The 46652-nt window shown below is 59.5% G+C and carries 46 protein-coding genes and 1 tRNA gene; 20 read left to right on the forward strand and 27 right to left on the reverse strand.

Features of this window, described 5'->3' with window-relative positions; translation table 11 throughout:
- Window positions 1-422: 422 nt before the first annotated feature.
- Both Q1V57_RS14870 and Q1V57_RS14875 read right to left on the reverse strand, forming a co-directional pair.
- Window positions 423-1454 (reverse strand): tetratricopeptide repeat protein, encoded by a 1032-nt coding sequence (locus tag Q1V57_RS14870; RefSeq protein WP_300532406.1) that lies wholly within the window; start codon window positions 1452-1454, stop codon window positions 423-425.
- A gap of 220 nt (window positions 1455-1674) precedes the next feature.
- Entirely contained in the window at window positions 1675-2937 is a 1263-nt protein-coding gene (locus Q1V57_RS14875) for a serine hydrolase domain-containing protein (protein WP_300532408.1), read from the reverse strand.
- A gap of 138 nt (window positions 2938-3075) precedes the next feature.
- Between Q1V57_RS14875 and Q1V57_RS14880 the strand changes: the two genes are divergently transcribed.
- The 3 genes from Q1V57_RS14880 (at window position 3076) to Q1V57_RS14890 (ending at window position 5918) form a co-directional block, all read left to right on the forward strand.
- A complete protein-coding gene (locus tag Q1V57_RS14880; RefSeq protein WP_300532410.1) occupies window positions 3076-3849 on the forward strand; it encodes a LytTR family DNA-binding domain-containing protein in 774 nt (257 codons plus the stop codon).
- Between the two features lie 351 nt (window positions 3850-4200).
- Window positions 4201-4608: a hypothetical protein gene (locus tag Q1V57_RS14885; protein WP_300532412.1), complete on the forward strand. Its 408-nt coding sequence runs from the start codon at window positions 4201-4203 to the stop codon at window positions 4606-4608.
- Window positions 4605-5918 (forward strand): relaxase, encoded by a 1314-nt coding sequence (locus tag Q1V57_RS14890; RefSeq protein WP_300532414.1) that lies wholly within the window; start codon window positions 4605-4607, stop codon window positions 5916-5918. Before Q1V57_RS14885 ends, Q1V57_RS14890 begins: the two co-directional genes overlap by 4 nt.
- A gap of 157 nt (window positions 5919-6075) precedes the next feature.
- Here Q1V57_RS14890 and Q1V57_RS14895 read toward each other — a convergent pair whose 3' ends face one another.
- The 7 genes from Q1V57_RS14895 to Q1V57_RS14925 form a co-directional block, all read right to left on the reverse strand.
- A complete protein-coding gene (locus tag Q1V57_RS14895; RefSeq protein WP_300532416.1) occupies window positions 6076-8082 on the reverse strand; it encodes an ATP-binding protein in 2007 nt (668 codons plus the stop codon).
- Window positions 8079-9293 (reverse strand): GIY-YIG nuclease family protein, encoded by a 1215-nt coding sequence (locus Q1V57_RS14900; RefSeq protein ID WP_300532417.1) that lies wholly within the window; start codon window positions 9291-9293, stop codon window positions 8079-8081. The genes Q1V57_RS14895 and Q1V57_RS14900 overlap by 4 nt, the downstream gene beginning before the upstream one ends.
- The gene (locus tag Q1V57_RS14905; protein WP_300532419.1) at window positions 9286-11346 is read right to left on the reverse strand and encodes a DEAD/DEAH box helicase family protein; all 2061 of its coding nucleotides are present in this window, start codon (window positions 11344-11346) and stop codon (window positions 9286-9288) included. The genes Q1V57_RS14900 and Q1V57_RS14905 overlap by 8 nt, the downstream gene beginning before the upstream one ends.
- Window positions 11336-11914: a hypothetical protein gene (locus tag Q1V57_RS14910; protein ID WP_300532421.1), complete on the reverse strand. Its 579-nt coding sequence runs from the start codon at window positions 11912-11914 to the stop codon at window positions 11336-11338. The genes Q1V57_RS14905 and Q1V57_RS14910 overlap by 11 nt, the downstream gene beginning before the upstream one ends.
- Window positions 11911-14643: a DNA methyltransferase gene (locus Q1V57_RS14915; RefSeq protein ID WP_300532422.1), complete on the reverse strand. Its 2733-nt coding sequence runs from the start codon at window positions 14641-14643 to the stop codon at window positions 11911-11913. The genes Q1V57_RS14910 and Q1V57_RS14915 overlap by 4 nt, the downstream gene beginning before the upstream one ends.
- 221 nt (window positions 14644-14864) lie before the next feature.
- Window positions 14865-15710 (reverse strand): hypothetical protein, encoded by an 846-nt coding sequence (locus Q1V57_RS14920; RefSeq protein ID WP_300532424.1) that lies wholly within the window; start codon window positions 15708-15710, stop codon window positions 14865-14867.
- Between the two features lie 434 nt (window positions 15711-16144).
- The gene (locus Q1V57_RS14925) at window positions 16145-17446 is read right to left on the reverse strand and encodes a hypothetical protein (protein WP_300532426.1); all 1302 of its coding nucleotides are present in this window, start codon (window positions 17444-17446) and stop codon (window positions 16145-16147) included.
- 714 nt (window positions 17447-18160) lie between these two features.
- On the opposite strand from Q1V57_RS14925, the gene Q1V57_RS14930 reads away from it, so the two are divergent.
- From Q1V57_RS14930 to Q1V57_RS14940, 3 genes are all read left to right on the forward strand, one after another.
- Window positions 18161-18550, forward strand: coding sequence for a hypothetical protein (locus Q1V57_RS14930; protein ID WP_300532427.1), 390 nt, complete (start codon window positions 18161-18163; stop codon window positions 18548-18550).
- Between the two features lie 118 nt (window positions 18551-18668).
- Window positions 18669-19370: a hypothetical protein gene (locus Q1V57_RS14935; protein WP_300532429.1), complete on the forward strand. Its 702-nt coding sequence runs from the start codon at window positions 18669-18671 to the stop codon at window positions 19368-19370.
- A 140-nt stretch (window positions 19371-19510) separates the two neighbouring features.
- Window positions 19511-20278: a hypothetical protein gene (locus Q1V57_RS14940; protein WP_300532431.1), complete on the forward strand. Its 768-nt coding sequence runs from the start codon at window positions 19511-19513 to the stop codon at window positions 20276-20278.
- On the opposite strand, the gene Q1V57_RS14945 is transcribed toward Q1V57_RS14940, so the two are convergent.
- Entirely contained in the window at window positions 20279-20842 is a 564-nt protein-coding gene (locus Q1V57_RS14945; RefSeq protein ID WP_300532432.1) for a hypothetical protein, read from the reverse strand.
- Window positions 20843-21088: 246 nt separating this feature from the next.
- Between Q1V57_RS14945 and Q1V57_RS14950 the strand changes: the two genes are divergently transcribed.
- The 8 genes from Q1V57_RS14950 (at window position 21089) to Q1V57_RS14985 (ending at window position 26903) form a co-directional block, all read left to right on the forward strand.
- On the forward strand, window positions 21089-21712 hold the full coding sequence (locus Q1V57_RS14950; RefSeq protein ID WP_300532434.1) for a site-specific integrase: 624 nt from the start codon (window positions 21089-21091) through the stop codon (window positions 21710-21712).
- Between the two features lie 214 nt (window positions 21713-21926).
- Entirely contained in the window at window positions 21927-22211 is a 285-nt protein-coding gene (locus Q1V57_RS14955; RefSeq protein ID WP_300532435.1) for a hypothetical protein, read from the forward strand.
- Window positions 22212-22232: 21 nt separating this feature from the next.
- Window positions 22233-22382 carry a hypothetical protein gene (locus Q1V57_RS14960; RefSeq protein ID WP_300532436.1) on the forward strand — a complete coding sequence of 50 codons (150 nt, stop codon included), beginning with the start codon at window positions 22233-22235 and terminating at the stop codon, window positions 22380-22382.
- A 77-nt stretch (window positions 22383-22459) separates the two neighbouring features.
- Complete coding sequence (locus Q1V57_RS14965) at window positions 22460-24061, forward strand: type IV secretory system conjugative DNA transfer family protein (RefSeq protein ID WP_300532438.1); 1602 nt, start codon at window positions 22460-22462, stop codon at window positions 24059-24061.
- The gene (locus Q1V57_RS14970; RefSeq protein ID WP_300532440.1) at window positions 24058-24309 is read left to right on the forward strand and encodes a hypothetical protein; all 252 of its coding nucleotides are present in this window, start codon (window positions 24058-24060) and stop codon (window positions 24307-24309) included. The genes Q1V57_RS14965 and Q1V57_RS14970 overlap by 4 nt, the downstream gene beginning before the upstream one ends.
- The gene (locus Q1V57_RS14975; RefSeq protein WP_300532441.1) at window positions 24306-24872 is read left to right on the forward strand and encodes a hypothetical protein; all 567 of its coding nucleotides are present in this window, start codon (window positions 24306-24308) and stop codon (window positions 24870-24872) included. The genes Q1V57_RS14970 and Q1V57_RS14975 overlap by 4 nt, the downstream gene beginning before the upstream one ends.
- Before the next feature lie 110 nt (window positions 24873-24982).
- Complete coding sequence (locus tag Q1V57_RS14980) at window positions 24983-25330, forward strand: hypothetical protein (RefSeq protein ID WP_300532442.1); 348 nt, start codon at window positions 24983-24985, stop codon at window positions 25328-25330.
- A gap of 4 nt (window positions 25331-25334) precedes the next feature.
- Window positions 25335-26903 (forward strand): recombinase family protein, encoded by a 1569-nt coding sequence (locus tag Q1V57_RS14985; protein WP_300532444.1) that lies wholly within the window; start codon window positions 25335-25337, stop codon window positions 26901-26903.
- On the opposite strand, the gene Q1V57_RS14990 is transcribed toward Q1V57_RS14985, so the two are convergent.
- The 6 genes from Q1V57_RS14990 to hemC form a co-directional block, all read right to left on the reverse strand.
- Window positions 26887-26962 (reverse strand) — tRNA-Thr (locus Q1V57_RS14990). The two genes, Q1V57_RS14985 and Q1V57_RS14990, sit on opposite strands and share 17 nt — an antisense overlap.
- A gap of 104 nt (window positions 26963-27066) precedes the next feature.
- On the reverse strand, window positions 27067-27687 hold the full coding sequence (locus Q1V57_RS14995; RefSeq protein WP_300532446.1) for an AAA family ATPase: 621 nt from the start codon (window positions 27685-27687) through the stop codon (window positions 27067-27069).
- A complete protein-coding gene (locus Q1V57_RS15000) occupies window positions 27684-29174 on the reverse strand; it encodes a heme biosynthesis HemY N-terminal domain-containing protein (protein ID WP_300532448.1) in 1491 nt (496 codons plus the stop codon). The genes Q1V57_RS14995 and Q1V57_RS15000 overlap by 4 nt, the downstream gene beginning before the upstream one ends.
- The gene (locus Q1V57_RS15005) at window positions 29171-30484 is read right to left on the reverse strand and encodes a hypothetical protein (RefSeq protein ID WP_300532450.1); all 1314 of its coding nucleotides are present in this window, start codon (window positions 30482-30484) and stop codon (window positions 29171-29173) included. The genes Q1V57_RS15000 and Q1V57_RS15005 overlap by 4 nt, the downstream gene beginning before the upstream one ends.
- Window positions 30485-30517: 33 nt before the next feature.
- Window positions 30518-31255 carry a uroporphyrinogen-III synthase gene (locus tag Q1V57_RS15010; RefSeq protein WP_300532452.1) on the reverse strand — a complete coding sequence of 246 codons (738 nt, stop codon included), beginning with the start codon at window positions 31253-31255 and terminating at the stop codon, window positions 30518-30520.
- A complete protein-coding gene (hemC, locus tag Q1V57_RS15015; protein ID WP_300532454.1) occupies window positions 31252-32268 on the reverse strand; it encodes a hydroxymethylbilane synthase in 1017 nt (338 codons plus the stop codon). Before hemC ends, Q1V57_RS15010 begins: the two co-directional genes overlap by 4 nt.
- Here hemC and tsaD point away from each other — a divergent pair.
- From tsaD to Q1V57_RS15035, 4 genes are read left to right on the forward strand one after another with little or no spacing between them, the layout of a single operon-like run.
- The gene (tsaD, locus tag Q1V57_RS15020) at window positions 32267-33400 is read left to right on the forward strand and encodes a tRNA (adenosine(37)-N6)-threonylcarbamoyltransferase complex transferase subunit TsaD (protein ID WP_300532456.1); all 1134 of its coding nucleotides are present in this window, start codon (window positions 32267-32269) and stop codon (window positions 33398-33400) included. The genes hemC and tsaD overlap by 2 nt on opposite strands.
- On the forward strand, window positions 33400-34398 hold the full coding sequence (locus Q1V57_RS15025; RefSeq protein ID WP_300532458.1) for an NAD(P)H-dependent glycerol-3-phosphate dehydrogenase: 999 nt from the start codon (window positions 33400-33402) through the stop codon (window positions 34396-34398). The genes tsaD and Q1V57_RS15025 overlap by 1 nt, the downstream gene beginning before the upstream one ends.
- Entirely contained in the window at window positions 34398-34694 is a 297-nt protein-coding gene (locus Q1V57_RS15030; RefSeq protein ID WP_300532460.1) for a YciI family protein, read from the forward strand. Before Q1V57_RS15025 ends, Q1V57_RS15030 begins: the two co-directional genes overlap by 1 nt.
- Complete coding sequence (locus Q1V57_RS15035) at window positions 34691-35008, forward strand: Rieske (2Fe-2S) protein (RefSeq protein WP_300532462.1); 318 nt, start codon at window positions 34691-34693, stop codon at window positions 35006-35008. The genes Q1V57_RS15030 and Q1V57_RS15035 overlap by 4 nt, the downstream gene beginning before the upstream one ends.
- Here the strand turns inward: Q1V57_RS15035 and Q1V57_RS15040 are convergent.
- From Q1V57_RS15040 to Q1V57_RS15050, 3 genes are all read right to left on the reverse strand, one after another.
- The gene (locus Q1V57_RS15040; RefSeq protein WP_300532463.1) at window positions 35005-35559 is read right to left on the reverse strand and encodes a hypothetical protein; all 555 of its coding nucleotides are present in this window, start codon (window positions 35557-35559) and stop codon (window positions 35005-35007) included. The two genes, Q1V57_RS15035 and Q1V57_RS15040, sit on opposite strands and share 4 nt — an antisense overlap.
- 80 nt (window positions 35560-35639) lie before the next feature.
- Window positions 35640-36401 carry a creatininase family protein gene (locus tag Q1V57_RS15045; protein WP_300532464.1) on the reverse strand — a complete coding sequence of 254 codons (762 nt, stop codon included), beginning with the start codon at window positions 36399-36401 and terminating at the stop codon, window positions 35640-35642.
- Between the two features lie 48 nt (window positions 36402-36449).
- A complete protein-coding gene (locus tag Q1V57_RS15050; protein ID WP_300532466.1) occupies window positions 36450-36977 on the reverse strand; it encodes a TerB family tellurite resistance protein in 528 nt (175 codons plus the stop codon).
- Between the two features lie 378 nt (window positions 36978-37355).
- Between Q1V57_RS15050 and Q1V57_RS15055 the strand changes: the two genes are divergently transcribed.
- Entirely contained in the window at window positions 37356-38171 is an 816-nt protein-coding gene (locus Q1V57_RS15055) for a hypothetical protein (protein WP_300532471.1), read from the forward strand.
- Window positions 38172-38231: 60 nt separating this feature from the next.
- Here Q1V57_RS15055 and Q1V57_RS15060 read toward each other — a convergent pair whose 3' ends face one another.
- The 4 genes from Q1V57_RS15060 to Q1V57_RS15075 form a co-directional block, all read right to left on the reverse strand.
- Window positions 38232-39689 carry a methyl-accepting chemotaxis protein gene (locus tag Q1V57_RS15060; protein ID WP_300532473.1) on the reverse strand — a complete coding sequence of 486 codons (1458 nt, stop codon included), beginning with the start codon at window positions 39687-39689 and terminating at the stop codon, window positions 38232-38234.
- 251 nt (window positions 39690-39940) lie between these two features.
- Window positions 39941-41398: a methyl-accepting chemotaxis protein gene (locus Q1V57_RS15065; RefSeq protein WP_300532474.1), complete on the reverse strand. Its 1458-nt coding sequence runs from the start codon at window positions 41396-41398 to the stop codon at window positions 39941-39943.
- Complete coding sequence (locus Q1V57_RS15070) at window positions 41395-41766, reverse strand: hypothetical protein (protein WP_300532475.1); 372 nt, start codon at window positions 41764-41766, stop codon at window positions 41395-41397. The genes Q1V57_RS15065 and Q1V57_RS15070 overlap by 4 nt, the downstream gene beginning before the upstream one ends.
- 125 nt (window positions 41767-41891) lie before the next feature.
- Window positions 41892-42194 (reverse strand): antibiotic biosynthesis monooxygenase, encoded by a 303-nt coding sequence (locus tag Q1V57_RS15075; protein ID WP_300532477.1) that lies wholly within the window; start codon window positions 42192-42194, stop codon window positions 41892-41894.
- 260 nt (window positions 42195-42454) lie between these two features.
- Here Q1V57_RS15075 and Q1V57_RS15080 point away from each other — a divergent pair, with 260 nt between their 5' ends.
- Window positions 42455-42853 carry a hypothetical protein gene (locus tag Q1V57_RS15080; protein WP_300532479.1) on the forward strand — a complete coding sequence of 133 codons (399 nt, stop codon included), beginning with the start codon at window positions 42455-42457 and terminating at the stop codon, window positions 42851-42853.
- Between the two features lie 3 nt (window positions 42854-42856).
- On the opposite strand, the gene rlmN is transcribed toward Q1V57_RS15080, so the two are convergent.
- From rlmN to Q1V57_RS15100, 4 genes are all read right to left on the reverse strand, one after another.
- Window positions 42857-44035: a 23S rRNA (adenine(2503)-C(2))-methyltransferase RlmN gene (gene rlmN / locus Q1V57_RS15085; protein WP_300532480.1), complete on the reverse strand. Its 1179-nt coding sequence runs from the start codon at window positions 44033-44035 to the stop codon at window positions 42857-42859.
- A 239-nt stretch (window positions 44036-44274) separates the two neighbouring features.
- Window positions 44275-44784, reverse strand: a complete 510-nt coding sequence (locus Q1V57_RS15090; RefSeq protein ID WP_300532482.1) for an invasion associated locus B family protein — start codon at window positions 44782-44784, stop codon at window positions 44275-44277.
- 109 nt (window positions 44785-44893) lie between these two features.
- A complete protein-coding gene (locus Q1V57_RS15095) occupies window positions 44894-45415 on the reverse strand; it encodes an RNA methyltransferase (protein WP_300532484.1) in 522 nt (173 codons plus the stop codon).
- A gap of 9 nt (window positions 45416-45424) precedes the next feature.
- The gene (locus tag Q1V57_RS15100; RefSeq protein WP_300532486.1) at window positions 45425-46288 is read right to left on the reverse strand and encodes an isoaspartyl peptidase/L-asparaginase; all 864 of its coding nucleotides are present in this window, start codon (window positions 46286-46288) and stop codon (window positions 45425-45427) included.
- Window positions 46289-46652 lie beyond the last annotated feature (364 nt).

Here is a 46652-nt window from a genome sequence, read left to right on the forward strand (position 1 = left end):
AGGACGGGTTGGTGCGGGATAGGCGCCCCTCCTCGCCTTCATCCCAAACTTGATTTGGGACCTCGAGAGGACGCGCTCGATGGCGCCGGGGTCCCGGATCAAGCCCGGGATGAGGGGTTTAAGTTCTGATGTTGCTGCACATTTTCCCCCGGATTTATTCCGGGGCCTGGTGGGGGCGAAGACGTCGATGACTCTTGGAACCGCCAGCGCCAAGAGTCATCAACGTCGGGATAACGCCGGGCCCCGACATGAAGTCGGGGAAAGCGGTGGAGGTTGGGGCCGGCTACGATTTCCTTCTCCCCAGGCGGGGAGAAGGAAGGTTGGTGCCGGATAGACGCCCCTCCATGCCCTCACTCCGGACGGGAAGCCCGGACCTTTGCAGCGTTTGGAGTTTGCTTGGAACGGGACAGGCAAACGCCGCGCTACGGGTTGCCCTGGCTCTCGAAGGCACGGCAAGCGGGCTCATATCCTTGCTGGCAGGCCTGGCGGAGATAGTGCGCGGCGCGCTCGAGGTCCTGCGGCACGCCGCGACCGGTCCAGTAAGCGACCCCAAGACTCGAACAGGCGCTCCGTGCGCCTGCATCACAGGCCTGGCGATAGAGTGCCACGGCCCGCTCCAGATCCTGGGGCAGTCCCAGCCCTTCCCAATAGGCGTCGGCCAAGCCCGCGCATCCCAGCTCAAGTCCGGCCCCGCAGGCTTGCTGGTAATAGCCGACGGCTGCCTCATGGTCCTGGGTGGTACCCTGTCCGGTCCATGAAGCGATGCCAAGGCCAAGACACCCTTCGGGAGCCCCATCCTCGCAGGCCTGCCGGTAGTATGCGACACCTCTTTCGCGGTCCTGGCGCACGTTCAGACCCTGGAAATAGGCCCGGCCCAGATCAGCGCAGGCGAACGCATCGCCCAGTTGGCAGGCAGCTGTCATGGTGCCGCCATACTCGACACAGCCTTGGTCAGTCCCCAGATCGCAAGCCTCGCGGAACAAGCCGATCCCGCGCAGACGATCCTGGGGAACGCCGTCCCCATTGTAATATGCATAACCCAGATTGAAGCAGCCGGAGCCATTACCGCTGTCACAGGCCTGGCGAAACAATTGTGCAGCCCGGGGAGCGTCGCGCTCCACGCCCTCGCCGTTGAGGAACAGATAGCCGAGGTTAAAGCAGGCAAAGGCCTCCCCGCCGGCACAGGCCGTGCTGAAATATTCCGCAGCCCGGGCAGCGCTTCGGCCAAAGCCCTCGCCCATCAGATGCATATATCCCAGGTGCGAGCAGCTCTGCGCGCCGCCTCGGCTGCAGGCCCGGCCGAGAATATCGGCGGCGCTTTGGTACCGTCCGGCGTCATATTCCGCTCGGCCCTGATCATAGAGGTCTTCCACCGCCTCGCGTGACGTCCCCTGGGCGGCGGCGCCGGCCGCAAATATGAAACTCAAAAAAATCGCAAAGAGGTGGCGGTTCATGACAATGTCCCAGGGGGCTGGCAGCCTGATTGGCTGAGTGGTCTTAAGGCGCGCCACTCTAATCCCCTAATGCAGAATGACATTCCGATTGTTGGACAGATGTCTGAAAACTGCAAACAAGACGGGGAAATAATCGTATCCGACAGGGTGGTTCTGCTTCGCCTTTGGCCATTCCTGATCCAGGATCACAAATGCGGCGGGGTCTAAGGGGCGTTGAGGCTTATTCCTGTCCCGCGACCGGGGCAAACACTTCGACCAAGTCCTGGTAGAACATCCCGAATTCGGCGAATTCCTCGGTGTTCATATTGGTGTTGAAGGCGATGCTCATTTCATAGTCGGGGAAGACCAGGAGCCAGGACTGGGAGCCGCGGGAGACGCCGCCGTGATTGGCATTTCGGGCAATCCCGACGCCCTCAATCTCAAATTCGCGCCAGCGCCAGCCAAGGGCATAATCCTGTTCATTGGTTTCGCCATTGGCCAGGGATTGCGGCGTCCAGAACGCCTCGCGCGTTTCCGGCGAGATGAAATCTTCATCGAGCCAGAGCGAACCGATGCGGACCAGATCACTCGGCGTCGAGGCCCAGCCGCCGCCGGGCAGGCGATGGCTGAGATCAACCGGGCGCCAGACCCGGTAGCGCTGATCCCGGCGCAGATAGAAATTTGCCAGCTCGCCGGAATGGCTCCGTGGCGCCACGAGGGTGGATTGTGCGCCGGCCGGTTCGATGACCTCCCGGGCTATGAGATCGCGATAGGACAGACCGCCGGCTTCGCTCATGGCTGCGCCGAGGAGAACGGTGCCGAGGGAGGAATAGTTGAAATCCGTGCCGGGCTCGAAACCGAGCGCGCTGCCGTCGAAAACGTCGAGGGCCGCCTGCACGGTGGGATAATGGCGGCGCATGGTCATGGTGGCGATCAGGCCCGCCGTGTCGCTATTGCCGCCATAATGCGGCACGCCTGCCATGTGTGAGGCGAGCTGGCGCGCTGTGATCCCGGTCCAGGCCGGGTTGGGCAGGTCAGCGAAATAGGTGGCGAGGGGCGCATCCAGATCGAGCTCGCCCCGTTGGACCTGACGCGCCAGGGCTGTGGCGGTGACCGCCTTGGAGGTCGAGCCGATACGGAAAATCGTATCCGGGGTCGCGGGCGTGGCGCGGGCCAGGTCGCTCCAGCCGGCGGCACCGCGCCAGACAATCTCTCCCTCCACGGCGACAGCAGCCGACAAGGCCGGGGCGCCGATCCGGGCGCGCCAGGCTTCAAGGCGGCGAGCGGCTTCTTCGGCCGCTCCGGCATAGGCGGGATCAAGCAGGTCTTGGGTGACTGGTCCGGGGCCATCGGGCAATTGCGTCCAGCCAAACGGGCCAAGCGGGGCTTCACCGCGATGGGCGAAAAATCCGTAAACCGGCGCCAGCGCCCAGATTGCCGCCAGCAGGAGGAGAGCAGCCAGGGCGGCCGTGATCTTGCCCCAGGAACGCATCAAACCCGACATGTTGTACTCCTTTGCACAGGCCCGGCATCGGCGGGCTCTTCCAGATGTTTTGGGGTGCCCTAAGCAGCGCTGCAAGTGTAGTAAACCGGCGAAGGGGCGAGGTGTCGCGAGCTGTCGGGAAATGTCGTGAAGCGTCTGATGTCGAAATTTCTCCAGGCCTGTCCGTCCCGGCGGGTGCTGCTGCAGACCGGCTTGCTGGTGCTGGCCCTGAGCCTGATCCAGACCGCGTCCGGCGGATTTGACAGTGACGACGTCTCCTTTGCCCACCGGCTGGTCCTGTGGACAGTGGTTGTCTGCCTGGTCGCCGGACAATTCCTCGCCATTATGGTTCTCGTCCGCTTGAGCGGTCTGGCTCAGGCGGGGCGTCGCTGGCCGGCCTGGCTGATCGCCTTCGCCGGCGTCTGGCCCCTGGTGACGCTGCAGGTTGAAGCCCTCAAGCGCACCCCGCTCTTGTCCTACCAGGCGCCGGACCCGTTGCTGGACTTCGCGCTCTTCATGGCCCCGGGTATCGCCTTTATCTGCGGTCTGATCGTGTTGATCGAGATCCAGGCCGAGCGGCAGCGTCGGCGTGAAGACGAGCAAGCCAGCTGGGTGCCGGCCCCCCTCGAGGATGCCGATCCCGGTGAGGGGTGGCCCGCCGGGACCATTCTGTCGATCGAGACCCAGGATCATTATCTCAGCCTGACCAGCGATCACGGCCAGCATCTCGTCCGCGCCACGATGAGCGAGGCGATCGCCCGCACACGACCGGGCAGCGGGATGCGTGTTCACCGTTCCTGGTGGGTAGCGCGTGAGGCCGTCGCCCGCACGGAACGCCGCGGCCGCGATCATGTGCTGATCCTGGTCGACGACCGCGTTGTCCCTATCGCCCGTGGCCGGGTCGACCAGCTCAAACAGGCTGGATGGCTCTAGCGGCTTTGGCCGTAGACGCTCACGCCGCAGCCCTGAGCACGCTTGATGTGAGCACGAACCCCCACGCCAGCGTCTGGCCTGGCAACGGGTTCGAGCGGAGCGGAAGCAAAGAAAAATGGTGCCGGTCGATGGACCAAGCTCGAACACCACAGCCTTGAGCGCGCTTCATGCGAGCACGAACCCCAACGCCTATGGCCAGGCCGGGCACGGGTTCGAGCGGAGCGGAAGCAAGGAAAGAATGGTGCCCGTCGACAGACTCGACTGGAACCAGTTCTTTGAGCTTCTAGAGGAATGGAACCGCGATCTTGAGGCGCTCGGCGCACCTGAGCTTGGCGGCCCGGAGAACGGGCCATGAGCATCAATGAAAACCGGAGCTCCGCTTCTGTATTCAATCGTGCTGCCAAGAAGAAAGCCTCCTCCCCGTTCTCGCTTCGGCTGAGTGAAGACGAACGAGCCCTGCTCCGCCAGCGAGCCGGGAAACGATCACTTGGTGACTATATTCGTAGCTGCCTTTTCGGCGATGCAGCGAAACCGTCCAAGCGGCGAACGCCGCGCGATCGCGATATTGAATACGCCAAAGCGCTCGCCGGGCTCGGTCGTTCTGAACTCGCCACCAATATGGCCACCATTGCGAACGCAGCGGCGGTCGGTGCGCTACCGGTTACGCCTGATCTGACCGAGGCGCTCAATGCCGCCTGTCGAGACATTCGAGACATGCGCGATGCGCTCATCAAGTCGCTTGGGGTGAAGGCCAAATGATCTTGGTGGGCAATCAGCGCGGCGGCGCGCGCGACCTCGCCTTGCACTTGATGAAGGACGAAAACGAACACGTCGATATCCATGAGATGCGGGGTTTCATCAGTGACGACCTCGAAGGCGCGTTCACGGAGGCCTACGCCACCAGCCAGGCGACACGCTGCAGGCAATTCCTCTTTTCGCTCAGCCTCAACCCACCGCAGACAGAGACAGTCGAAACCGAAACCTTCAAGGACGCCATCAATCGGGTTGAAGCGGAACTCGGCCTGAATGGTCAGCCGCGCGCGATCGTCTTTCACGAGAAGGAAGGCCGCCGCCATGCCCATGCGGTATGGAGTCGGATCAAAGCCGACGAGATGAAAGCGGTTCAGCTCTCCCACACCAAGACCAAGCTCATGGAGATCAGCCGGGAGATTTATCGCGAACACGGTTGGCGCATGCCTGACGGGATGACAGACCGCTCTAAGCGCGATCCGAAGAACTTCTCGCTGGAAGAATGGCAACAAGCCAAACGGACCGGCAAAGACATCAAAGCCATTAAGGCCGCGCTGCAAGATGCCTGGGCGATCTCGGACTCGAAGGTAGCCTTGGAGCACGCCCTAGCCGAACGCGGCTATATGCTCGCACGAGGTGACCGGCGCGGATATCTCGTCGTCGATCATCGCGGCGAGCCCTATGCGCTCAACACCTATGCCGGGGTAAAAACAAAAGAGGTCCGCGCCCGCATCGGCGATGCGGATCAACTCCCGACGCTTGAGGAAGCCAACGCGCGTATCGCTCAAGGCATGATCCCGGCAATGGACCGGATGAAAGCTGACATCGCGGAACAGGAGCGAGAGCACCGCGAAGAACAAGCTCGCAAGCGATCCGAACTCGTCGAGCGCCAGCGTGCTCAAAGACAAGAACAGCAGGACCGCATGCGCGCCCGGCAAGAAGCCGAGGCCGTCAAACGGCAAGAGCGGTTTCGCTCCGGCTTCTCGGGTGTTTGGGATCGGCTATCCGGTGAGCACAAGCGTATCCAGGAGCGCAATCAGTTTGAGGCGTGGCAGGCCGAAAAGCGGGACCAGGCGCTGCGGGATCAGCTTATCTTCCGTCATCTCGAAGAACGCCGCCGCATAGATTCCGAACGGGCCCGCGTCCAAGTTCAAGAAGTCCAAAGGCTGCGCTCCATCGAAGCGGATAGGCAGCGATTTGAGAATACGGTTGCCAGCGAGCGCGAAGCGCGACGGCAAGCCTTCATCAAGCAACGTCGCCAGCAAGAGCAATCGCAGGCTCAGACACGAAACCGCGGCAGCCCAGACCTCAGCCGATAGGAAAGCGGCTGCAAGCTCCCTTGCAGTCCACGGCAGCTAAAAGAAAACGGGGAAGCGCGGGCAAGGATCAGTGCGGCGGCTGCAGGGCCGTATGGCCCGAAGCTCGGGAGACCGCACCCTTGCGGGCACTGGGGCAAAGTCCCTTTATTCAATGAGTTTACGAGGAGAACTTCAAACCAGCCGCATCAAGAAACGCCAAGTTTCGTAGGCGCGCATCTGCCAGCAGATCAGCCCATTCAATGATTTCGATTACGCCTCTGAATTTTCCGTCAAGCTGATTTATGCGGCCTCGCCCATTCGACGTCGTTCGCCAAGTGCTCGTGTGAATATCAAGCTTACCGACGATATCAGCCACGACGTAACAGTAGAAAATGCAATCATCCGCGACGCGGATTCGCTGCCCTCGAAAATCCTCTATCTCGTTGTTCTTCAATTTGGTGATGTATTCCGCGATCTGATTGGAGGGTGAGTATCGGTCTGTATAATCTGTGCGACCAGGTTTCTTAAATTCGACCAGCATTACACGACGGAGAGGGTCTTCACCCTCCGCGCCCAATCCGTGAAGCCGGTCATAGATCAGGAGGTCCGCGCGCTCGCGCCCAGAGCTCTCTTTGACCAGCTGGCTAAAAGACAAATCTGAGGAGAAGTACTTTGTGAAGGTGAAGCGCTCATCGATGATCCAAAGGTCGTGATCGGATTGTTCTACCTTGTTCGGATCGTCTCCTCTTATGCGCATCGGGCAGATGAATTTGTGGAGCGTTTCCTCTAGATGGAAATCGGTTTCCTTGTCTCCCCGGTCCCTAATACGACGAATAAGAACTTGCATTACGTCGAGAACGATTTTTCGTCTCAACACATATTCTGTTAGCTGCCGTTGTTCCTCCGCGCGGACTTCATTTGCCGCAGATTGGATTGTTTCAGCGAAATTTTCTGGAACCTCTTCGCCAGCTTCTAGCTGCGATACGATGGATTGGATTTTTTCGTTGCGCTCTTTGTCACGTCTAATCCTTATGGGGATAAGCGCCTGGGCATACTGCTCATCTTTAACAGCGTTTTTCGGTACGCGTTTTAGAAGTGCCTCCGGCTCCTCGAAGCCGAAAGATGGATAATCCCCGATAAATCCCCGCAGTCCTCCAAGCCGCTCAGTATCAAAGCGTTGGATCTCGTCGTGTATCGCATTCTTGCGAGCATGTTCAGCACAGACCTTCACGATCTGATCGACAATGCTCTCGTCAAAATTGAACTGAGTTCGCTCTTGATTGACACGCTCGTCTAAGAAGTTGCCCGATATGCAGCCGTGAAACACACGGTCGCCAGCGGGGCCAAACCGTCCGATGCCTAATAGACCGTCGATCTTGCGTGTCGTGACGGTCCGACCATTTGCAACAAGATGTAGCTGGTGCAGGCCATCAAAGTTCGCACTCGCCTGTTTGAGGCAAACGAAACTCGCGAGCTCAAGCTCTCCAAACTCTTCGGTTTCGAGTTTCGCGATGCCTCTGTCTTCCACCTGTAGTTTCTTGATTTCCTCCGGGAACTCAGCGCTTTCACCGCTCACATCAACCACGATCTGCGGCGACCGGCCAAGAATAAAGTCTGCGAAAAAATGCGAGCCAAAATGCTTGACGATCGTCGCACGCTGGATTGGGAATTTTCCTCTGTAGGCGCTACCCCGGAGCCCAGAGAACCTCACGATCGTTCCCCGCTCTTGTGGACCTCCCGCGATTTCGGTCAGAGCCTCATCGTAAATCTGATCGGTTTCACGCAAACCAAAATTGAATTCGCGTCTGTAGAGTTTGTCACCGTCAATAAACTGGCTGGACACAGAAATATTTTCGAAGGCATCAAGCCATAACAGGCGACCCACGCCCTTGCCGCCTCTAAGCAACTTGAATGGCGTGTCAGTCTTGCAGAATGCTTCGAACCGCTCGTGATCAAGGCCTATCCCGTTATCAGAAACAGTGATGGAAACGCGATCTGGGTCATTTAGGTTTTCGAACTCAACAATGACTTTTCCATCGTCCTGAGCGCAGCTTCCAAAGGCATCTTCGATAGCGTGAAGTGCATTGCTAACAGCCTCAAATACCGGCTGTAATGCCTCTGCAGCCTGAGAGGGCTTCGGGAAGCGCTTTACGCGATTTACTATGTCTCCCTGAAGCGACGTCATTTATCAGCCCTCTTCTCAAGTTGTGCATCTGAAGGCGCGTAAACGTAATCGCCAATTGTCCCATCTCTAAATTTTTCGATCGCTTCATCGATCACGAAGAGCGGGACCAGGAACCATTCGCGTGGTTCGACCGGGTTTCCGAAGCGGTCCTTGATGTCAATCTTCAGACGCGCGGGCTCGAAGACACGGTGCATCAGGCGCTCAAATTTCTTGCGATTGATGTTGAACAGCTCATAGGTCGCGACGACTTCAACATCAGCCAAGAGATAGGTCGCATCCTTAGCGGCATTCGCGATGCGCTTCTCGACGCTGCCGCCCGTCACGCCGATCTTGTGGAGCACCTCGCGGTTTTCCGACACGGTTGGGTGATTGGACTTGCTTCGAAGGACGTAGATGGTCCCGCTCGCGAGATCCTCTTCCTCTTGAGAATCTCCGAACAGCGGGCCCGCCGTTGGCTCGGTAATGCGCCGGCTGGTCTCATCCTTGTAGATAGCGCGCTGTAGAGAGCGGAGAAGCAAGTTACTCTCGGTACCATTGGAGAAGATCACCCGAAGCCGAGCATCCTTCTCGCCATTGGGCGCTTTGATCGCCTCCCCAACCTCGGCCACATAGAGTGTCTGGCCATTGAGGATGAAGAATTCACCCTCGCGGATATCCGTCTTCAAGAAGCCTGCTTCCTTGCGGATCGTCCGGCTCTGTCGGACACCATCTTTCAGCTCAGCCTGGACCTGTTCAAACAGTGGTTTGAATGTCTCGAAATCTTCGCAGCGCTGTCGGTTCGCGATCTCCTCGGCCGCGCGTTTTTCGGCGCCTGATCGCACGTGCTTCAGCTCGGTGATGTCTGCTAGTTCCGCCTCGATGCCAAGCTGCTCCAGGAGCGCGTCGTCGTCGATGTCCTCTTCGATGGTTCCGACCGGCGTCTGAGCGTCACCGAGAAGGCCTTGGTGGTCGAGGGGCTCCAGAAGCGTGCGGCATTCGTCAAGTTGGCGCAGCCGGTCTAGGCGAACGGCATACATGCGCTCAAAAATATCATTGCCTTCGCCATGCTGTGGCGTGCGGCCATGCTGATCATAGAAACGCTGGATATCTTCAAATCCTGCGATGATTCGCTCTTCTCGCGGCGTCAGGCTCTTTTGCTTTTTCGCTTCAACCTCAACGCCGAGTTCGCCGAGCAGTGCATCGTCTTCATCTGTGAACGCGTATTTAGCCATTCGCGGCCTCCGCCTTCATCTTTGCGAGATAGGCCACGCCTTCAGCCATGCGCTTTTCCCAGGCATCGGCTGCCGTGATGGACGGCAAGCGCCCGCGCTCTTGCTTGAATTTCAAGGCGCGCTTCGCAAGCTCACGGGCTTCGTCTGGCGACATGCTCACGCGTTTGCCCGCGATCACAGACGCGACCTGCTTCAGGCTGTCCTCGCTCATGGTCTTGGCCAGGATCGCGTAAGCCTCGCCGAACGGATTGATCCGGTCGATCAGGTCGATATCGAGTTCGCGTACATCCATCGCAAACTTTCGAACCCCATCGATCAGAGCTGTGTTGCCGGCCTGCTCGATATCAGGATCGTCACCCGCAGCAATGGCTTTGGCCTTCTGAGTCAGATTTAGCGCCGCGATAGCATGCTGGCGCACGGCCTCTTGGTCCGCCTCGTCAAGCTCCGGATAGCGGTCCTTGATGATCTTGCCCATGCGAACCTGCGTCAGCTCTTCAGACACCAGTTCCTCATTGAAGAGGCCTTGTTCGATGGAGGTTTTGTCCTGGGCGAAGGCCGTGATGACCTCGTTCAGGTCTTCTTTACAGATGCGCTCGGCCTCTTTGGTCTTCGGCTCGGAAAGGCCTTTGATCTCAATCTGAAACTCGCCTTGTTCCTCGTTGAAGCCGACATTGCATTTCTCAGGATCGTAGCCGCCTTCGCCATAGTCGAAGCCTTCAACCGGGCCGCTCTGGGTGTTCTTGGGCGTGAAATTGAAACGCGGCGCGAGAACCTGCTCCATCAGCAGGCTGGCGGCGATGGCTTTGAGCGTATCGTTCACCGCATCCACGACGCTGTCTTCCGAGGCGTCCGGTTCCGCGAGCAAATTGGTGAAGCGAGCGCGGGTCTTGCCCTCTGCGTCGCGCGTCGCGCGCCCGATGATCTGGACGATCTCGGTCAGGCTGGAGCGATAGCCCACCGTCAGGGCGTGCTCACACCATATCCAGTCAAAACCTTCCTTCGCCATCCCAAGCGCGATGATGATGTCTACGTGGTCGCGGTTGTTCTTCTGCTTGGGGTCTTTGAGCGCGGCTGAAACGCGATCCCGCTTTGCCGGATCATCATTCACGAGGTCAGCGATGCGCAGCACCCGGCCTTTGGACGTGCGCACAAGCTGGAACCCGGTCTCAGGATCGGTGCCTTCCCAATCGCCCAGCTCATCCAGGATGTGCTCGACTTCCTTGATCTTGTCCTTGGTGCTCTCGCGGGAGTTAACGCTCGGAATATGGACGATCGTCTTTTGCGAAGGATCGAGCACGCTCAGTATTTCATCGGCGTATGAGCCGGAATAGAAATAATACCCAATATCAAGCGTCTTCAGCCACTTATAGCCATTGAGCTGCTCGTAATACGTATAAGTGACTGTTTCGAACTTCGCCTCATCATGCGGCATCAAAACCGGCTCGGCATCGCCCCGGAAATAGGAGCCGGTCATGGCGACGACATGCACCTTGTCGCGGGCGATCAGCTCAGCGAGCTGTGCGCCCAGCTTGTTGTCCGGATTGGCGGAGACGTGGTGAAATTCGTCCACGGCGATGAGGCAGTCATCGAACGCCTCGATCCCGAACTTCTCAACCGCATTGCGAAAAGTCGCATGTGGGCAAACAAGCGCCTGATCATCGCTATCCAGAAAGGCCTTTACAGAGGCCGCCTTGCTGCCTTCTTCACCGGGCGCGTTACAGAGGTTCCATTTCGGCTCGACATGCCAATCGTAATAGAACCCGAACCTGGTCAACGGCTCATCAGCAAAGCTCGATCCGATCGACTTCTCCGGCACGGTGATGATGGCTTTGCGGACACCCTGATTGTGGAGCTTGTCGAGCGCAATGAACATCAGCGCTCTGCTCTTACCCGACGCTGGAGGCGATTTAATCAGCAGATATTGCTCGCCACGTTTTTCATAGGCGCGCTCCTGCATCGGGCGCATGCCAAGCTCATTGGACTTGGTGGCGTTGCCAGTCTGGGCATAAGAGACGGAGACTGACGGGACAGACTTATTGTTTTTATTGGTCATTGCCGCTCCTTTGTAATTTTTTTGATAGCAATTTTTCCCGGTCGTCAGAGATTAGAAGCATTCCGACAAGGCTTCCCCGCTTGAGACCTGAGTCATTGTGTCCCAGATCACGTCGGATCGCGCGCAACAGGTCATCCACCACCAGTAGCGACTCAGAGGGATCGTCTTGTCCGGCCAGGTCCGCGCTTGTAATCTCGTACAGAGACAGGGCGTTGATTACAGCTCCGTCCCCCCAAACCATCAGCTCCCTCTTAAAATCGAAGAGGCGGCTCATCATCTCGGATTCTGGGACTTCACCTTCGCCCTTAACCGACTTGAATAAATCGAATATCAGATCGACCAGCCGCATGTAGGCATTCTTCTTTTCTATGAAATGTCGTGAGTTTATCTCGCGGCGGCGACTTGAATAATGACTCCATATACCGCCAACCATAACGGCGATCGCACCGATTACCGCCGCTGTGATTCCTGGGTCTGCTTTCAACAAGCTATCGACAAAAAGCCACCCGCCAGCTGAAATCGCAGCAAGAAACAGGATGCCAAGAACGATCGAAATCGCTGTTTTCATGCCGCCCCCTTCGCCTGGGTCATCTTGGTGTAAAGCTCAAAAAGCTTTTCCAGGCGCTCGGTGTCGTTTTTGAAGCGTCGCCCGATAAAGATGCGCTCCATCACTTCATCGTTACGATCGTGCGCTGCGCGGAGATCAGCAGGCATTTTCTCCGGATCGTATAGATCGGTGATAGTAGCTGGAAAATGCGCCTCACGCGCCAGGAGAATGTCCTCAGCGCAGCGCGTCAGGTCTTCTTTGTTTTTCTGAGTCAGCACTGGAAGCGGGAACGTATTCCAACCAAGTGTATTGGAGTAGGAGTAATCCGTCCTTAGTCGGCCACAAATGGTGTCAATCCAAGATAAGTGGATCTTCGACAATATAACCGCGAGCGCCCAGAGAGGGCCATTCGGAATGAAAAAGGCTTTATTGGTCGGTATGACTGTTTCGTCAGCAAGGCCCGCTGGAAAATATTCCCTGTTTTCAGACGAAACGATGGGGACAAATATCTTAGATGCATCATCCCCTTTTCGCTCGCGAAATTGATGGGGCCTGGCGGCAAGCTTATTCACAGCTTTATCATCAGTGACGCTTCTATCCTCGCGAACACTTTCTATGCGCTCTCGAACATCTGTATAAATCAACGCTTCATCATATTGCTCATCAGAAATCCATAAACAGTATCTCTCTCTCCCGTTGATGAATTCTGATGAACCAAGAAATCTACGAACAAAGCGATCAGGAAGCCCGCATTCCTGTAATGCGATTTTTGCGGAGGAATCTAGAATTAGACCTGCTGACTTCGAGTAATACACTCCATAATCCATCGGCACATTTGAGAACAATGGCTTTCTGCTTGCGGGCACGACGGAGATTTTATGCTCAGTAAGATACGGGTTTATGTTCTGAACCTCTCGCCTGCTCTCGCCCGAGAAAATCCATCTTGGGCCGCCAGGCTCACGATCTACACCTGTGATTACAACCGTGACCCCTGCCTTGTTTGCGGCAAGATTCGACCACTTAAAGGAAGTGTGAGCAAAGCGGACTCGCAACCCGCGCTCCAGCAACAACGCCCAGGTGATAGGAACTTGCTGCCCTTGGCATATACTGTTTGTCGCAACAAACGAAAAAGGCGCATGGCAAACATCATTGTAGATCGCAGCCTTCATCAACCACGCGCCAACATAGTCGACGTTTTTCCATTTCGAGGTCAGGCGCCCAAAAACCTGCTCGAGGTCTTCTTTTTCGTGCAATGCCTGTTTTCGAGTGCCCTTGAATGGCGGATTGCCACAGATGTACGTTTCGCCGCCTTCGTTCTCGAAGTCGATTTCAGACTGATCGATCGGCGATTGGAACAAATCATCGGCATGATGCTTCACACCAATGCCGGTTGGCGGGCAGATGCTGAGCCAGTCTAGGCGGAGCGCATTTCCACAAGTGATCCAGTTCATCGCGTTCAGCGGAAGGACATCCTTCAGCGCTTCGAGCTGGCCACGATAGAGCACGTCACACTGATATTCGGCGATGATGAGCGCGAGGCGCGCGATCTCTGCCGGGAAGTCGCGAAGCTCAATCCCGCGAAAATTCGTGAGCGGAATCTCTGAACGAAGATCCTTCTCGCCCCTGCGCTCATTGATCTCCGCCTCGATCTTGCGCATTTCCTTGTAGGCGATGACCAGGAAATTGCCGGAACCGCAGGCCGGATCGAAGACCCGGATTTTAGCTATGCGATTACGCAGATTGAGGAGCTTGCGGCCATTATCGCCTGCCTCCTCAAGCTGCTCGCGCAGGCCATCCAAGAAGAGCGGGTTGAGAACCTTCAGAATATTGCTGACGCTGGTGTAGTGCATACCAAGCGCGCCGCGCTCTTCCTCATCCGCAACGGCCTGGATCATAGATCCGAAAATGTCCGGATTGACCTTCCTCCAATCGAGTTTGCCAATATGGAGGAGATAGCTACGCGCCATTTTGGTGAAGGTCGGCACCTCAACGGAGTCCGCGAACAGACCGCCGTTCACGTAGGGGAATTTGTTTGCCCAGCTGCGCAACCCTGCTGCCTCGCGATCCTCATGCTTGGTGTTCATTGCGCGGAACAGCTCGCTGATCACCTCATGGGTGTTCGTGCTGTCGCGGTCGCTCATCAGCTCGATCGTAGAGGTGAAGAGGTCGCCGCCGGTGAATATCTCGGTGTCCTCGGCGAAGAAGCAGAAAATGAGCCGCGCCATGAAGTGGTTCATGTCGTGGCGTCGCTCCGCGGTGCCCCATTCAGGATTGGTGCGCAAAAGCTCGATATAGAGTTTGTTCAGCCGCCCGGTCGCCTTGATGTCGAAGGCGCTCTCGCGGATTTGCTGAACCGTGCTGATTCCGGCGAGCGGCAAGAAGAAGCCGAAATGGTCATGGAAGTCGGGGTAGTTGCACGCTACCGTCTCGCCGGAATTGAGGTCTTCGGCCTCTAGCCACTCACCATCGGTGGCGAGCACGAACTTGGCGCGCGCTTTCTTGGTAGCCGGGCTGTCCTTCAGCGCGACAAGCGTGTCAGTGACCGTGCCCGGCTCACATACCTTGATATGGATGTTGCTGGTTTGAAGCACGCCACCCAGGTCGGACTTGTTCGACGCGCCGGTGCGTAGCCGCTTGATCGTCGTCGCCTTGTTCCCGAACGCCTCCAGAAAGGCATAGGGAAACTCCTGGGCGTCAAACGGCTGCTCAGCGAGGTTCGATACGGCTTCTTCAATCTCAACAGCGTTCAATGGAATCTCAGCCTAATTCGTTGTTCTGTTCTCTGGCAAAATCCCGTATCTATTTACGCATAAAGTCACAGACGTTCAGGGCGGCAGGACTGCCCTGCGCGCTCCGCGCTTCTATGAATCCAGTCTGAAGCCTCGCTCCACTAGGGCGCGAAATCCCGAATCTCTTGCCAGCACAAAAATTGTATCGATTGTCTCAAAGAATGTGAAGGTAGGACGCAACTCTATGTTGTTGATACCTGTGTGGAAATTGTCGACAAGGCCCGTTCAAGTCTCACTATTGTTCTAGTTAGCTCACGCATCGTACGCGCCTCCTCTTCCGTAGTAGACGGGTCTGCCATCGAACCATGACCAGCGAGGGGAGTTGTGTTCCGCCGATCGAAGATGTCCTTAATTTCATCCAAGATCGCATCGGAAAGGTTGGAGTGGTTTCGGTACAGTTGGAACCAGGACCCAAGGCTTTGGGACTGAACGTTCGGATTTGTCACAACGGATTTGGCCAAAGTTTCAAAGACTGACGCTGCGGTATGGACCGCAAGCGGCCAATCTTGAGCTTCAAGAGCGCGATCCATCCGATCAAAAAGCTTGCGCATGTTCGTGTGCTCAGAGCTCTCAATTGGCTCATCTGGAAGCTCGTCAACCGGGACCACATCCACGGAAATCGTATCATTCGTCCACTTGAACTGAATACCAACTCCATCGTCCGCCAGGATTGCGTTCAGATCGGGGACAGATAACAGATCCTCGGCGAGCAAATCAGCGAGCCCCTCAATCAATTCGAGAGTCGCAGGGCGGCGAAAGACTAGCTCTAACTCACCCAAATGCCATGCATATTCACCAACCGCATAGTCATCACCCCACATCTCCAACCTGTAGATTTTGCCTCCGCGGGCCGTATTCATAAGATTGATAAATCGATTGATACGAACGAGGCGGATTTGGCTGCCGTCGGGCCCATTCGCCTGGGTAGCGTCGCGAACTAGGCGCGTTATCCGCAAGCGCGCACGCTGCGATACGACCTCAAGCTCGATTTTTTGCCTATCATCTTGCGCTATCCGTTCGCCCAACATTCACTCCCCCAATTTCCAATCGTTCAATGCCGCAAAGCACACTAGGCGCCTTATCGACGAGTGCAACCCGGACGCGAAAAAGCGCAGCCCGCTATGCTGAAGGCAGAAATTCGCCTTGGATGGATCACTCGCGCCCGAATGCCGAATGCGTCTCCCCAGTCGAAGGGATGATCCACGGAAGGGCAGCGCGAAAGCTCCCTTCCTGGCCTCGATGAAATCGTCATGGGGTGTCGGGGGAGCAGGAACGCTCCACCTGACGAGCGATCAATCGGCGATACGATCGCATGGCGCATCGGGCTCGATGTCAGGGGCGTCATAGGACGAGAGGGATGCAACGGGAGAGCGGCAGCGTCTCCCTTGCCAAGCGCGTTGTATTACAACGCACAGCTTGCGCACGCTCAGAAAGCGGTATGCCGCTGCCAATCATAACGTGGTCAATCTAGTTCGCGACGGGTCGCCAGAAATGCTTTGCGCTCCTCACGCAGAAATTCGAGGTATCTAGGAAATTCCAACTCGAAACGCCCCAACCAACTACTCAATGAATCCCAAGCCTGCCTATCTGTGTCTGACTCGAAAACCAGATGCCAGTTCTTGGTTTCACGTAGCTCGTCAAAATTTTTCCATTTTTTCGAGAGGGATTTGATTTGGCGTCCAGCTTCCAGGTCATTCGAAACAATGCGCGCCACAGCGTTATTCAAGTGGACCTCGCAATGCAGCATTGTGAACAGGTCCGGCTCGATTGAATGGGCTAGATGACCCAATCGCTGAAAAAACTCTCCAAGATCCGCATTCACCTTTTGGCTTTGGGCCACAATATTGAGAATGGCTAGTCGCTCGCTATCCGAAAACAACGGGAGAAAGCTACCTAGCTCGCGCCTGAAAGCAGAGATGAAGCGTTCGTTCCAACCAACGACATCGTCATGTATCTGTTCCGCGTTTTCGACCATTTCGCCGATATTGGGCAGGATCGAAATGTTTGGATGCTGCGTGACTCTGCGGGAGATCGCGAGATGCAGATATGCAAGGTGAAAGATGATGTCCTGCTTTCCATCCCACAGCTCAAAACTCGGCAAGAACGATTCAATCGGCCTCTGATCGGATTGATCCGCCCGGTTCTTCGTTGAGCCGGTAGACTGTTGCGATGGGTTAGCGTCCGCCTCCGCGTCGCGGGACGGGCTATCCAACAAGTTTTCAAAACCAGGTGCACCATCAAACAGATCTCGATTCAGGCCTTCTCCAAGAGTGTTCTTTAGAGCTTCGATGCCGAGATGGATGCTTGAAATTTCACCCTTTAGGTCGAAGACAGAAGAATCCGGGTTCGCATCTCTTCTCGGTAAGTCTGGGTGATTAGGTGTAGGTGCATAGGGAAGGCCAAAATCCGTCAAGCACCGCTCAGCAAAATCCGACAGATGATAATGGCACAGCCAAAACAAAATTGGTCGAAGGTGCTTGTTTGTGCGATCTTCTGGTGAAACGAATTGAGCCTTTCCGGGATCAAGCGGCAAGCTGCGGACGGTGTCGGCTAGAAAACTGTCATTTTTTGGATCGGCGTTGAGCACCTCACCGGTTACGGCTTTGAAAACGGCAAAGTAGCGGTCTTGGTTGCGCTTGAAGAATCCGTAGTTTTTCTTTGCGTGCGATTGCACCGCGGCAACGAATTCAGCCTGGCGTTTGGGCGGCAAGAGTCTCCATTGCCGCTCTGTGTCTTTCCCCCAGTTTTCCGGCGATAAATCCATTTCTCGACTCGCTCTGCACCGCAGAATAGCGAACGTAGTCATAGCAAACTGTCAGGAACAGCCTTGAATGGTAGTTCAGCGAAGCGCCGCCCGCTGATCGTTAAGGAGTCGGGTCGAAGCCTGGATCCGTATCCGGTTTCGATTTTAGATGTTCCGGGAATCCGTACTCAGTTGGGTCGCCGGGGTCGTAAGGTTCTCCGTGATTGTAATGGCGCGCAACGTAGACTTCGCCGGTGATTGCGTTTTCGACCTGAAACGCAGGGCCCGTGTCGCAATGCGGGACCCATGGTTTAGCAACATGTGAGATGCGCCGCACCAAGCAATCATTCAGATCGACACCATCAAATTCAGGGCGCCTATCCTCTATTGCCTGCTCAAGTACCGCGAGCACTTCGTTGCATCGTGTGATGTCAGCAAGTCGGCCTATTTCTAGTACCAAGTGATTACGACCATCAAAGAACAAATACCTCACGGCTGACATTCTTCATAATACCATAGAACTTCCCAAAAATTCCACTAAATTATTGTATTTATTGCGCGAAATTTCTTGGATCGATCTTGGATGCGTCCAAGATTTTCTGATGCTGTTCTCCATCCCACGGCACGAGGGGCATGCCCCGATGCCCAGGCCCTGATGCATCCCGGTTACCGGAGGGCCGCAGCTTTTGAACCTAGGAAACGGGCCCGTCTTCCGCTGTCGCAAGGAAGACGACAATGGAGACACAAGCAGCCTGGTATTCCTACGAGGATGCCATTCAGCTCGCAGACGATGAGGTTTTTCTGTCTGCGGAATTCTTGAACCAGTTAGCGCAGCATGTTGTGACGCTGAACATGTCGCGCCGCAAAATGGCGGAGTGGATTGCCGAACACTTGAATGCTCTGGACGGGGCATATGATGTATTTGATGGAAACGGTCGATGGATGGATTTCCACGACGAAATCCTGAGTGAGGCATTCGGCGATGATGAGTCGTTCAAATACCTCTCCGATGTACTTCGGTACGCTGAACGCCCCGCTACGCGAAAGCCGTCAGATTTCATGCTGCTGCGCTTTCAATTGCTCGCTATAGCGTTCCTTCGTGAAGGTGACCCGATCACACTCTGACGCAGGAAAGTAGAGGGAGGCCCCAAAAACAGGGCCTCCCTCATCTACTCACAGATTTTGCTGGCCGCGTTAGCGGATTGTTTTGACGGGCAATGGTCGCCCTAATCACAATTCTTCCATGGGCTACGTTCAACTCACCGATGATGTTCTGGAAGAGTTACGCCGGATAAGAGAAGAGACCGGCGTTGGGCCCATGAAATTTCTACGCCATGAGTCGGGTGTTCCGGACGGGCTGAGTTCGCCGATCATTGTGAGCTGGATGCGCGGCGCATCAAAGAGGGCGCGCAAAAGGCATCTAGAGTTTGTTTTGGAGCGCTGGCCTAAGGTCATCCCCATTCTGCCGATCACTGATGAGATACAAACCGAGATCGTCGGGCATTTAGATCGAACCGGGTTCAACTATCGCGCGCTGATCGCCAAAATCCCGGATCGCCCAGACAAGCTGGATGACACGAAAATCATGCGCTGGGTTAAGGGGTACGCGCGAAATGCCCGGAAGGATGAACTTGATGCGGTTCTCAAGACGCTTCGCGCCCTCCCAGACTGCAAACCGGGCCTCAAGAAAACAATCGACAGGCGGAGCGTGCACAGTGAACGCCGGGAGTTCACCAAAGCTGACGGCCTTGCGCTGGAGGCTGAGCGCGCTCGCACGGGCGTGCAGACCGCAGAACTTCTAAAATATTTCTATCGCGGCAAGGTGCCGGAAGGGCTATCTGCGGGGCTGATTTCGAGTTGGATCAATGGCAGCCCGCGCACGGTTTCCGCTGAGCTTTACGACTGGACACTTAAGGCGTGGAAAGCACTGCCAGATGCGCAATAAAATTACCTAAAATTTGAGAGACATTTGATACGTAATTAGCTCAAATACAAGGCAAAATTAAGCCTGAGCTAACCCGCCTCTTGTATCATAAAAGCACCAATCGAAGCAAAGACTTCGACATAAAAAATAGGGTGTGAAACATGGAACGGGGGCAACTCTCTCAGCAGCAGCGCGATGCGGCGTGGCAAGGCAAGAGCCTTGAAGAACGCCGTGAGATGACCGCATTCAACTTCGCCTTGGGCGGCGAAGAGGAAATGCGCCGTGCTGGGCTGACTGCCTCCGCCACAGCGGTAACGCGCTCGCTGGCTCTCGATGCTCTGGAAAGAGACGATAAAGAGCGCAAGGAGCAAACGGATCGCGTCATTCTGCTCGCAACAATAGATGAAGCCCGGCAATTCGCTGCTCAGCGTGGTGCCGAGGCCGATAATTATGAAGCGGAGTTTGAGGCGCGCTTTGGCGATGCCTGGCGCGAGGAGATTGCCAACCGGGTTATGGAGCCGGATGAAATTCCAGAACGCCGCGACGGCGAAAGCATGGAGGATTATCGCGAGCGTTTAAGCGACGCGCTAATCGAAAGAATGATTGATCCGGCAACTGGCCGGATCCGGCCTGAATTCCAGGATGATCCTGAGCGCAATGAGTTCGCGCAATGGGCGTTGGCTAGATACGAAGAGCGCATAGGTCTGGAACATGCCGCTATCTTGGATGATGAGAACTCAACGCCAGAGCAACTCGCCGCGTCTAATGAGCGAATTGCACGTTCTTCCTTCAATGAGTCCCAGCAAATAGATCAGGCTGCTGAATCAGCCCATGCACCAGTTGCGGAAAGAACTAACGTCGTACACCACGATGTTGGCGAAACGGCAGCCGAGACTGAAGCTGCGAGCCCTTTCGCTAGCCCAAGCTAACTACCGATTTAGTGCAACTTCGCGATCGAAACGGTTTTGCCGGACAGCTTCTGCGACATTGTCCAATGCATTGTTTAGCCCAAACGGGCCATAGACATAATGGTCTGTATGGTAAGCCAAGGTGGTTCCGGCAGCCGTGCCGCGTTCCCAGAAAAATGCAAGGTCTGTGACGCCGTTTGCCTCGAAATGCTCGCGTAGAAGCGGCTCGATGTTTTGGATGATATTGTCTGTGGTTTGAGTTCCGAGATGAACAGAAACGGCTACGCGCTCTGGATGATCAACCACCCACATATTAGCCGGCCGATCTGCATCAGGAAGAAATTCGATCGCATCCCTTACGCTGGAAGCATTTGAATTGGCCACCATCGCAACTTGTGTGGCCTGTGGCTCTTGGTTGGACGTGTCTTGCTGGGCGCAAGCCGGGGTCGCGAAAAGCGCTGTCGCCGCTACCGCTCCTGCAAAACCATGACTTAAACGTCCAATTGCTCCCATATCTGCCAATCGAAATAGTTTAAATACAGGCGATTTATAGCAAAAGTTGCGTAAAAAAGCAAGAAAACGCACGAAGCAAGAGCAAAGTGAATAATTTTGTTTCTTTTTGCTATATTCTATTCGCGATGTTGAACAGTTTGTATGAATCTGTTTTATTATTTGACGGCGCTGCGTTTTGTTTTAGCGTATCGATGCTGGCAAGCGGCTATCAGCGCGCCCAACGGCCCGATAAGCGGCGTGAATTCAGGGAGTGTGACCCCGTGAAACAGATTCATACATTCTGTTTCGCGCGGACGCTGCCTGAAAGGAGCCGCCGCAATGACACATCAACGAGACTACAGCACAGGCCTAACGCTCTATAGCCCTATCGGTGAACGCAAATATCTGTGCGCCAGTGAGCGGGACCGGTTCTATGCGGCGCTCGATGTGCTGGACGATCCACGCGACCGCAGTTTTTGCGAAACAATCTTCTGGACCGGATGTCGCCCCTCTGAGGCGCTGGGGTTGAGTGCGCTTAATATCGATCTGGCTGACGGCGTCGTTGTAATCCGTAGCCTCAAGAAACGCGGCAAGCTCAAGGGGCGGCATTTCCGGCCCGTGCCTGTACCGTGGCCCTATCTCGAAATGATGGATCGGGTCCATGGGCTGCGGGCAATACAGGCTGCACCGGGTGGCGGTGCGTGTTCGGAGCTATGGACCTTCAGCCGTACCACCGCGTGGAAGCGGATGAAGGCGGTTATGGAGGCCGCAGGCCTGACCGGCGTCAAAGCATGCGCCAAAGGACTACGCCACAGCTATGGCGTTCATGCCGCGCTGTCGTTGGTCCCTGAGACAAGGATAAAGACCTGGCTCGGTCATGCTTCGCTGGCCACCACTGAAATCTACACTGATATGGCCGCTCCAGAAGAGCGCGAAGCCGCCCAGAGAATGTGGGCAGCTTAGCGCTTCCGCATCAGGGATCGTCACCCGCATGGGCCAAGACATCGGCCGCCAGCCGGCGGATGACTTGGTGGCGTAGCCATAGAGCCCGCCCGGATGCCCTCGCTTAATCCCTTCTGCTTGCACGCCTCACATCTCTCCCGCTGCCCCTATTCGAAATCACTACTCCTGAGAACGGTCGAGGCATTTGTGCTTCGGCTCAGCAGGAGTTCGCAGCATGTCTTTTCAATCAAAACCGCAGGGCCCAGCGTTCGTTGAACGTCTGCAAGTTGGCTTGTCGGCTCTGACCTCAATCGTCGGTGCCTTCATCGTGACGCCTTTCGTCGTCGCTTTCATCGTTCCGTATGCAGTGGCCTTCGCCGATCAGCATTATGGGCTGGGTTTCCTCATGCCCTTGTTGGTTTGGTTGCTCAGCTTTGCGCTGGTCGCGCTGGGCATCGCCCTGTTCCTCAAAATCGTTTTTACGCGCGAGACGCTCCGTTTCGTCTTGCCGACCCGCTGATACAACAAAGGAGGTGTCATCATGTTCACCAAAGAAAAACGCGTCGGAACCCGTACCGATATCCGTCAACGCCCGATTACTGCGGAAGTGACGGATTGGGGAGAAGTCTTCGGCTTCATTTTTTGGGTGTTTCTCGTCCTAGCGGTCATCAAAGGATGCACCGGCGGCTAAACGCCTTCCAGTCAGTCGAGAAAGGGCGCGCTCACAGCGCGCCCTTTTTTGTTTTCACCATCACTGAAAGGGGAAAGATGAGCTTCAATTTTGACCCAGAACAACATCGCTTCGGCTCGGCGCGATTTGCCAGCGAAGAGGAGATTGCCCGCGCTGGGCTGTTCGATCTGTCGCCGGGCGCACTTTATGTCGGGCATATCGGAGGACGGTCCCTCATGCCCAATCTGAGCGGGGGTTATCTGACAGTAGCCGCGCCGAGGTCAGGCAAGCTTGCGACAGTTTTAGCCTATTCCTCATGTCTGGATGGGTTCTCCGACACAGCAATTTATCTCGATCCCAAAGGCGAGATTGGCTCAATCAGCTTTACCCTCAAGCCAAGCTATTACTGGAATCCGGCCCGCATTCCTGGGCTGCCCTATCACCGGATCAATCCGGTTGGTCATCTCCACATAGACAATCCAAACCTTCATGCCGCGGCCAAAGCGTTCGCGGACAACTTTGTCGAAAAAACCGGTGCCGCAGGATCTGTCTATTTTGAAGGTCGCGGCGAACAATTCTTAGAAGCCGTTGTGCTGACGCTTGCGCGCCTAGATGGGGTCGTCACGCTAAAGCGTCTGTTTGAAGTGCTGATGCTCATACCGGGCGGCGGCGATGGATGGCTCGAATTTGCGTTCGAGATGAGCGAGTCCGGCTTCACTATTTCCAAGACCGTGGAAGAGGAGATCGCTGCCGCTCGTGGCAATGACAGCGGCGGGTTTCGCGGCATTGTGGGAGAGTTGTTGCGCGCAGTAGCGCCGCTCTCTGATCCGGTTTTGTTGGAGTCTGTGTCTCCGCCCTTTGACATGTGCCTGTCGCAGCTGTGTGGACCGGAGGCTATCAATCTATTTTTGATGCCGCCTGGAAGTTGGATCGCAAAATTAGGCGGCGTGCTGAAGAGCTTTTTTGTGGGCGTAAAGCACTACAAAGAAAGCGCTCCATCGGCTCCCCGTCAAACATGGTTTCTCGATGAAATTGGTCTGTTGGGCAATTTCCCGCTTGCCATGGAGCTCTTCACCATTGGCGCTGGGATGGGCTGTCGGCCTTGGGCGTTTTACCAGTCAACTGAGCAGATGAAGGCTACCGCTCCCGGCGGAGATGTGATCATCCCCGCTAGCGCCGCGGTGCGTCAGTATTTTGCCGTTCGCGATGATGTTTCTGCGGCGCGGCTATCCAAGCAACTTGGCATGCAGACGCTGGAATATGATGACAAAGCGGCGCAATTGCGGGCCCAATACGCGCGCGAGGAAGCGGCCCGTCATCTTATCGCCGGTGGTGATCCTGTCCAAGCTGCGCTCGCTCTATCGCATCATAGCGCGCTTGAAGCGAACCGAAGCCAGCAACAACGTGAATTGCGCACGATGGACGAGGTCATCTTCACCCTCAATGACCGGCAGTATCTGTTCATCGACGGTGTTCCGCACCCGGTCTATGCCGAGCGTGGGCCTTATTGGGAGAGTTATGCGATGCGGGGTCGCTTTCTTCCTAATCCCTATCACCCACCGACCGACAGCGTGCGCATTAAAACGCGCCTCGGCCATGCAAATCGGCGCGTGATCACCGAACGCGTGCCAGCGCAATTCGCCCACCTGCCTCAGTTTGCCGATGGATACTGGTCCTACATCGAAGGATTTCGTCCATGAACAAAGACCTCTTCCAGAACCGGCTGATTGATAGCGTCGCATTTGACCGGACCTATCTCTGCATCCCGCCATCCGACCGTTCCCTGCGCGTCGATTACTGGGACTGGCCGGTAAAACGCCTCTGGCTCATCGGTCATGGCTATCTGCTCACCGAGGAGGTTGATCGCGCCATCATCGAAGAACTCAAGGATTTTGGGGAAACCACTCTCATCTTCCCCCTCGTATTGCCGGGGAATGATGTGCCATGAGCAAGCGCACCACATCCTTTGCCGCGTCGATACCGACGCTCCCGAGCAAGCCGCTGACGGCCTCTGTTTCAGTGCGCCATGACTTTGGCAAAGCCAATACGCCGGATGCGTCCAAGCATGGCTCAGAGATGGTGAAAAACGACGCGCCAAAGCCCGTTTTGAAGCCCAACCCGGCGTTCGCCCACGAAGCCGATCAGGCCGCGTTCACTGCGAAATGGAATGGCGAACGCGCCCGCGCTGACACCCTTCGCGATGGCGCGATCAAGGCAACCATCTGGGAGCGGCAAGGCGAGCGTGGGCAGTTCTACGCCACAGAACTGGCGCGCACCTATCAGGATCGAGATGGGAACCTGCATGACAGCCGGAGTTTTTCCGGCACCGACCTGCTGAAGGTCTCTGAACTGGCCAAAACTGCATACCAACGCACGCAAGAGCTAAAGCGCGAGAAGGCGCAGGATCGGCAACCAGATCAAGATCGCGAAGCCCGCCGCGAGGCACACCGCGAAGCGCGTTCGGCGCCGGCTCCGATCAAGCACAATCGATCCACAGACAGGCCTCGATAAGCAAAAAATCTCTTTACTAAACGGGAATTTACGGCATATATGTTCTTCTTTTGTTCTCGTGTAGAAGGAGAAACATGGACCGAAACGACTAAAGAAAGGAAGGCGCCGGAATGGATAATCAATCTCCGACCCCGCACGGAGCGGAATTGGATCATCGCTTGTCTGACATTCTGGCGTTGGCGCTCTCTAAGCCGACAGATCAGCCAGTCGGCTGCGATACGCATGCATATCTAGCTGAACTAGATGGTCTGGATGTCGATCCGGCCATCAAGATCGAATTCATCCACAGACTTTGGGTTCTGATCGAAACCGTTGTGAGGATTCAGTTTCGGCTTGATCCGGTGAGTGATGCTCTGAGGGCGCAAGATTTCGAGCGCGCATCTAACACCGCCTCTCTGATAAAATCAGACGGTCCTCTCAACGATATATTTAACGCCGCAAACGGCGAAGGAAGGTGATGTTTTGACCACGGAAGGAGACGCGCTCAATCTGCGCAAAGCGGTGATCTATGTTCGGATTTCCTCCAAGAAGCAGCTCGAAGGTGACGGCATTCGCTCGCAAGAAAGAACATGTCGTGATTTCGCGGCGTACAACGGACTAGAACCGGTACAGGTTTTTTCGGATGTAATGTCTGGGCGCTTTGTGTCTCGTCCTGGCATGGACGCAATGCTCGATTATTTGCGCACGCATCGCGCCGAGAATTTGGTTGTCCTTATCGACGACGTCTCCCGGCTTTCGCGAAACTACTTAGGTCACATGCAGCTTCGCGACGAAATCAGGGCCGCCGGGGGCGAGCTATTGTCTCCAAACATGTCGTTTTCGGATGATCCGTCGAAGCAGTTGCCAGAGAAGATCCAGGCGGTAGTGGTGGAACAAGCGCGGATCGAAAATGCGATGCGTTCAGCCTCCCGCCAGCGTGCCCGCGTAGCCAATGGGTATTGGACCTTTCATCCGGGCCCTGGCTATGAGTTCGCCAAAGACAAGGACAATGGCGGGAGCGTTCTCGTTAAGTCAGAACCTTCGGCTTCAGTGATTGCTGAGGCGTTGAACGGATACGCAAGCGGTCGGTTCCAAACTCAAGCAGAAGTAAAGCGGTTCTTGGACAATCACCCCGACTTTCCGAAGGGTAAGACCGGTTTCGTGCCGAAGCAGAACATACGGAAGCTTCTGACCAACATCCTTTATTCTGGCTACGTAGCGTACGAGCCATGGGGCATCCCTCCGCGAAAAGGTCACCATGAGGGGCTGATCACCTACGAGACCCATCTTCGCATCAAGGAGCGTCTCAACGGTCTGCCGAAATTCCCTATCCGTAAGTCCATCAACCCTGATTTTCCGCTACGAGGCTACGTTGACTGTGCGCATTGTGGCGTGCCGCTTAAAGGGTCCTGGTCCCGCAGCCGTAATGGCGTGCGTCACGGCTATTACTCATGCCAGACGAAAGGATGCGTTGCATACGGAAAGTCAACACGGAAAGCGGTGATGGAGGAAGAGTTCGAGAAACTGCTCGGCTCAGTTCGTCCGAATGCTGTGCTGTTCAGCCTAGCGACGACAATGTTCGAAGCGGTCTGGGAGCGGCAGCACAATGACGTGGAGCTACGCGCCAGTTCGGTGCGGAAGGAACTGGGGGCCGTACAGAGCAAGATAGATGCTCTCGTCAGCCGCATTGCGACTGCCATGAACTCCAGCCTTATTCCGCTCTACGAAAAGGAACTGGTGACACTCAATGAACAACGGTTGGCGTTGGACGAAAAACTATCCGAACTGACGGGTAGAAAGAGCGGTTCAAAACTCAGTTTTGAGGAGGCTTATAGAACCACCATGCGGTTCATCTCAAACCCTTTAAATCTATGGCGTTCCGAGCGTATCGAGTGCCGTCAAGCTGCGGTCAAATACACTTTTGTCCAGCATCTAAAATGGTGTCGAGACTTCGGTTATAGAACCGCCAACTTATCGTTACCTTTCAAAGCGTTAAGCGCGTTTGAAGGTGCAAATTTTGGACAGTTTGAAGAAATGGTGCCGCTTGCGTGACTTGAACACGCGACCTACGCATTACGAATGCGTTGCTCTACCAGCTGAGCTAAAGCGGCACGCTATTCCCTGACAGCCCAATCGCTGTCCGGGAGGCGGCGGAAACTAACCGCGAATGGGTTTGGCGGCAAGTCCCGTTGCCGGGTGAATTTCACACAGCCTTCTAGAGGCCCTTGATGTGCTCGACGATGGGGCGGACGAGGGCGTTGAAATCCGGCGCGCCGCGGTTTTCCAGGATCAGGTCGGCATGCGGCTTTTGCGGCTCGACATGAAGGTCATGCATGGGCCGGACATGGGTCTCGAACTGGTGCCGGGCGAAGGCCTCGGTGCGTTCACGTTCGGCGACATCGCGGGCGATGCGGCGCTCCAGGCGCAGTGGATCGCCGGCGGACACATAGACGCTGAAATGAAAGTGCGCGCGCAGGGCGGGCGCGCAGAGCAGATGCATACCCTCGACAATCACCACCGGAGCCGGGTGGCGATCAACGGTGTGTCCGGCGCGGCAATGGGTGGCAAAATCATAGACCGGCTGGGCGATCGGGCGGCCCTGGCGCAGGGTTTCAAGATGTGCGCCGAGCAGATCATGATCCTTGGCCGCCGGCTCGTCGAAATTGAAGGCGGCGGCATCGAAGCCGGGCATATTGCCGGCATCGACATAGTAATCATCCTCGGCCAGGACATAGCTGCCGATATCGGCAAAATGTGCGGCGAGGGCTTGCGACAGGCGGGATTTGCCCGAAGCGGAGCCTCCGGTAACAGCGATCAGGCGGCAGGTCTGGGTCATGCGGCGCGTCCGGCGTCCTCGCCATTGAGTTCGTCGTCATCCCCGCTCTCGATGCCGGGGTCATCGGGCTGGCGGGGCGCCTCGAAATACTGCGTTCCACTGCCCGGTGTCACCCCGCCCGAGGCAGGTTTGACGCGGGGCGCTTCCAGCAGGGCCGTTTCCGGCACCGCTTCGGCGGCGATCTCATAGCGCTCATGGCGCGGATGGATCAGGCGGGCCTCGTCGCCGAAGACATAGACCATGCGCTTCCAGTCATCATCGGTATAGGGGAAGGGTCGGCCGTCCTCGTCCATATCGCTCCAGTCGGCCTCAACCGAGGCGTGGGCGGCGCGGGTCATCCAGCGGCGGGCCTGTTCATCCTCATCCTTGAGGCGGGCGAGGCGCGCGGCCAGGGCGCACAGGCGGGCGCTCGGTGCACCGTCGTCCAGCAGCGGCTTGAGCAGGCCTTCCGCGGTGCTGCTTTCGCCTTCATCGAGTGCTATCTCGGCGCGGATCAGGCGGCTTTCACGGTGTTCCGGCTGCAGGTCTGCGAGGGTCTTCAGGCGTTCCTGGCGTTTGCTGCGGGTGTCGGACTTGCGCAGTTCGCGATAGGCGCGGGCGGTCACCGGGTGCGGCGCTGCCGACCAGCTCGCCTCGAGCACGTCAGAAGCTTTCTTGAAGCGCCGGCCGGCTGTCAGCAGGCGGGCTGCCAGGGTGGCGGCCGGTGCGAAATCCGGCGCCGCACGGGTCGCGGCTTCCGCCAGGTCGCGGGCGCGTTCGGGTTGTTCGTCTTCCAGCTTGATGGCGGCCGCCGTCATGATCACGGCGCGGCGGCGCAGGATACGATCGGGCGGCAATTGCTTTCGGCGCTCGGCCTCGTTGAGCGTGTCGAGGGCCTCTTCCCAGCGGCCTTGTGCGATCTGGGCGTCGAACAGGGCATCGAAGGCCCAGCGTGCCCCCTTGGCGCGGTTGAACGCGTCCTGGGCGTGTTCCGCGGTGGCGTTGTGATCGCCGCGCTCATGCGCCAGCTGGGCCAGGCCACGGCGGGCCATGACCCGGGTCCGGCCATCCTCCAGCAGGGCCTCGTAATGCGCTTGGGCGCCGTCGATATTGCCGGCCGCCTCTGCCGCCCGGGCGGCGAGCAGGCGTGACAGGGCCGGGCGGTCGAGCAGGGCATCGGCTCGGGCGGCCTGGCGGACAGCGGTTTCACCATCGCCGGCGGCGGAAGCGATCAGCGCCTTTTCGAGAGCGTCATAACCCTGTTCACGACGACGGCGGGTGACGAAATTGCGCAGCTTGTCCGGCGAGGACCAGGCCATGTAGATGGCCCACCACAGGACCACCATGAGGAAGGCAAAGACGATGATGCCGCCAGCCGCGAGGACGAAGGGCATCTCGGTCTCGGTGCCGAGGAATTCGAAACTGGCCCGGCCCGGATTGAGGGCCAGGAATGCGCCCAGCACGGCGGTGAAAATGGCGAAGGCGACGGCGAGGATGAGGCGGATCATGACGGATCGGCTCCGAGTTCGGCCGCGTCCTCGGCCAGGGCCTGGCGCAGGCGGGTGATGGCGGCATCGACGGCAAGCCGGGCACGCGCGGCGATCAGCCAATCCTGTGCTGCCGCGAGCGCATCGCCTTCGAGCTGTTCGGTCAGGCCGACAGCGGCGGTCAGATCGCGCTCGCCAAGCCGGGTTTCGGCCAGGGCTGTGAGGGCGAGCGGGTTATCGCTGTCACTGCCACCGGAGACATCGCGCACTTCGATCAGGCCGAAGAAAATCCGGCCCGGCCCGGCGGCCTCACGGATCGCGGCGGCGGGGAATTCATCGTTCAGCGTGTCGAGATCAGGTACACCGGCGCGGGAATACCCGGCCAGGGCCGCCAGATCGGGCTGACCGCGCCAGAGCCGGGCCAGCGCCGCGCGCTCGGCCTCGAACGGGGTGCCGGTCGCAGCCATATCGCGCAGGGCGGTCAGGGCGAGGACGCGGGCGGCCAGCTGACGGTCGGCTTCGCTGTTCGATTGCGAGGAGGTTGCCGCGGTGCGGGCGGCATCATCCGCGGTGGTCTGGGCGCTGTCGGCGGCGGACTGCGCGGCATCGGCGACGGAGCGGGCTTCCAACAGGGCGGTTTCCAGCGCCGCTATGCGCGCCTCCAGCGCCGCAACCTGCGCGCCGTTATCAACGACCGGTGTTGCGGCTTGATCGCTGCTGTTTTCCAGCGCTGCAACCCGTTCGGTCAGGTTTTGCAGGATTGACGGGTCGATGGCGCTGGCCGACGCTTGCTGGGCCGCCTCCAGGGCTGAGCTGGCCGTGCTTTCCAGCCCGTCCAGATCGCTCTCCAGCGCGCCGATGCGCGCGTCCAGCGGTGCGGCGTCAAAACCCTCGCCCGCGGCCGGGGCGGGCGCAGTTTCCAGAGCCGCGATGCGGGTTTCCAGCGGTGTCAGGTCAGTACTGCCGGGCGGCAGGCTTTCCAGCGCGGCGATACGGCTTTCCAGATCCAGCAACGCCTCGCCGACGGTCGCCTGGGCGACGCGCGCCGGGTCTTCCGCCTCAATCGCGGTGAGCCGGGTTTCCAGACCGGTGAGATGCTGGGTCAGGGCGGCGCGTTCGGCGGCGGCCCCACCCTCATCGCTGACCTGCTCGGGCGCGAAAAACTGGCTTCCCCAAGCTCCCAGAGTGCCGCCGATCAGCGTCGCGGCAACAAAGCCTGTGATCAGAGTGACGGATCCGGAGCGCGCGGCTTTTCCCGGCGTTTCCACGTCCGCCGGCTCAAACTCCGCGTCTACGGGTTCGGGATCAAGATGTTCGTTATTGGACGCCATGCCGGACCGTGATTCGGTTGCTGCCGAAACACCTTAGGACGCGTTGCCAGCGCTGGCCAGTTGCATGGGCTCGGCGAGCAGGCTCAAAAGCGCTTCTTCATTGGGTTCGCGCGCCGCGATAAGGTCGGCGAAACCGGCATTTTCCAGCGGTTTGAGCGCTTTCGCGCTGATCCCCAGGGCCGTCACCGAGCCGAGCCAGTGATGCAGGCCGAATTTGCGGGCCAGGTCGAGGAAGGTCTTGGCGCCGCGGCCGGAATGGATCAGCACCTGGACCGGGGCGCCGGAAATGATGGCGGCGATGGCTTCCTCGCTCAGCACGTCGACGGGGACCGTGCCATAGCCGATGGCCTCGCGGGCGGTATAGCCATCCTGGCGCAGATCACCGGCCAGATTGCCGGCCGTATGAATGCCGCGGATATGCAGGATGGAGCCGTTACCAGGGCGCAGTTTGCGCTTGATCAGCTTGCCGAGATCCGCGACATCGCCGCGCGCGGAGTGAACTTTCTTGAAGCCGATATTGCGGGCGAGATCAGCGGTCGCATTGCCGACGGCAAAGACGGGCAGATCACGTTCGGAGCGCCTTGGGCCCCACGCCCGTACGCCATTGGCGCTGGTGAAGGCGAGGGCCTGGACCTCGGACAGGTCGGCATCGATCTTGGCGCGGAAATTGACGTCCATGACCGGACAAATGATCGGGTCGATGCCCATTGCACGAAGGCCGGTGGCGGTCTGTTCCGCACCGGGCCATCCGCGCGTGATCAGCACGGTCACGTGAGTTTCAGGGCGCTATGCAGTGCAGGGCCCGCCTCTTGTTTCACCGCTTCGCCGAGCGCGTGGCCCGTTTCCAGGGCTTTGGTCATGGTCATTTCACGCATGTCGAATTTCATCGTCTTACGCCACCGGGTGTCACCATCAGGACTCAAGACTTCACCGGTGAAATCCATGGATTCAATATTCACGTAGGCCGCGATAGGGGTGCGGCAAGAGCCGTCAAGCCTTGCCAGGAAGGCTCTTTCGGCTGCTATGCTTAATGCAGTCGGGCTGTGATCGAGCGGTTCCAGCAGGGCCTGGGCCGTCCCGTCCTGCGTGCAGGCGGTCACCCCGATCGCGCCCTGGGCGACGGCGGGCAGCATTTCTGACGCGTCCAGCGGTGCCGATTCGGCTTCACTGCGCCCCAGACGTTTCAGCCCGGCGCGCGCCAGGAAGGTCGCATAGACGTCGCCCTCGCGCAGCTTTCCCAGCCGCGTAGCGACATTGCCGCGCCGCGGCACGACGGTGAGATCCGGGCGCGCGGCCAGCGCTTGGGCCTGGCGCCGGAGACTGGCGGTGCCAAGCACGGCGCCTTGCGGCAGGTCGGCCAGGCGCGCTTCCCCGCCGCGGGCCAGCAACATGTCGCGCGGATCCTCGCGCTCGAGCACGGCGCCCAGCATCAGCCCGTCTGGCAATTGGGTCGGTACATCCTTCATAGAATGCACGGCAAAGGCCGCGCGGCCATCAAGCTGGGCCTCGTCGATTTCCTTGGTGAAGAGCCCTTTGCCGCCGGCTTCGATCAGCGTGCGGTCCTGGATCTTATCGCCGGTCGAGACCAGGCCCAGAATGGGAAAGGCCTCATCCTTGTCGGCGGCATCGACACCATGATGCCGGGCCAGCAAGTCCTGCACATGCCGGGCCTGGACCAGGGCGAGCGGGGATTTGCGGGTGGCGATGGCCATCGGGCTGGCCAAGGAGCGGGACGGTTGAGACACGTTGCGATGATCCGGAGAGAAGGTTATCGACAGGGCCATGGACTTAGCGCCCCCTTCCCCCAAGACGCAAGCAAGCACGCTCACCGTGCTCGGCCTGGAATCCAGCTGTGACGAGACGGCGGCGGCCATTCTGCGTCGTCATGCCACGGGTGAGGTCGAGGTCCTGGCCGATCTCGTCCTCGGTCAGACCGAAGCCCATGCGCCGTTTGGCGGCGTCGTGCCGGAGATTGCCGCGCGCGCGCATGCCGAGGCGATTGACGGGCTGGCCGCGGCGGCGCTGCAGGAGGCCGGGTTGGGCCTGGACCAGATTGACGGTATCGCGGCGACCTCGGGGCCTGGTCTGATCGGCGGCGTGATGGCCGCGTTGATGACCGCCAAGGGCCTGGCGCTGGGTGCCGGGAAACCGCTCATCGCGGTCAATCACCTGGAAGGTCATGCGCTTTCCCCGCGCCTGTCCCAGAGCGCGGAATTTCCTTATCTCCTGCTGCTGGTATCGGGCGGGCACACCCAATTGCTCATCGCCGAGGATGTCGGCGTTTATCACCGCCTCGGCTCGACCATTGACGATGCCGCCGGCGAGGCTTTCGACAAGACCGCCAAAGTCATGGGCCTCGGGTTTCCCGGTGGACCGGCCCTGGAGCGTTGTGCGACCGATGGTGATGCCGACCGGTTCGACCTGCCGGTGCCAATGCGGAACAAGCCGGGTTGCGACTTCTCCTTTGCCGGCTTGAAGACGGCGGCGCGGCAGATCTGGGACGGGCTAGACCAGCCGGGTGATCAGGACAAGGCGGACCTGGCGGCTTCGGTACAGCGGGCCATCGCACGGGCGCTTGCGGCGCGTTCGAAGCGGGCCATGGCGATGTTCAAGGATCGTTTTCCGGCTGCGGACCAGCCCGCTCCCTTTATTGTGGCGGGCGGGGTTGCGGCCAACGCATCGGTGCGGTCCATGCTGGCAGAGACGGCGGCCGCGGAAGGTTTTGAGCTGATCGCCCCGCCGATGAAATGGTGTACCGATAATGCCGCCATGATCGCGCTGGCCGGGCTCGAACATCTCGCTCGCGGCGAGACCGACGGCCTGGACGCGCCGGCGCGGGCGCGCTGGCCTTTGGACGCCAGCTCGGCCAAGCTGGACCCGGCCATTGGATCGGGACGGAAAGGACCTAAAGCCTGATGCAGTATGAAACGATTGGCGTGATCGGCGCCGGTGCCTGGGGAACAGCTCTGGCCCAGACGGCGGCCAGCGCGGGGCGCGATGTTTTGCTCTGGTCCTATGAGCAGGACGTCGCCGAGGCGATCAACAACAAGCGTTGCAACACAATCTACCTGCCCGAGGTTGAGCTGCACGGGGCCATCGAGGCGACGACAGCGATGGGCGATCTCGACGCCTGTGACGCCATCCTGGCGGTGGCTCCGGCGCAGCATTTGCGGCGTGTGCTGGAAAGCTTCCTGCCTTTTGCTGCCCCGGGTGTGCCCATCGTGCTGTGCGCCAAGGGGATTGAGCAATCCTCGCTGTCGATGATGACGGAGGTCCTGGCCGAGACCATTCCGTCCGCCCTGCCGGCGGTTTTGTCGGGCCCGAGCTTTGCCATTGATACGGCCAAGGGGCTGCCAACCGCGGTGACGCTGGCCTGTGAGGATGAGACCGCCGGTGCCGGTCTGATCGAGGCACTGGGTACACCGCGTTTCCGTCCCTACCTGGTCAATGACCTCGTCGGTGCAGAAGTCGGCGGTGCGATCAAGAATGTACTGGCCATCGGCTGCGGTATTTCCGAGGGGCGCGGACTGGGCAAGTCGGCGCATGCGGCACTGATCGCGCGCGGTTTTGCCGAGATGACGCGCCTGGCGCTGGCCTTGGGAGCCGAGCGGGAAACCCTGGCCGGCTTGTGTGGCCTGGGCGATCTGGTGCTGACCTGTTCCTCACCGCAATCGCGCAACATGTCCTGCGGCATGGCGCTGGGGCGCGGGGTTCACCTGGACGATATCCTGTCCGAGCGACGGGCCGTAACCGAAGGCGTGGCCAGTGCCCCCGCTGTCGTTGCGCTGGCGCAACGACACGGGATCGACATGCCGATCTGCCAGGCGGTCGACGATATCCTGGCCGGCCGCTCAAGTGTCGAAGCCGCGATCGATACGCTCTTGTCCCGTCCCTTTACCCTGGAGCATGTGTGATGCTGTTCGTCGTTCATACCCGCGACAAGGCCGGTGCGCTGGATCTTCGTCTGGCCAATCGCCAGGCCCATCTCGACTGGCTGCATGAGGCCGGTGACCGTATCAAGGCGGCCGGGCCCTGGCTTGATGGCGGCGACAAACCCGCCGGCTCGCTGTTGATCGTCGAGATGGATGACCGGGCGATGCTCGATGCCTGGCTCAAGGACGACCCCTATGCCAAGGCCGGCTTGTTCGACAGTGTCGAGGCTGCGCCGTTCAAATGGGTGATCAATGCCCCGGAAGGCCTTCCGGCATGAGCCTGTGCCGGCTGGATGATATCGAGGACGGCAAGGGCAAGGTCGTGCCGCCGGGCCCGGACGGGCTCCTGATCGTACGCCGCGGCGAGCATGCTTTTGCCTGGCGCAATAGCTGCCCCCACGCGCATCTGCCGCTCGGCCTGCCGGACGGGCGGGTGCTGGTCCATGGCGGATCGCAGATCGTCTGCCCGGTGCATGGGGCAAGCTTTGATGTGGTCACCGGCACGTGCACGGGTGGACCGGCGGCCGGTGAAAGCCTGACCCCGGTCGCGGTCGAAGTTGTCGCGGGCGAGATCCGGCTGAAACAGGGCTAGTTTGGTTCGCCGGGTTCAGCCGCGTCCTCGGCCGCAGCCTCGTCTTCCAGACCCCAATTCCCGGTGGCGGCCATCACCGATTTCATCGCTTCAACCAGGGCGCCGCCAATGTCCTGCGAGCGCACAACCGTGCAGAAAATGCCATCGCGCGTACGGTGATAGATGACGTCGTCCGTGGTCGGGTCGTGCGCGTCTCCGGCGGCCCGGAAGAAGGCGGCGCTCGCATCTTCCAGCTGGCCGCGGAAGGGCTCGTCCATGCGCGTCACGCGGACGCGCAAGTCTTCGCGCTGTCCATTGAGGGCATGGGACACGCCGATAAATCCGCGCGGACCGCGCTCCAGCAGCGTCTGGCCCTCATCGAGCAGGGCCGCCTGGCCGGTTTCGGCAAGGCAGGCGTCCGAGGTGGCCAGATTGCCGGGGCCGAAGGCGCTGATGTCAGCGTCTTCCACCGGCGCGGCGTCCATCACGGTTTCAGAGTCCGTTTCGCCCGGCTGCGGGCCGGAGCATGCAGTGAGCAGAAGGATGGCGGGAAGTGTGAACCAGGCTTTCATTTCGGGCCCCCTCGAAAAATCGAATGCCGCCGCGCTATATCGCAAAAGCCCCGCGCAGCTGAATGAAACTTATGTGTCGGCTATTCCGCGGCCTGTGCCTTGGGCGGTAGATCGAAGAAGTTCTGTATCTCGCCGATCAGGGCGGTCTTGGCGGCGCGGACAATCCGGGTTCCTGCTTCGCGGCTGGCCATGGCCGGATCGGAACCGCAGCGCCCGTCCGGGAAGCTGGCGCGGAAATCCGCCGCGTCGGTGAAGGGGCCGTCGGCCGCGATGCGCGGCGACATGGCCGCCGTCTTGGCCGAGTGCGGATAGCCATGCAGGGTGACAGAAATTTCCGATGCCGTGGCGTGTGATCCGTCCCCGCTGGGGAAGAGTTGGCGGCAGGTGTCCATGACCCCGGCCAGCTCCCACCAATTGCGCTGTTTCAACACAATGGGGCAGGGCTCGCCGCGCATCGACCAAGTCGCATAATACTCAGAGAATGCGGCGTTGAGCGTGGTGATATTGCCGCCATGCCCGTTGAAAAAATAGATCTGCTTGAAGCCATGCCCGGCCAGGCTGGCGATCCAGTCATTGAGCGCGGCGATCATCGTCGAGGGGCGCAGGGTGATCGAGCCGGGAAAGGCCAGATGGTGCTGGGCCATGCCGACATTGAAGGTCGGCGCGACCAGGAAGCCGGCCTCAATGGCAGCCTCGTGGGCGATGATTTCCGGGCACAGCGCGTCGGTGCCGATCAGACCGGTCGGGCCATGCTGCTCGGTCGATCCGATTGGGACCAGAATGCCCTGGCAGCGGCCCAGATAGGTCTCGATTTCAGGCCAGCTCGTCTGGTGCAGCAGCATGGGCGCTTTCCTTTCCCGCGAGGGAAAAAGAAAAGCCTGCATTGCGGCCTAGTGCAAGCCAGCGCGCATCCGGCAGCGCTTGATATAGGCCTGTTGATAAGCGCTTGGCTCGCCGTCAATCGATGCTGCGGCCTCTAGCATCTGCATCAGCGCCGGCATCTCATCGCGCCCAACCCGTTCGATGATGAAGTCGACCATCTTGTTAATCGCGTTGGTTTCATCGACCAATTCGGAGACATGCCAGCTGGCCCGGGCGAGAATTTCCTCGCTGGCGTCGCGGTCGAGTTCAAAGCGAGTCACCATTTGCCCGGCGATGGCCTCTTTATGAGCAGCGGTGACCTCTCCATCGACCCGGACTATGCACAGCATGAGCACCGTGGCCGCTTCGCGCGGGTCATCAATGACGTCCAGCCCGTTGCGACGGGCCTTGCTGCGAAAGCGCATTTTGCGAGGCAGGTTGGCAGCTTCTCCGGCGAGATCGGCTACCTGACTTGCCGCATCTGCGGCCGCGCGGATGCGGTAAATCCAAATTCCAATCGCAGCGATGGCGCCAACGAGACCCAAAAGAATGTGCATACGTTTCCCCCAAAACGAGACTCACGCACAGTCTAATTGGATCGCAGTCGTAGAAAAAGCCCGTTCCGCGTGTGGCTCAGCTGTCGCGCAGGTCGCGACGGCATTCCCAGCGATACAGATAGGCGGCGCCCAGCGCCATGAGCGCTGTGAGCAGAAAAAAGAATTCCATGGTGCCTCCCCCGGCCCCGGCAACTGATTGGCTCAGTCAGTCATGGGAATATGCGCGGCAATTCCTGATCAATCGTAAAACCGGCCGCTGCACGCCTGGATCATCCTGCGCGACCGGGTGCGGGCTCACACCATCGTGATTGGCTGTACCGCCTGGCTTGCTACACTGCGTGGATTACGGGCGATTTGGGTTCTTCTGGGGAGGTAGACATGATCCGAGCCATTTCAGTTTTAGGTATGGCCGCGCTGGTCGCGGCGTGTTCGCCCGCTGCCGAGGAGGCGGAGACAGACGCGGCGGTCCCGGCTCCGGTGATTGATCCCGCTCCGGCGAGTGCCGGGGACAGCATGCCGGAGACGATTGAACGGGCCCTGGCCGACCAGTCGCGCCCGGCCGAGGATCGTGAACTCGATATCAACCGGCATCCCGCCGAAGTGCTCCTGTTTGCAGGCGTTGAGCGCGGCTGGAGCGTCGCGGATCTGGCTGCCAGTGGCGGTTATTACTCCCGCGTCCTGTCTACGGCCGTGGGCGAGAATGGCCGGGTCTATGCGCACAATCCGGACTGGGTGGCGGAACGCTTTCCCGAGCCCAATGAGGCACTCGCCAACCTGTCGGCCCAGCGCGCCAACATGACCCATATCGTTGCGCCCCTGCCGGGCTTCAATGCGGAAATCGACGCCGAGCTCGACGCGGTCTTCCTGGTGCTTTTCTACCATGACACGGTGTGGGCGGGCACGGATCGTGCGGCCATGAACCAGGCTGTGTTCGATGCGCTCAAGCCGGGCGGGGTGTTCCTGGTCATCGACCATCACGCCGTCGAGGGCACCGGCCTGGCCCATGTGCAGGATTTACACCGTATTGATGCGGCCAGCGTGCTTGCGGAAATCACCGCTGCCGGTTTCGTCCTCGACCGCCAGAGCGATATGCTCGCCAACCCGGACGATCCGCGCGATATCAGCGTCTTCGGAGAAGGCATCCGGCGCCAGACCGACCGCTTTGTCTATCTCTTCCGCAAGCCGGAAGCCTAGGCGCAAAGAAAAAGGGCGGCCCGTCTGGACCGCCCTTTCCGGCAGATCGACAAGTCAGGGTCAGGCCGCTTCCAGGGCCGCCTTGAACGCGTTCAGCTCGCTGTCGAGCTGACGGGCATTATCGTTGAGATTGGCCGACGCGCCGATGAATTCCTCGGCTGCCGAGCTTGCCCGGCCAGCGGCTTCATTGACCTGGCCCATGCTGGAATTGACGTCCGAGGTCGCACCGGCCGCCTGTTCGGCCAGCTGGGCGATTTCACCGGTCGCTTCACGCTGCTGGGTGAAGGCGTCACGCACGCTGTCGGAGGACGTCCGGATCTCGGCAATGATTTCCGCGATGCGGCCCAGCGAACTGGCGGCACCACCGGAGGCATTGCGCATGGCCTCAATCCGGCCGGCAATGTCATTGGAGGCATTGGTGGTCTGCTCCGCCAGGGCCTTCACTTCCGATGCGACAACCGCAAAGCCCTTGCCGGCTTCACCGGCCCGCGCCGCCTCGATGGTGGCGTTGAGGGCCAGAAGGTTGGTCTGCTCGGCCACATCGGCGACGAGCTGCATGATGTTTTCGATTTCCTTGGCGGCGAGCTGCAGATCGTCGATCGAGCGACCGGCCCCTTCGGCTTCGGCCACGGCGCGTTCGGAGACCTCGTCGGAATTCTCCAGGATACGGGCGACTTCCGCGATCGATGCGGACAGCTCTTGCGAGGCCGCGGCGACGGACTGCACGTCCGAATTGGTTTGGGAGGCGCGCGAGGAAGCGGTTTCTGCGCTGGAGCGGGTTTCCTGGGCATCGCCATTGAGCTGACCGGCAAGGCCTTCCACCTGGGTCGCCGCGCCGGAGACCGAGCTCAGGCCGAGGCGCAGCTTGCTTTCAAACTCGGTTGCCAGGCTGGAGATGGCTTCGCGACGGGTCTCCGCTTCGGCGCGGGCTTGTTGTGCGTCCTGGCTGGCCGTATCGGCTTCGGCCTGGGCCGCCTTGGCTTCTGCGGTGGCCTTTTCGGCCCCGGACAGGGCCGAGCTGGCTTCATGGCACATATAGACGAGGGCCGCCGTCTGGCCGATCACGATCACGGCGTGGAACAGGACGCGGAAAATGTCCGCGCCTTCCGGGAAGACGGCATAGGGGAAGATGAAATTGAGACCGAGATGGTGCACGGCGGTGACGGCTGCGGCCGCGACGACGGCCCGCCAGTCCACCATGATGGCCGAGACGGCAAGCATGGCGAAGAACAGCATGTGCATGTCGATCTGCCAGGCCTTGCCACCCATCAGATAGGCCAGCGTTGCCGGGATGATCACCAGGCCGGAGGCCGTGGTCATGCGCGAGATCTGGGTGTTCGGCGAGGTCTTGTAGGTGAACAGGCAGGCGCCGGCCACAATCGCCATCAACACCGTACCGACCACGAGCTTGGCCGGATTGACGAAAAAGGCGAGGACTGGATAAAGCGCTGCGCCACCCATGATGATGAAGGTCATCACCCGTTGGGCGCGACATTGAAGCCGTTCTAATTGGGTCATATCGATCTCTGTTCGCCGTAGGTCGTTTCTTAGTTCACGCCGCCTGCCGCCTCGATGAGGCGTTAGCCGAGCGTCGTTTTCTGTCCCCAATAAGGGCCCTTAAGGTTAATGTGCGCTTTCAGCTCATAAGCTATGACTGGCTTGCGCTCTGGAGTTGCCGAGCGGGTGCAGCATCGCCGCACGCGCAGCGCGGAAACAAAAAAGGGCGGCCCCGGCAGGCCGCCCTTTTCGCAAATAACGGGATGCAGGCGTCAGGCTGCGTCGAGATCGTTCTGGAAACTGCCGAGCTCGGTCTGCAGCCGGCTGGCATTCTCGTTCATCTCGACAGCCGCCTGGGTGAACTCCTTGGCGGTTTCGCCGGAGCGGGAGACGGTCTCATTGACCTCTTCCATGGTCCGGGTGACTTCCGTCGTCGCCGAGGCAGCCTGTTCAGCCAGCTGGGCGATTTCGCGGGTCGCCTCGTTTTGCTGACCGAAGGCATCGCGGACGCTGTCGGAGGATTTGCGCAGCTCGGCTATGATCTCGGCAATGCGGCCGAGCGAGCTGGCAGCACCACCGGATGCGCCACGCATGGCCTCGATGCGGCCGGCAATATCGTTGGAGGCATTGGTGGTCTGTTCCGCCAGCGCCTTCACTTCCGAAGCCACGACGGCAAAGCCCTTGCCTGCTTCACCGGCACGCGCCGCCTCAATGGTTGCGTTGAGCGCCAGCAGATTGGTCTGCTCGGCGACATCGGCCACCATCTGCATGATGTCCTCAATCTCTTTGGCCGCGGTCTGCAGGTCGTCGATCGAGCGACCTGCGCCTTCGGCTTCCGCCACAGCACGTTCGGAAACCTCGTCGGAGTTCTCCAGGATGCGGGCGACTTCGGCGATGGAGGCGGAGAGCTCCTGGGCCGCAGCGGCCACCGACTGGACGTCTGAATTAGTTTGCGAGGCGCGCTTGGAGGCGGTGTCAGCACCCTGGCTGGTCACCTGGGAATTGGTGTTCAGCTCGCTGGCGAGACCGTCGACCTTCGTCGCCGACTTGGAGACGGCAACGGCGACCCGGCGCAGGTTGAGCTCGAAGTCCGATGCCATGTCCGCGATCTCCTCGCGACGGCGTACGGCTTCTTCCTCGGCCTTTTTGATTTCCTCGGCTGCAGCCTGGGCGTTGGCTTCAGCCTGCTTGGCCTCATTGGTCGCCTCGCTGGCGTCATCAAGCGCCTTGGCGGTCTGATAGGTCATCCAGATCAGCGCGGCGGACTGGGCCACCACGACGACGGCGTGGAAGACAACGCGCAGAAAATCCGCGCCATAGGGGAAGACCGCATAGGGCAGAAGGAAGTTGAGCGAGAGGTGATGCACAGCAGTGACGGCAGCGGCCGCAATAATGGCGCGCCAGTCAATCATGATCGCAGCGACCGAAAGACCGGCGAAGAAGATCATGTGCATGTCGAGCTGCCAATTGGTGCCGCTCGCCATATAGGTCATGACCGCCGGGAAGGCGACGACGGCGCCGGCCGTGGTCATGCGCGAGATTTGCGTGTTCGGATTGGTCTTCCAGGCGAAGAAGGCGGCTGCCGCGGCGATGCCGAGCAGCACGGTTCCCGGTATGACTTTGTCGGACGCGGCGAAGAAGGCCACGATCGGGTAAAGGGCGGCGCCACCCATGATGACAAAGGTCAGCACCTTTTGCGCTTCCGCGCGCAGACTATCTAGCCGGTTCATATTGAAGTCCCGTTATTTGTGGAGCCGGCCTCGAGCAGGGCCGGTGTCGAGCCGATGAGCATGCATCCGCCCAGGGCCTGGGGGTGGAGCAGGAACCAGGCGCCCTGCTCGCGCAGCGCATTGAGCGCCTCGCGGTCATCGAATTCGACAATGCCGATATTGGAGAATGCACCAAAGCGAACGACGGAGAGGTCGGCCTGCGAGGCGGCAACCATGATGTCGCGGTGGGTCCAGCCCGGAGGGAAGACAGCCGCGGCCTGATCGCCGGTGACCGGTTCGGCCAAGCCCAGAAGCGGCGCGCTGACGACAGCGAGCCCAACTACGACCGCCGGGGCGATCTGTCCGAGTGTTTGACCTTCTTTGCGCACACGTTTCTCCCGTTGTGTCACGCAACGGAAGAAGCCATTGATATGCTTAATAGGTGCTTTCAGCGTATATCATATTACCTGGCTCGAGACTGCATATATGCATGTCAGGCGCGCCTGATCTGAAATCAGACAATCATTCGGCTTTTAACATCAAGCACTTGTTCTGGGTGACGGGTTTCCACACACGCCCGCATTGCATTGAAGCTGCTCTCTTCAGCCCAGTTGTTTTTCTCCCCGCAAGCCTGGCGGGCATCCTCGGATGGCCACATGGCATAGGAGACATAATCGCCATTGGGATCGACCTGCAGGTTGGCGCCATAGGATCCGCATCGCTCGTGAATGAGGCGGGTCGCCTCGCTCCAGGCGGTTTCGAACTCGGCCTCGCGGCCTTTCTTGATGGTCCAGCGATAAAGCACGGCAGAGGTCATGATGTGTCCCTTTCCTGTCAGCAGTGGCTTGCTTCACGCCTTTATTTGGGGCGCTCCGCACACGGGCACAAGATGCAATTAGGAATTATTCGCAGTAAAATGCATGTTCGCTCCGGGCCTTGGCGAGGCGGCCTTCTGCATTGATTGCAATTTATGGACTCCAATTAACACCGCGCTACCTGTGATCGACGTGATGCTTTGAGTGGCAGGCGTCTGATCGGTAAAACTCGACTAGAGTTTGTTTCGATTGCCGAGATTATATGCCGGTTGTTTTCGACATGACGCCCGAAGAGGGCATTCTCCACCTGCGGTTTGAAGGTGAGCTTTCAACCAAGGAGATCGTCGGGACGGCGGAAGTAGGCGGAGCTTATCTGCGGGGTACGGGGCGTTATTTCGCGATCATTGATGCCACGGCCCAGGCCATTACGGCGGATCAGCACAAGACCGTGGTCTACTGGACTGGCGGGCTGCGTCAGATCCCCGAGGGCTGCCGCATCGCCTATATTCCGCCCCTGAAAGTAACGGCCGAACGGGCCCGCCTGATCCGCGATGTTGCCGCTCGGTGCGGCCAGCTCATGCGCTTTTTCGACTGTTATGACGCCGCCTATGAATGGATCCGCTTCGAACACGACCGCCCTGGCGAGGCGGCGGCGGAGTAGGCGCTAGGCCTCACCCGCCAGGCGCTGTTTGCGCAGTTCGCTGGCGCGGACCTTCTTGCTTTCCGAGCGCAATTGGCCGCAGGCGGCGAAGATGTCGCGGCCTCGCGGGGTGCGGATCGGGGAGGCGTAGCCGGCGCGGTTGACGACGTCGGCGAAAGCTTCGATCTGGTCCCAGTCGGAGCACTCATAGGGGCTGTCCGGCCAGGGGTTGAACGGGATCAGGTTGATCTTGGCCGGCACGCCCTTGAGCAGTTTCACCAGCGCCCGCGCTTCCGCCAGGCTGTCATTGACGCCCTTGAGCATGACGTATTCGAAGGTCACGCGCTTGGAATTGCCCAGGCCGGGATACTGGCGGATCGCATCCATCAGTTCGGCCAGCGGGTATTTCTTGTTCAGCGGCACCAGCTCGTCGCGCAAATCGTCATTGGTCGCGTGCAGCGAGATCGCCAGCATGGTGCCGGTGCGCTCGCCGAGCTCCTTGATCTTGGGCACGACACCGGAGGTCGACACCGTGGTGCGGCGGCGGCCAATGGCCATGCCGTCACCGTCGGAGATCGTGTCGATCGCGTCAGAGACATGGTCGAGATTGTAGAGCGGCTCACCCATGCCCATGAAGACGATATTGGTGATCTTGCGGTTCTCGTTCGAGGTCGGCCATTCCTGCAGATCATCGCGTGCGATCATCACCTGGGCGGCAATCTCGGCGGCGGTCAGATTGCGCACCAGGGCCTGGGTGCCGGTATGGCAGAAGGTGCAGTTGAGCGTACAGCCGACCTGGCTCGACACACACAGGGCGCCGGACTTGGCAACGTCGGGAATGAAGACCGTCTCGCACTCAACACCCGGAGACAGCTCGATCAGGTATTTGCGGGTACCGTCGACCGAGACCAGGCGCTCGACAATCTTAGGCCGGCTCAAGGTGAAACGGTCCGCCATCTTGGCGCGCAGGTCCTTGGAGATATTGGTCATCTCGTCAAAGGAGGTGGCGCCCTGGTGATAGATCCAGCGCCAGAGCTGCTCGGCGCGCATCTTGGCCTTCTTTTCATCCACGCCGATCTCGATCGCGGCATCGCGCAATTGCGCCCGCGTCATGCCCGCCAGCGAGGGGGGCAGATGCGGCTGCGAACCGTCAAGACGCGGCGCATTGGGATTGGCGGCAGAGATGTTGAGCGCGTGGTTCATGGAACGCGGGACCTGTCGTGTTTCAAGGAGGCGCGGGCTGTATCACAGATCGTGTGGAAAACCGAATCTTCAAGGCTGGTTTTCCTTGCGCCTCCGGCGAGCACCCCATCCGGCCCGCTGCTGCGCAGCGCGCCTCCTTCCCCATCAAGGGGAAGGAGGTAGAGCCAATCGCCCTCCTCGCCCTTGATGGGCGAGGTCCCGCGCAGCGGGGGAGTGGGTGCGCGCCGAAGGCGCAAAAATTAGCTACACAGCGCCTCGACACGCTGCAGGGCTGCCGTCACGCCGCGCAGGGAGAATTCATAGGAGGTCGCCGTGCCTTCTGCGGAAGTGGCTTCAACGCGCATGGTCGAGCCGCGGCGCATGGAGCGGACCAGGCGGGGTTCGTCTTCCAGATCGTCCATGAAACCCTCGCGCTCATCCACAAACATGGAATAGCGGTTGGAGCCGATGCGCACCCGCGGCGGGCTGGAAGGGCGCAGATCATAGCCGACCAGAAGGTTGGGCTGTTCTTCTACGCTGCCCGATTGCCAGGTGGCGACGATGAAATAGACGCTGCCATGCTCATGCGAACGCGGCGCGCTGTCGGCCGGGCGGCCCAGCGCATAACAGACCCGGCCGGCATCGGTTTCGCGGGTGAAGACGCGCCAGTCGGTATATTCGCCGCGGAATTGCGGGTCAGACTGGGCCGAGGCAGCGGCGGGCAGTAAAGTGAAACAGGTCAGGGCGGCAAGCAGCGCGGAAAGACGCATGGGGGCAACATCCTCGTCGAGCGTAAGAGCGGACCGGGTAAAGCGAAACGGTGTGGCCGTTTGATGGCCATGGTTAACCAGACCCTACCGCCAGCAGGTTTCCGCGGTGTTACCGGTGCGAGCCGAATTTCTTCCAGTCATCCGGCTTGGCCGGTTTCGGCCCGCCCGGCATCAGCGGCCGGTCCGGATGATTGCCCAATGACAGGGTGCGGTCATACAGCGTCACGGCGCAGGCGACGGAGACATTGACGCAGAATTTGGTCGGGATTTTCACGATATGGGCGCAGCGCGCCTGCATCTCTTCGGTCAGCGAACCGCGTTCGCGCCCGAACACATAGGCGGCGTTGAGCGGATGCCGGAAGGAGGGCAGATCAACCGCGTCATCGGTTAGTTCGATACCCACGAGCTGGCATTGCGCCGGCAGCACCATGGCATCGAGATCCGGCCATTCATAATAGGGCAGGTGCGTCACCGATTTGGACGTGTCGGCATCGAAGACGTCACGGGTATTGTGATGGGCGTCGACGGAGAAGGCGAAACTGGCGCCAAAAGCATGCGCCGTGCGCAGGATGGCGCCCAGATTCATGGCCTTGGAAATGCCCTCGGCCCCGACAGCGAAATAACCACGCATAGCTTTACCCTAGTTGACCGCGACGATGACCGGCTTGCCGGCCTGGACGACGGCCCGCTTCATGCCTGGTGAGTTGAACGGGTGGGCGACATTGCCGGCGCGATCAACGGCAATGATACCGCCTTCGCCGCCCAGTCCGCCGACCGCGCCGAGTGCGGCATCGGTGGCCTCGTCCAGCGCCATGCCGCCATAAGCCATGCGGGCGGCCAGGTCGCGCGCCGTGGCCGTGCGCAGGAAAAACTCGCCCTGTCCGGTGCAGGAAACGGCCACCTGGTCATCGGCCCAGGTGCCCGCGCCGATGATCGGGCAATCGCCGACCCGGCCTTCCATCTTGTTGAGCGTGCCCCCGGTCGAGGTGCCGGCGACGAGTTCACCATGGGTGTCGAGGGCGACGCAGCCCACGGTACCGGTCGGGATCTCGCGGTCATCCGGCGCTGCGGCCGGGGTGTAGTAATCATTGACGCTGTCGACGCGCTGGAATTCCTTCAGCGCGGCAAACTCGCAGGCCCCGTGGCCGGCGAGCATGACATGCGGAGTGTCTTGCATGACCGCGCGGGCGACCCCGATCGGGCTGATGAAGCCGGTCAGGGCGGCAATCGAGCCGGCTTTGCGGCTGGGGCCGTGCATGATGGCAGCATCGAGCTCATAGCGTCCGGCCCGGTTGGGCGAGGCCCCTTTGCCGGCGACATAGAGGCCGGAGGCTTCCAGGTCGGCGATGACGTCGCAGACAATATCCATGGCGTGATCACCCGCGGCCAGCCGACCTTCCGCGCGCTCGGCCAGATGGCGCATATGCTCGCGCTCGGCGCTGTAATCATGGTCAGCAAGCACGCCGGCTCCGCCGTGCAGGATCAGGGCATAGGTCTGGCTCATGAGCGTCTCTCCGCGCTGGGGCTCATGCCTCCTCTAGCACCGCCTTGCGGGTGCGCGAAGACGCTTTTCCACCCGCCTGCGCCGAGCTGTCGCATTTAACCCTTAGCGGATTGTGGTTATTGTCCGGGCAGCTACGGTATCAGTGCTGTCGTGGCGGGCAGTGTGTGCCGTAACCGACATTCCAGTCCCCCGACGACGCACACTCCCCCAAGGATGCGTCGAACGCGCCGCCTGTCCTGATCAGGCGGCGCGTTTTCTTTTCTCCCGTCTCAGGCTATGTCGCTGGGCATACGGTTATCAATCCAGGGGAGAACCAATGAAACTCGACAATTCCATCTCCGCGGTCGTTACGGGCGGTGCATCC

Origin of the sequence: Maricaulis sp., from assembly GCF_030149425.1 — a bacterium.
In the GTDB taxonomy this organism is placed as follows: domain Bacteria; phylum Pseudomonadota; class Alphaproteobacteria; order Caulobacterales; family Maricaulaceae; genus Maricaulis.

Coding starts and splice junctions, on each gene's coding strand:
- Q1V57_RS15045 (WP_300532464.1), bottom strand. CDS start 36,401: ATGCTGCTGCACCAGACGAGCTGGCCTGAAATCGAGACCTATCTGGGC.
- Q1V57_RS15060 (WP_300532473.1), bottom strand. CDS start 39,689: ATGACCCAATTAGAACGGCTTCAATGTCGCGCCCAACGGGTGATGACC.
- tsaD (WP_300532456.1), top strand. CDS start 32,267: ATGGACTTAGCGCCCCCTTCCCCCAAGACGCAAGCAAGCACGCTCACC.
- Q1V57_RS14975 (WP_300532441.1), top strand. CDS start 24,306: ATGAGCAAGCGCACCACATCCTTTGCCGCGTCGATACCGACGCTCCCG.
- rlmN (WP_300532480.1), bottom strand. CDS start 44,035: ATGAACCACGCGCTCAACATCTCTGCCGCCAATCCCAATGCGCCGCGT.
- Q1V57_RS14875 (WP_300532408.1), bottom strand. CDS start 2,937: ATGTCGGGTTTGATGCGTTCCTGGGGCAAGATCACGGCCGCCCTGGCT.
- Q1V57_RS15090 (WP_300532482.1), bottom strand. CDS start 44,784: ATGCGTCTTTCCGCGCTGCTTGCCGCCCTGACCTGTTTCACTTTACTG.
- Q1V57_RS15035 (WP_300532462.1), top strand. CDS start 34,691: ATGAGCCTGTGCCGGCTGGATGATATCGAGGACGGCAAGGGCAAGGTC.
- Q1V57_RS15075 (WP_300532477.1), bottom strand. CDS start 42,194: ATGACCTCTGCCGTGCTTTATCGCTGGACCATCAAGAAAGGCCGCGAG.
- Q1V57_RS15065 (WP_300532474.1), bottom strand. CDS start 41,398: ATGAACCGGCTAGATAGTCTGCGCGCGGAAGCGCAAAAGGTGCTGACC.
- Q1V57_RS14980 (WP_300532442.1), top strand. CDS start 24,983: ATGGATAATCAATCTCCGACCCCGCACGGAGCGGAATTGGATCATCGC.
- Q1V57_RS15050 (WP_300532466.1), bottom strand. CDS start 36,977: ATGCACATTCTTTTGGGTCTCGTTGGCGCCATCGCTGCGATTGGAATT.
- Q1V57_RS14890 (WP_300532414.1), top strand. CDS start 4,605: ATGATCTTGGTGGGCAATCAGCGCGGCGGCGCGCGCGACCTCGCCTTG.
- Q1V57_RS15100 (WP_300532486.1), bottom strand. CDS start 46,288: ATGAGCCAGACCTATGCCCTGATCCTGCACGGCGGAGCCGGCGTGCTT.
- Q1V57_RS14920 (WP_300532424.1), bottom strand. CDS start 15,710: ATGTTGGGCGAACGGATAGCGCAAGATGATAGGCAAAAAATCGAGCTT.
- Q1V57_RS15040 (WP_300532463.1), bottom strand. CDS start 35,559: ATGAAAGCCTGGTTCACACTTCCCGCCATCCTTCTGCTCACTGCATGC.
- Q1V57_RS14925 (WP_300532426.1), bottom strand. CDS start 17,446: ATGGATTTATCGCCGGAAAACTGGGGGAAAGACACAGAGCGGCAATGG.
- Q1V57_RS14995 (WP_300532446.1), bottom strand. CDS start 27,687: ATGACCCAGACCTGCCGCCTGATCGCTGTTACCGGAGGCTCCGCTTCG.
- Q1V57_RS15080 (WP_300532479.1), top strand. CDS start 42,455: ATGCCGGTTGTTTTCGACATGACGCCCGAAGAGGGCATTCTCCACCTG.
- Q1V57_RS15025 (WP_300532458.1), top strand. CDS start 33,400: ATGCAGTATGAAACGATTGGCGTGATCGGCGCCGGTGCCTGGGGAACA.
- Q1V57_RS14965 (WP_300532438.1), top strand. CDS start 22,460: ATGAGCTTCAATTTTGACCCAGAACAACATCGCTTCGGCTCGGCGCGA.
- Q1V57_RS14930 (WP_300532427.1), top strand. CDS start 18,161: ATGGAGACACAAGCAGCCTGGTATTCCTACGAGGATGCCATTCAGCTC.
- hemC (WP_300532454.1), bottom strand. CDS start 32,268: ATGGCCCTGTCGATAACCTTCTCTCCGGATCATCGCAACGTGTCTCAA.
- Q1V57_RS14895 (WP_300532416.1), bottom strand. CDS start 8,082: ATGACGTCGCTTCAGGGAGACATAGTAAATCGCGTAAAGCGCTTCCCG.
- Q1V57_RS14870 (WP_300532406.1), bottom strand. CDS start 1,454: ATGAACCGCCACCTCTTTGCGATTTTTTTGAGTTTCATATTTGCGGCC.
- Q1V57_RS15005 (WP_300532450.1), bottom strand. CDS start 30,484: ATGGCGTCCAATAACGAACATCTTGATCCCGAACCCGTAGACGCGGAG.
- Q1V57_RS14900 (WP_300532417.1), bottom strand. CDS start 9,293: ATGGCTAAATACGCGTTCACAGATGAAGACGATGCACTGCTCGGCGAA.
- Q1V57_RS14955 (WP_300532435.1), top strand. CDS start 21,927: ATGTCTTTTCAATCAAAACCGCAGGGCCCAGCGTTCGTTGAACGTCTG.
- Q1V57_RS14950 (WP_300532434.1), top strand. CDS start 21,089: ATGACACATCAACGAGACTACAGCACAGGCCTAACGCTCTATAGCCCT.
- Q1V57_RS15030 (WP_300532460.1), top strand. CDS start 34,398: ATGCTGTTCGTCGTTCATACCCGCGACAAGGCCGGTGCGCTGGATCTT.
- Q1V57_RS14960 (WP_300532436.1), top strand. CDS start 22,233: ATGTTCACCAAAGAAAAACGCGTCGGAACCCGTACCGATATCCGTCAA.
- Q1V57_RS15095 (WP_300532484.1), bottom strand. CDS start 45,415: ATGCGTGGTTATTTCGCTGTCGGGGCCGAGGGCATTTCCAAGGCCATG.
- Q1V57_RS14910 (WP_300532421.1), bottom strand. CDS start 11,914: ATGAAAACAGCGATTTCGATCGTTCTTGGCATCCTGTTTCTTGCTGCG.
- Q1V57_RS14935 (WP_300532429.1), top strand. CDS start 18,669: ATGGGCTACGTTCAACTCACCGATGATGTTCTGGAAGAGTTACGCCGG.
- Q1V57_RS14905 (WP_300532419.1), bottom strand. CDS start 11,346: ATGACCAATAAAAACAATAAGTCTGTCCCGTCAGTCTCCGTCTCTTAT.
- Q1V57_RS14885 (WP_300532412.1), top strand. CDS start 4,201: ATGAGCATCAATGAAAACCGGAGCTCCGCTTCTGTATTCAATCGTGCT.
- Q1V57_RS14970 (WP_300532440.1), top strand. CDS start 24,058: ATGAACAAAGACCTCTTCCAGAACCGGCTGATTGATAGCGTCGCATTT.
- Q1V57_RS15055 (WP_300532471.1), top strand. CDS start 37,356: ATGATCCGAGCCATTTCAGTTTTAGGTATGGCCGCGCTGGTCGCGGCG.
- Q1V57_RS14880 (WP_300532410.1), top strand. CDS start 3,076: ATGTCGAAATTTCTCCAGGCCTGTCCGTCCCGGCGGGTGCTGCTGCAG.
- Q1V57_RS15000 (WP_300532448.1), bottom strand. CDS start 29,174: ATGATCCGCCTCATCCTCGCCGTCGCCTTCGCCATTTTCACCGCCGTG.
- Q1V57_RS14940 (WP_300532431.1), top strand. CDS start 19,511: ATGGAACGGGGGCAACTCTCTCAGCAGCAGCGCGATGCGGCGTGGCAA.